This is a genomic window from Klebsiella sp. JN_Kp126, from assembly GCF_033843325.1.
GTDB lineage: Bacteria > Pseudomonadota > Gammaproteobacteria > Enterobacterales > Enterobacteriaceae > Klebsiella > Klebsiella michiganensis.
Window position 1 is genome coordinate 1 of sequence record NZ_JAWXQV010000094.1, and the last position, 57323, is coordinate 57323.

General features: G+C 56.4%; 53 protein-coding genes and 1 riboswitch. Of the genes, 30 read left to right on the forward strand and 23 right to left on the reverse strand.

Annotated elements, in window-relative coordinates:
- Positions 1 to 340 precede the first annotated feature (340 nt).
- A complete protein-coding gene (locus SIK97_RS26120) occupies positions 341 to 1933 on the reverse strand; it encodes an ABC-F family ATPase (RefSeq protein ID WP_032748859.1) in 1593 nt (530 codons plus the stop codon).
- A 177-nt stretch (positions 1934 to 2110) separates the two neighbouring features.
- Here SIK97_RS26120 and SIK97_RS26125 point away from each other — a divergent pair, with 177 nt between their 5' ends.
- Both SIK97_RS26125 and ldtB read left to right on the forward strand, forming a co-directional pair.
- Positions 2111 to 2893, forward strand: a complete 783-nt coding sequence (locus SIK97_RS26125) for a tyrosine-protein phosphatase (RefSeq protein WP_032748858.1) — start codon at positions 2111 to 2113, stop codon at positions 2891 to 2893.
- A gap of 190 nt (positions 2894 to 3083) precedes the next feature.
- Positions 3084 to 3998 (forward strand): L,D-transpeptidase, encoded by a 915-nt coding sequence (ldtB, locus tag SIK97_RS26130; protein WP_004130773.1) that lies wholly within the window; start codon positions 3084 to 3086, stop codon positions 3996 to 3998.
- A gap of 42 nt (positions 3999 to 4040) precedes the next feature.
- On the opposite strand, the gene SIK97_RS26135 is transcribed toward ldtB, so the two are convergent.
- The 5 genes from SIK97_RS26135 to mntR all read right to left on the reverse strand — a co-directional run bounded on the left by SIK97_RS26135 (position 4041) and on the right by mntR (position 9083).
- A complete protein-coding gene (locus tag SIK97_RS26135; RefSeq protein ID WP_004849131.1) occupies positions 4041 to 4757 on the reverse strand; it encodes a GntR family transcriptional regulator in 717 nt (238 codons plus the stop codon).
- Between the two features lie 70 nt (positions 4758 to 4827).
- Positions 4828 to 6204, reverse strand: a complete 1377-nt coding sequence (locus tag SIK97_RS26140) for a glycoside hydrolase family 1 protein (protein ID WP_032748856.1) — start codon at positions 6202 to 6204, stop codon at positions 4828 to 4830.
- Positions 6205 to 6355: 151 nt separating this feature from the next.
- Positions 6356 to 7396 (reverse strand): aldo/keto reductase, encoded by a 1041-nt coding sequence (locus SIK97_RS26145; protein WP_032748854.1) that lies wholly within the window; start codon positions 7394 to 7396, stop codon positions 6356 to 6358.
- 110 nt (positions 7397 to 7506) lie between these two features.
- The gene (locus SIK97_RS26150) at positions 7507 to 8613 is read right to left on the reverse strand and encodes an anion transporter (protein WP_057173026.1); all 1107 of its coding nucleotides are present in this window, start codon (positions 8611 to 8613) and stop codon (positions 7507 to 7509) included.
- Positions 8610 to 9083 carry a manganese-binding transcriptional regulator MntR gene (gene mntR, locus SIK97_RS26155; protein ID WP_032748851.1) on the reverse strand — a complete coding sequence of 158 codons (474 nt, stop codon included), beginning with the start codon at positions 9081 to 9083 and terminating at the stop codon, positions 8610 to 8612. The genes SIK97_RS26150 and mntR overlap by 4 nt, the downstream gene beginning before the upstream one ends.
- A 182-nt stretch (positions 9084 to 9265) precedes the next feature.
- On the opposite strand from mntR, the gene mntS reads away from it, so the two are divergent.
- Together mntS and SIK97_RS26165 are read left to right on the forward strand one after the other, a co-directional pair.
- The gene (gene mntS, locus SIK97_RS26160; protein WP_004100500.1) at positions 9266 to 9391 is read left to right on the forward strand and encodes a manganase accumulation protein MntS; all 126 of its coding nucleotides are present in this window, start codon (positions 9266 to 9268) and stop codon (positions 9389 to 9391) included.
- A gap of 267 nt (positions 9392 to 9658) precedes the next feature.
- Positions 9659 to 11236: a phosphoethanolamine transferase gene (locus SIK97_RS26165; RefSeq protein WP_057173027.1), complete on the forward strand. Its 1578-nt coding sequence runs from the start codon at positions 9659 to 9661 to the stop codon at positions 11234 to 11236.
- Between the two features lie 69 nt (positions 11237 to 11305).
- On the opposite strand, the gene ompX is transcribed toward SIK97_RS26165, so the two are convergent.
- On the reverse strand, positions 11306 to 11818 hold the full coding sequence (ompX, locus tag SIK97_RS26170) for an outer membrane protein OmpX (protein ID WP_004130755.1): 513 nt from the start codon (positions 11816 to 11818) through the stop codon (positions 11306 to 11308).
- Between the two features lie 351 nt (positions 11819 to 12169).
- Between ompX and rhtA the strand changes: the two genes are divergently transcribed.
- From rhtA to ybiO, 6 genes are all read left to right on the forward strand, one after another.
- Positions 12170 to 13057, forward strand: coding sequence for a threonine/homoserine exporter RhtA (gene rhtA / locus SIK97_RS26175; RefSeq protein WP_004100495.1), 888 nt, complete (start codon positions 12170 to 12172; stop codon positions 13055 to 13057).
- 218 nt (positions 13058 to 13275) lie between these two features.
- Positions 13276 to 13779, forward strand: a complete 504-nt coding sequence (gene dps, locus SIK97_RS26180) for a DNA starvation/stationary phase protection protein Dps (protein WP_004130751.1) — start codon at positions 13276 to 13278, stop codon at positions 13777 to 13779.
- 371 nt (positions 13780 to 14150) lie between these two features.
- Positions 14151 to 14897: a glutamine ABC transporter substrate-binding protein GlnH gene (glnH, locus tag SIK97_RS26185; RefSeq protein WP_004849110.1), complete on the forward strand. Its 747-nt coding sequence runs from the start codon at positions 14151 to 14153 to the stop codon at positions 14895 to 14897.
- 133 nt (positions 14898 to 15030) lie between these two features.
- The gene (gene glnP, locus SIK97_RS26190; protein WP_004100490.1) at positions 15031 to 15690 is read left to right on the forward strand and encodes a glutamine ABC transporter permease GlnP; all 660 of its coding nucleotides are present in this window, start codon (positions 15031 to 15033) and stop codon (positions 15688 to 15690) included.
- Positions 15687 to 16409, forward strand: coding sequence for a glutamine ABC transporter ATP-binding protein GlnQ (gene glnQ, locus SIK97_RS26195; RefSeq protein WP_004849106.1), 723 nt, complete (start codon positions 15687 to 15689; stop codon positions 16407 to 16409). The genes glnP and glnQ overlap by 4 nt, the downstream gene beginning before the upstream one ends.
- Before the next feature lie 110 nt (positions 16410 to 16519).
- Entirely contained in the window at positions 16520 to 18730 is a 2211-nt protein-coding gene (gene ybiO / locus SIK97_RS26200) for a mechanosensitive channel protein (protein WP_032748845.1), read from the forward strand.
- Here ybiO and rlmF read toward each other — a convergent pair.
- A complete protein-coding gene (rlmF, locus tag SIK97_RS26205; protein WP_032748843.1) occupies positions 18725 to 19639 on the reverse strand; it encodes a 23S rRNA (adenine(1618)-N(6))-methyltransferase RlmF in 915 nt (304 codons plus the stop codon). The genes ybiO and rlmF overlap by 6 nt on opposite strands.
- A gap of 95 nt (positions 19640 to 19734) precedes the next feature.
- Here rlmF and SIK97_RS26210 point away from each other — a divergent pair, with 95 nt between their 5' ends.
- The 5 genes from SIK97_RS26210 (at position 19735) to ybiJ (ending at position 24538) form a co-directional block, all read left to right on the forward strand.
- On the forward strand, positions 19735 to 20349 hold the full coding sequence (locus SIK97_RS26210) for a flavin reductase family protein (RefSeq protein WP_025108097.1): 615 nt from the start codon (positions 19735 to 19737) through the stop codon (positions 20347 to 20349).
- 297 nt (positions 20350 to 20646) lie between these two features.
- Positions 20647 to 22935, forward strand: a complete 2289-nt coding sequence (locus SIK97_RS26215; RefSeq protein WP_032748841.1) for a catecholate siderophore receptor Fiu — start codon at positions 20647 to 20649, stop codon at positions 22933 to 22935.
- 45 nt (positions 22936 to 22980) lie between these two features.
- Complete coding sequence (gene ybiX, locus SIK97_RS26220; protein WP_032748839.1) at positions 22981 to 23658, forward strand: PKHD-type hydroxylase YbiX; 678 nt, start codon at positions 22981 to 22983, stop codon at positions 23656 to 23658.
- Positions 23659 to 23726: 68 nt separating this feature from the next.
- Complete coding sequence (locus tag SIK97_RS26225) at positions 23727 to 23993, forward strand: DksA/TraR family C4-type zinc finger protein (protein ID WP_004130731.1); 267 nt, start codon at positions 23727 to 23729, stop codon at positions 23991 to 23993.
- Positions 23994 to 24277: 284 nt separating this feature from the next.
- Positions 24278 to 24538, forward strand: coding sequence for a DUF1471 family protein YbiJ (gene ybiJ / locus SIK97_RS26230; RefSeq protein ID WP_004130722.1), 261 nt, complete (start codon positions 24278 to 24280; stop codon positions 24536 to 24538).
- Positions 24539 to 24673: 135 nt separating this feature from the next.
- On the opposite strand, the gene ybiB is transcribed toward ybiJ, so the two are convergent.
- The 7 genes from ybiB to SIK97_RS26265 form a co-directional block, all read right to left on the reverse strand.
- Complete coding sequence (ybiB, locus tag SIK97_RS26235; protein ID WP_025108100.1) at positions 24674 to 25642, reverse strand: DNA-binding protein YbiB; 969 nt, start codon at positions 25640 to 25642, stop codon at positions 24674 to 24676.
- A gap of 42 nt (positions 25643 to 25684) precedes the next feature.
- On the reverse strand, positions 25685 to 27829 hold the full coding sequence (dinG, locus tag SIK97_RS26240; protein ID WP_025108101.1) for an ATP-dependent DNA helicase DinG: 2145 nt from the start codon (positions 27827 to 27829) through the stop codon (positions 25685 to 25687).
- A gap of 200 nt (positions 27830 to 28029) precedes the next feature.
- On the reverse strand, positions 28030 to 29379 hold the full coding sequence (rhlE, locus tag SIK97_RS26245) for an ATP-dependent RNA helicase RhlE (protein ID WP_069684221.1): 1350 nt from the start codon (positions 29377 to 29379) through the stop codon (positions 28030 to 28032).
- A gap of 304 nt (positions 29380 to 29683) precedes the next feature.
- Positions 29684 to 30676: a transketolase family protein gene (locus SIK97_RS26250; RefSeq protein ID WP_014837873.1), complete on the reverse strand. Its 993-nt coding sequence runs from the start codon at positions 30674 to 30676 to the stop codon at positions 29684 to 29686.
- Positions 30676 to 31521: a transketolase gene (locus tag SIK97_RS26255; RefSeq protein ID WP_014228507.1), complete on the reverse strand. Its 846-nt coding sequence runs from the start codon at positions 31519 to 31521 to the stop codon at positions 30676 to 30678. The genes SIK97_RS26250 and SIK97_RS26255 overlap by 1 nt, the downstream gene beginning before the upstream one ends.
- 13 nt (positions 31522 to 31534) lie before the next feature.
- Positions 31535 to 32284: an SDR family NAD(P)-dependent oxidoreductase gene (locus tag SIK97_RS26260; RefSeq protein WP_049079914.1), complete on the reverse strand. Its 750-nt coding sequence runs from the start codon at positions 32282 to 32284 to the stop codon at positions 31535 to 31537.
- Positions 32285 to 32333: 49 nt separating this feature from the next.
- Positions 32334 to 33665: an MFS transporter gene (locus SIK97_RS26265; RefSeq protein ID WP_032748828.1), complete on the reverse strand. Its 1332-nt coding sequence runs from the start codon at positions 33663 to 33665 to the stop codon at positions 32334 to 32336.
- A gap of 339 nt (positions 33666 to 34004) precedes the next feature.
- On the opposite strand from SIK97_RS26265, the gene SIK97_RS26270 reads away from it, so the two are divergent.
- The 6 genes from SIK97_RS26270 to SIK97_RS26295 all read left to right on the forward strand — a co-directional run bounded on the left by SIK97_RS26270 (position 34005) and on the right by SIK97_RS26295 (position 40730).
- Positions 34005 to 34928, forward strand: a complete 924-nt coding sequence (locus SIK97_RS26270) for a LysR substrate-binding domain-containing protein (protein ID WP_032748826.1) — start codon at positions 34005 to 34007, stop codon at positions 34926 to 34928.
- A gap of 71 nt (positions 34929 to 34999) precedes the next feature.
- Positions 35000 to 35677, forward strand: coding sequence for a transcriptional regulator CecR (gene cecR / locus SIK97_RS26275; RefSeq protein ID WP_014228503.1), 678 nt, complete (start codon positions 35000 to 35002; stop codon positions 35675 to 35677).
- Positions 35674 to 36666, forward strand: a complete 993-nt coding sequence (hlyD, locus tag SIK97_RS26280; RefSeq protein ID WP_014228502.1) for a secretion protein HlyD — start codon at positions 35674 to 35676, stop codon at positions 36664 to 36666. The genes cecR and hlyD overlap by 4 nt, the downstream gene beginning before the upstream one ends.
- On the forward strand, positions 36663 to 38402 hold the full coding sequence (locus SIK97_RS26285; protein ID WP_057173980.1) for an ATP-binding cassette domain-containing protein: 1740 nt from the start codon (positions 36663 to 36665) through the stop codon (positions 38400 to 38402). The genes hlyD and SIK97_RS26285 overlap by 4 nt, the downstream gene beginning before the upstream one ends.
- On the forward strand, positions 38392 to 39525 hold the full coding sequence (locus SIK97_RS26290) for an ABC transporter permease (RefSeq protein WP_038424238.1): 1134 nt from the start codon (positions 38392 to 38394) through the stop codon (positions 39523 to 39525). Before SIK97_RS26285 ends, SIK97_RS26290 begins: the two co-directional genes overlap by 11 nt.
- Before the next feature lie 98 nt (positions 39526 to 39623).
- Complete coding sequence (locus SIK97_RS26295; protein WP_004849064.1) at positions 39624 to 40730, forward strand: ABC transporter permease; 1107 nt, start codon at positions 39624 to 39626, stop codon at positions 40728 to 40730.
- A 60-nt stretch (positions 40731 to 40790) separates the two neighbouring features.
- On the opposite strand, the gene SIK97_RS26300 is transcribed toward SIK97_RS26295, so the two are convergent.
- Positions 40791 to 41228, reverse strand: coding sequence for a YbhQ family protein (locus SIK97_RS26300; RefSeq protein ID WP_004130686.1), 438 nt, complete (start codon positions 41226 to 41228; stop codon positions 40791 to 40793).
- Between the two features lie 143 nt (positions 41229 to 41371).
- On the opposite strand from SIK97_RS26300, the gene SIK97_RS26305 reads away from it, so the two are divergent.
- The 3 genes from SIK97_RS26305 to SIK97_RS26315 are packed head-to-tail and all read left to right on the forward strand — an operon-like array spanning position 41372 to position 44327.
- A complete protein-coding gene (locus tag SIK97_RS26305; RefSeq protein WP_014228498.1) occupies positions 41372 to 42121 on the forward strand; it encodes an endonuclease/exonuclease/phosphatase family protein in 750 nt (249 codons plus the stop codon).
- Positions 42118 to 43362 carry a cardiolipin synthase ClsB gene (gene clsB / locus SIK97_RS26310; protein ID WP_014837867.1) on the forward strand — a complete coding sequence of 415 codons (1245 nt, stop codon included), beginning with the start codon at positions 42118 to 42120 and terminating at the stop codon, positions 43360 to 43362. Before SIK97_RS26305 ends, clsB begins: the two co-directional genes overlap by 4 nt.
- Positions 43362 to 44327 (forward strand): lysylphosphatidylglycerol synthase transmembrane domain-containing protein, encoded by a 966-nt coding sequence (locus SIK97_RS26315; RefSeq protein WP_038424237.1) that lies wholly within the window; start codon positions 43362 to 43364, stop codon positions 44325 to 44327. Before clsB ends, SIK97_RS26315 begins: the two co-directional genes overlap by 1 nt.
- A gap of 70 nt (positions 44328 to 44397) precedes the next feature.
- On the opposite strand, the gene SIK97_RS26320 is transcribed toward SIK97_RS26315, so the two are convergent.
- The 6 genes from SIK97_RS26320 to moaA form a co-directional block, all read right to left on the reverse strand.
- Entirely contained in the window at positions 44398 to 45102 is a 705-nt protein-coding gene (locus tag SIK97_RS26320; RefSeq protein WP_004849060.1) for a Bax inhibitor-1 family protein, read from the reverse strand.
- A gap of 44 nt (positions 45103 to 45146) precedes the next feature.
- Positions 45147 to 45599, reverse strand: coding sequence for a molybdopterin synthase catalytic subunit MoaE (gene moaE / locus SIK97_RS26325; RefSeq protein WP_004849058.1), 453 nt, complete (start codon positions 45597 to 45599; stop codon positions 45147 to 45149).
- Position 45600: 1 nt separating this feature from the next.
- Positions 45601 to 45849: a molybdopterin synthase sulfur carrier subunit gene (moaD, locus tag SIK97_RS26330; RefSeq protein WP_004849056.1), complete on the reverse strand. Its 249-nt coding sequence runs from the start codon at positions 45847 to 45849 to the stop codon at positions 45601 to 45603.
- The gene (gene moaC / locus SIK97_RS26335) at positions 45842 to 46330 is read right to left on the reverse strand and encodes a cyclic pyranopterin monophosphate synthase MoaC (protein ID WP_014228494.1); all 489 of its coding nucleotides are present in this window, start codon (positions 46328 to 46330) and stop codon (positions 45842 to 45844) included. Before moaC ends, moaD begins: the two co-directional genes overlap by 8 nt.
- A 3-nt stretch (positions 46331 to 46333) precedes the next feature.
- Positions 46334 to 46846 (reverse strand): molybdenum cofactor biosynthesis protein B, encoded by a 513-nt coding sequence (moaB, locus tag SIK97_RS26340; protein ID WP_057173979.1) that lies wholly within the window; start codon positions 46844 to 46846, stop codon positions 46334 to 46336.
- Between the two features lie 21 nt (positions 46847 to 46867).
- Positions 46868 to 47857: a GTP 3',8-cyclase MoaA gene (gene moaA, locus SIK97_RS26345; RefSeq protein ID WP_065366257.1), complete on the reverse strand. Its 990-nt coding sequence runs from the start codon at positions 47855 to 47857 to the stop codon at positions 46868 to 46870.
- A riboswitch (molybdenum cofactor riboswitch) is annotated at positions 47845 to 47983 on the reverse strand. (Overlaps the previous gene by 13 nt.)
- Before the next feature lie 302 nt (positions 47984 to 48285).
- On the opposite strand from moaA, the gene SIK97_RS26350 reads away from it, so the two are divergent.
- From SIK97_RS26350 to pmrB, 6 genes are all read left to right on the forward strand, one after another.
- Positions 48286 to 49170, forward strand: a complete 885-nt coding sequence (locus SIK97_RS26350) for a DUF4431 domain-containing protein (protein WP_100248302.1) — start codon at positions 48286 to 48288, stop codon at positions 49168 to 49170.
- Positions 49171 to 49206: 36 nt separating this feature from the next.
- Positions 49207 to 49683: a hypothetical protein gene (locus SIK97_RS26355; RefSeq protein WP_100248301.1), complete on the forward strand. Its 477-nt coding sequence runs from the start codon at positions 49207 to 49209 to the stop codon at positions 49681 to 49683.
- Between the two features lie 186 nt (positions 49684 to 49869).
- Positions 49870 to 50775, forward strand: coding sequence for a uridine diphosphate-N-acetylglucosamine-binding protein YvcK (gene yvcK / locus SIK97_RS26360; RefSeq protein WP_004849048.1), 906 nt, complete (start codon positions 49870 to 49872; stop codon positions 50773 to 50775).
- A gap of 110 nt (positions 50776 to 50885) precedes the next feature.
- The gene (gene eptA, locus SIK97_RS26365; protein ID WP_025108112.1) at positions 50886 to 52529 is read left to right on the forward strand and encodes a phosphoethanolamine transferase EptA; all 1644 of its coding nucleotides are present in this window, start codon (positions 50886 to 50888) and stop codon (positions 52527 to 52529) included.
- Positions 52526 to 53197 carry a two-component system response regulator PmrA gene (gene pmrA / locus SIK97_RS26370; RefSeq protein ID WP_004849045.1) on the forward strand — a complete coding sequence of 224 codons (672 nt, stop codon included), beginning with the start codon at positions 52526 to 52528 and terminating at the stop codon, positions 53195 to 53197. Before eptA ends, pmrA begins: the two co-directional genes overlap by 4 nt.
- A gap of 4 nt (positions 53198 to 53201) precedes the next feature.
- On the forward strand, positions 53202 to 54299 hold the full coding sequence (pmrB, locus tag SIK97_RS26375; RefSeq protein WP_014228490.1) for a two-component system sensor histidine kinase PmrB: 1098 nt from the start codon (positions 53202 to 53204) through the stop codon (positions 54297 to 54299).
- A 300-nt stretch (positions 54300 to 54599) separates the two neighbouring features.
- Here the strand turns inward: pmrB and uvrB are convergent, their stop codons facing one another.
- A complete protein-coding gene (uvrB, locus tag SIK97_RS26380) occupies positions 54600 to 56615 on the reverse strand; it encodes an excinuclease ABC subunit UvrB (RefSeq protein ID WP_057173977.1) in 2016 nt (671 codons plus the stop codon).
- Between the last annotated feature and the right edge of the window lie 708 nt (positions 56616 to 57323).

Here is a 57323-nt window from a genome sequence, read left to right on the forward strand (position 1 = left end):
GCTTGACGCGCCTTGCCCGGGCTACAGGTTCACCGCCGTCTGCGGGCCGGTAGCCGGACAGATGCGCAGCATCGCCTCCGGGGAATTCAGCCACGCTGCGCACCGCTCCCGGGGGCGGCGCTTGACGCGCCTTGCCCGGGCTACAGGTTCACCGCCGTCTGCGGGCCGGTAGCCGGACAGATGCGCAGCATCGCCTCCGGGGAATTCAGCCACGCTGCGCACCGCTCCCGGGGGCGGCGCTTGACGCGCCTTGCCCGGGCTACAGGTTCACCGCCGTCTGCGGGCCGGTAGCCCGGATAAGGCGCAGCAGCGCCGCAATCCGGGACAGACAACAGGAATATTATTCGATACCTTTGCTGCGCAGATAATCTTCGTAGTTACCGGTGAAGTCCACAACGCGCTCCGGCGTAATTTCAATCACTCGGGTCGCCAGCGAGCTAACAAACTCACGGTCGTGGGAAACAAAGATCAGGGTGCCCTGATACATCTCCAGCGCCATGTTCAGCGATTCGATCGATTCCATATCCAGGTGGTTGGTTGGTTCATCCATCACCAGGATATTCGGTTTTTGCATCATCAGCTTACCGAAAAGCATGCGGCCTTTTTCGCCACCGGAGAGCACTTTCGCCGGCTTCTTGATATCGTCCTGGCTGAACAGCAGACGACCCAGGATGCTGCGCACCGCCTGCTCATCATCGCTTTCCTGTTTCCACTGGCTCATCCACTCGAATACCGTCAGATCGTTTTCAAATTCATACTCATGATCCTGCGCGTAGTAGCCAATCTGCGCGTTCTCAGACCATTTAACGGTACCGTTATCGGGCGTCATATCGCCGACCAGGGTTTTCAGCATCGTGGATTTACCTACGCCGTTGGCGCCCAGAATGGCAAGCTTCTCCCCCACTTCCAGCAGCAGATTGACGTTTTTAAACAGCGGGCCGTTATCAAAGCCTTTCGCCAGCGCTTCCACTTCCAGGGCGTTACGGAACAGCTTCTTATCCTGCTCAAAGCGAATGAACGGGTTCTGACGGCTGGACGCTTTCACTTCGTCCAGCTTAATTTTGTCAATCTGACGGGCGCGCGAGGTCGCCTGGCGAGATTTAGAGGCGTTGGCGCTAAAGCGGCTGACGAATGATTGCAGGTCGGCAATCTGCGCTTTTTTCTTGGCGTTATCCGCCAGCAGACGTTCACGCGCTTGGGTCGCCGCGGTCATGTACTCATCGTAGTTGCCCGGGTAAACGCGCAGCTCGCCGTAATCCAGATCCGCCATGTGGGTACAAACCATGTTCAGGAAGTGACGGTCGTGCGAAATGATGATCATGGTGCTGTCGCGATCGTTGAGGGTCTGCTCCAGCCAGCGGATGGTGTCGATGTCCAGGTTGTTCGTCGGTTCATCAAGCAGCAGGATATCCGGGTTGGAGAACAGCGCCTGCGCCAGCAGCACGCGCAGCTTCCAGCCGGGAGCGACTTCGCTCATCGGGCCGTAATGCTGTTCAACCGGGATGCCGACGCCGAGCAGCAGTTCGCCGGCGCGCGCTTCAGCGGAGTAGCCGTCCATCTCGCCGTACAGCACTTCCAGGTCAGCCACTTTGTAGCCATCTTCTTCGCTCATCTCCGCCAGGGAGTAGATACGATCGCGCTCCTGCTTCACTTCCCACAGGTCGCCGTGGCCCATAATGACCGTATCCAGCACGCTGAACTCTTCAAACGCAAACTGATCCTGACGCAGCTTACCGATACGCTCGTTCGGATCGAGGGAGACGTTGCCCAGCGTCGGCTCAAGATCGCCGCCGAGGATCTTCATAAAGGTGGATTTGCCGCTACCGTTGGCGCCAATCAGGCCGTAACGGTTGCCGCCGCCAAATTTGACGGAAATATTTTCGAACAGCGGCTTACTGCCGAACTGCATGGTGACGTTGCTGGATACTAGCACGGGGTTATCCTGAAAATAGAGAATGAGAAGTGTGATGAACCAGACATTATGCCAGCAAATGCTTCACTTTTCACGGGGCGTTATAAAATCATCAATGACGCCTGTGTTAGGGTCATGTCATATTGCGCGGTTACACTGCTTAATGCGTAATTTTTTACCTTAATCTGGAAGGAACCTATGACCACACTCTCCCGCCATCCGGCTTTCTTATCGCTGCAGGGCGGTATCAACTTTCGTGACCTGGGCGGCCAGCGTACCGCCGACGGCCGTCGCGTGCGTACCGGGAAATTATTCCGCTCCGGCTCGCTGCATATGATGACGGCAGATGACCTCACCCATCTGGACGCGATCCCGCTTAGCCGAGTGATTGATTATCGCGACCCGGGCGAAGTGAATCGCAGCCCCGATAAGCTGAACGAAGCGGCTCACTACCTCAACGCCCCGGCGAATCCGCACGTTCGCGACGTCAACGCCAAAGTCACCGAGCTCAACGCCGCCACCCTGAACGCCCTTAACGGCGAGCAGTTTATGCTGGCGCTCTACCGCCAACTGCCGTTCAATAACGCCGCTTATCGCCAGTTGGCCGGTTGGCTGATGGAGCCTTTCGACGGCGCGCTGCTGCAGCACTGCGCGGTGGGAAAAGACCGCACCGGCGTTGGCTGCGCGTTGACGCTGTTCGCCCTCGGCTGCGATCGTCATACGGTCATGGAGGAATATCTGCTCACCCAGGGCATGCTGACGCAGGTCGAAGATTTCATGCTCCAGTCCCTCGGCAATGCGCTGACCCCCCGCGGCCGGCAGAACCTGGCGGAAATGATGACGGTGCATGAGTCCTACCTTGCCGCCGCACTTTCGCAAATCGACGAACGCTACGCCAGCGTCGATGCCTGGCTGGAGAAAGAGTATCAGCTCACGCCGCAGGCGCGAGAAGCGCTCCAGTCGCGGCTTCTGGAGGGGTAATCCCCTCCCGTTTTCAGGCTGCAGAGCCCGCGTTGACGGGCTACACTCAGGGTCACAGGAAAAAAATGTGATTTCGTACACATCTCATTTACCTGTTTGCCGGAAAGCACATATAATGCGCTCCCATCGACTTCCTGTTTAAACTGACAAAGGCCTGTGCGGCATTAACATCGCCCACGACATAAAGATTATGAAATTATCAACACTCTTCGCGGCAGCCTTCGCCATCGTGGGCTTTTGCAACACAGCTTCTGCTGTAACCTACCCTCTGCCCACCGACGGCAGCCGTCTGATTGGCCAGAACCAGGTGATCACCATTCCGGAAGGCAACAAGCAGCCGCTGGAATATTTCGCCGCTGAATACCAGATGGGTTTATCCAACATGCTGGAAGCCAACCCGGGCGTGGACACCTTCCTGCCGAAAGGCGGCACCGTGCTGAATATCCCGCAGCAGCTGATCCTGCCGGACACCGTGCATGAAGGTATCGTCATCAACAGCGCGGAAATGCGCCTCTACTACTATCCGAAAGGCACCAACACCGTCATCGTGCTGCCGATCGGCATCGGCCAGTTAGGCAAAGACACGCCGATCAACTGGGTGACGAAAGTTGAGCGTAAAAAAGCCGGTCCGACCTGGACGCCTACCGCCAAAATGCACGCTGAATATGCCGCAGCCGGTGAACCGCTGCCGGCCGTTGTTCCTGCCGGCCCTGATAACCCGATGGGCCTGTACGCGCTGTATATCGGCCGCCTGTACGCTATTCACGGTACCAACGCTAACTTCGGCATCGGCCTGCGCGTCAGCCACGGCTGCGTGCGTCTGCGTAATGACGATATCAAGTTCCTGTTTGAAAACGTGCCGGTCGGCACCCGCGTTGAGTTTATCGATGAGCCGGTAAAAGCCACTACCGAGCCTGACGGCAGCCGCTTCATTGAAGTTCACAACCCGCTGTCCACCACGGAAGAGCAGTTCCAGGGCGGCGAAATCGTGCCGATTAACCTGACCAAATCAGTACAGGCGATTACCAGCCAGACTGACGTAGACCAGAGCGTGGTCGATCAGGCGATCCAGAACCGTTCCGGTATGCCGGTGCGTCTGAACTAAAACGCATCGCACAGAGTGGCGGGCCCGGTGCCCGCCATTTTTTTATCCGTTATTGACCAGAATAATTCCGCCGTGGTCGTAGCGATAGTGGCAATGGGCATACTCCAGCGGGGTACCGTCCTCCAGATAGATCACCTGCTCCACCTCCAGCACCGGGTCGCTCGCTTCGCAGTTGAGATGCTCCCTGTCCAGCGCCTGCGGTTTCATAGCCCGCACCACCCGATACGATCCCATCATCTTCAGCCCCAGCGTCTCCTGCACGTAGCGAAATACCGAGCTTTCGAGATGCGTTTTATTCAGGCCAGGCACCAGCGCAACGGGCATCACGGTGAGGTCCAGCGACACGGGTTCCTCGTTGAGCAGCCGCAGGCGGACGAAATCATAGACCGGGGCATCGGCGTCAATCAGCAACGAGCTTTGCTCTTTTTCCGACGGAAAACGCAGCTCGAAGCGAATCACCCGGCTGGTCACTTCCCCTAAATGTTCCCAGGTTTTGGTGGCGCCAAAATAGTCGCTGCCGGGCAGCTCCCACTGCGAAAGCTGGAGGAAGTTTTTGCGCACGAAGGTTCCCTGCCCCTTACGGGTGTAGATAAGGCCTTCGACAATCAGCTGGCGCATCGCCTGCTGGATGGTCATCCTGCTGGTGCTGAACTCCGCCGCTAAGGCGAACTGGTCGGGTAACGGCGCGCTGGCGGGATACTGCCGGCTGATAATACGTTTTTTGATTTCCCGCGCGATACTCAGATATTTGGCCGTCATTCCCGGATCCTTTTACGTGTCTGATAGTGGCTGGCGGGCAGAATATACCATCTGCCCGCGCGAGGCGCCGCTACATCTCTTCGCCGTGACTGCGGATGGCCCGCTTCAGCCAGGCATAGCTTTTCTTCGGGACGCGCTTAAGGTCCTTAAGGTCGTGGTTTTCACGGTTCACGTAGACAACCCCGTAGCGCTTGCGCATATCGCCCTGCGAACTGAGAATATCGATTAATCCCCAGCCCAGATAGCCAATCACCCGCGCGCCGTCCTCAAACATCGCCTCTTTCATGGCGTTGATATGGTCGCGATGATAGGCGATGCGGTAATCGTCAGCGACCGGATTTTCGCCGTCCCAGGACTCAATCACCCCGATGCCGTTTTCAATCGGGAATACCGGCAGACGCCAGTCGTTGTAGTAGCGGGTAATGATGGTGCGAAAGCCCAGCGGGTCAATCTGCCAGCCCCACTCGGTGGCCTGCAGAAAGTCATTCTTTTTATCGCCAAACTGCATGTAGTGGTTCACCGGCGTGCCCGGCGGGATCGGGTCGCTATCCAGCGCCTTGCTGGCGTAGTAGCTAAAGGCCAGATAGTCGATTTTAACCTGCGCCATCAGCGCCAGATCCTCTGCGCGGTAGATATCCGCAAAGCCTTCGCGGGCGACAACGTGCATGACCTCCGGGCTGTAGCCCTCTCCGGCGAAGGCGCGCAGCAGGTTCTGGTTTAAAAACTCATCAAGCTGCTGGGCGCAAAGGATATCGCGCGGTTTGCAGGTCGCCGGATAGACCAGCGCATGGGCCAGCATGCCGCCCATCAGGCACTGCGGCTTCGCCTGGTGCAGATACTGCGTCAGGTGCACGTGGGCCATCATCACGTGGTGCTGGATCTGATACAGCTCGCGCAGGGTCTTCTCGCCGCACATATAGCCTGAAATCAGAAACGCGTCCGGCATGTGGTAGAGGTTCTGTTCATTAAAGGTCAGCCACCACTTCACCTTGTCGCCAAAGCAGTCGATCATCTTCTGCCCGTAACGAATAAAGGCTTCCATCACCCGACGGTCGGTAAAACCGTTGTAGCGTTCAGCCAGCGACAGCGGCATATCGAAGTGATAGAGGCAGATCATCGGCTCAATGCCGCGGGCAAGCAGTTCATCGATAAACTGGTGATAAAAGGCGATACCTTCTTCATTGAACTCACCGTCGCCTTCCGGGCAAACGCGGCTCCAGGCAATCTGGAAGCGGTAGCAGTTCATGCCCAAATCCTGCATCAGGTCGAAGTCTTCCCGGTAACGGTGGTACGAGTCGGTTGCCACCTTCCAGTCGGACGCAAATTCCGCCGGCTGACGGATATCGTAAACCGACATCCCCTTCCCGCCCTCATTCCACGCCCCTTCGGTTTGCATACTGGAAACCGAGTTACCCCATAAAAAATCTGCCGGTAGTGTTCTGTTCATCGCTCGCACCTATGACTAGTCATATTAATTTCATGACTAGTCATATAAACGAAATTCTCCCGTCAGGCAAAGTCCAGGATCGCGTTTTGTGAGCGCAACGGATAAAAAAACCGGATCGCGAAACAGACGATCCGGCGTGCAAGAGAGGAAGTTACTGCTGGGCGAGCTGGTCGCGGCGGTATTCGCCCTGGCGCTCCAGCATCCAGCCCGGATACTCTCGCGGCAGCGCGCTGACCGCGTCAAGCCGCGCCAGTTCATCATCATTCAGGGCAATGCTGGTCGCCGCGAGGTTATCGGCGAGCTGCTCAGCGCGCTTCGCGCCAATAATCACGCTGCTTACCGCCGGCTGATGCAGCAGCCAGGCCAGCGCGATTTGCGCCACCGAAACGCCCTTCGCATCGGCAATCTCGCGCATCACATCAATGCAGTCAAAAGCCCGCGCTTTATTCACCGGCGGGAAATCAAACTCCTGACGGCGGCCGCCGCTCGCCGAGTGCCCATCGCGATCGTACTTACCGCTGAGCAGCCCTCCCGCCAGCGGGCTCCAGACCATCAGGCCCAGGCCTTCGCTCTGCATCATCGGCACCAGCTCGCGCTCCAGATCCCGTCCGGCAAGGGTGTAGTAAGCCTGTAACGAGGCAAAACGCGCCAGCCCCAGACGTTCGGAAATGCCCAGCGCTTTGACTATCTGCCATGCCGCCCAGTTCGACACGCCGATATAGCGGACGTGCCCGTGCTGCACCAGGTTATCCAGCGCATACAGCGTCTCTTCGATCGGGGTTGCCGGATCGAAGCCATGGAGTTGATAGAGATCGATATGATCGAGCTGCAGGCGACGCAGGCTCTCCTTCACGCTGCCTATGATGTGATAGCGCGAACTGCCGCGCGAGTTCACGCCTGCGGTGCCGGTTTCGCCAAACACTTTGGTCGCCACGATGACGTTTTCACGCGGCACTTTCAGATTCTTCAGCGCCTGGCCGGTAATCTCTTCCGAGCGCCCTTCTGAATAGACGTCAGCGGTGTCGATGAAGTTGATGCCCGCATCCAGCGCGCTGCCCACCAGCTGCTCTGCCTCCGCCTGGCGCAGCTGCCCCACTTTCCCCCACAGGCCGCCTTCGCCGCCGAAGGTCATGGTGCCGAGGCACAGCTCAGAGACAAAAAGGCCGGTATGGCCCAGTTTTTGATAACGCATAGGACTCTCCTTCAATCAGGGTGATTCACCATCGTGAATAACGTTATACCCCGGAAAAGGAGAGCGCGAATGTGGCGTTTCTGTCCGTTTCTTGCCCAATTCTCTGAAAATCAGAGCTGCAGCAATCCGTACCCTACCAGCGCGGCCCACAGCAGCATGGGCAGAGAGTAGATATGGAAACGCCACCAGATACGGCGATCGCCAGCCATGCGCAGCGCAATCAGGTTTGCCAGAGAGCCCGGCAGCAGGCCGAACCCGCCGACGTTTACCGCCCAGGCCAGCAGCACCGATGGTGGAACGTAATTGAGCAGCAAAATGGTCGCCGGGACGTTGCTGATAAACTGCGACAGGCCAATCGACGTCAGCCACAATCCGCCTGCCGAGAGCTGGCCGACGCCGTTAAGCGCATGCTGGAGAGCCGGTAGCTGGGTCAACAGGTGAACGTCAATAAACATCGCCATGAAGACCAGCAGCAGCGTCCAGTCGACGTGGATAATGACCGCCCGCGCCAGCAGCAAAAAACCCAGCGCGATCAGCGCCAGTCCCCACAGCTCCTGCTTCAGCTCTAAGGCGGTCAAAAAGACCCCATAGAACGCCAGGCAGCTCCAGACCAGCTTTGGCCGCCAGGAGGGCGCCCTGTCGCTACTCTGATAGTCGAGACGCTTCGCGGGGAAACAGAACCAGCACAGCGCCAGCAGGGTGAGCATCATCGCTGCCGCCAGCGGCAGCATCTGGCCGATAAAGGCCGGAAAGGAGAGGCCCGAGCGCCCCCAGAGAAGAATATTTTGCGGGTTACCTATGGGCGTTAACAACGACCCGGCGTTCACCGCCAGCGCTTCAAAAATGATGAGACGGCTTGTCGGGATGGCGCACCATTTTTTCAGAGTCAGCGTGAGCGGCACGACGATGAACAGCGCCACGTCGTTGGTTAAGAAGGTGGATAGCAGCGCGGCCGCCAGCACCATAAAGATGGCCAGCTGGCGCTCGGTCACAAAGCGGCGCGCCATTTTGCGACCTATTACGTCAAAATAGCCGCTCAGTTCAATACCTTTGGTCAGAAGCATCAGTCCGCTAAGGGTGATAATCGTATGCCAGTCAATGGCGTGTGACCAGCCTGCAGGGGCAAACGGAACAAAAAAGCTTAAAACAACGCCGACGATCAGCAGCAGATGCAAAAAACGGTCGCGGATTAGCGACTGAACAAAGACGAGGTTCATTCTCCCGGTGACCCCCGCTTGAGGGTAAACTGTTTAAACATCGCCAGCGTCTCTTCGCTGACGTGGTGCTCCATGCCTTCGGCGTCGCGACGCGCAATTTCCGGGCTAACGCCGATCACCAGTAAAAAGTTTTCGACAATCTGGTGGCGTTCACGGCTTTCATGCGCCAGCTTCTCACCTTCCGGGGTTAAAAAGATCCCCCGCCATGGGATCTGTTCGATCAGACCAACGCTGGCCAGTCGTTTTAACATTTTCGCAACCGTTGGCTGCGACACCCCAAGACGCGCGGCCATGTCCACCTGACGGGCTTCCCCCACTTCCATAATCAGATCGGAGATCAGCTCCACGTAGTCATCAATCAGCTCCCGACGATGCGCCTCGCGCACCTGACGAAACCCCTCAACGTGTTCTTCGACATTCACTAGCTGCGTCACTTTTTTTGTTATTGGCTTACCTGCGCGACGGTTCATTGTGCTTCCTCATTCCTGTGACGCATCAAGCATCATATAAAAGGATCCCTATTGTAATGGATCGCGCACAGAGAACAAAAAATTAACGTTTTAGCCATAGCTATAAAATATAGCCTGTGCTATATCTGTATGTAATACACACATCCTTCAAGGAGTGAAGGACGAAGTTACAGGAGGTCGAGATGAATGAATTCAAGAGGTGTTTAAACGTGTTTACCCATTCTCCTTTTAAAGTACGGTTAATGCTTGTCGGTATGCTGTGCGATCTGATCAACGGCAAGCCCCAGCAGGATAAACCCAACAACTAATGCGGCGTCGCGGTACGCCGCTTCATTTTTCTGTCATAATTTCCCGTCAAACTGGCTGATTACTCAGCGCTACGGCAACTTTTTTCAAGTTTTGTAAGCTTCCTCCCAAAACAATCCGTTATGGATGGTTGACCTTAACATTTGCAAGCCCTATCTTTTGTCAGCCCTGCCACTACTGCGGCTCGCAGAGACCCTCTTCACGCACTGTCCAGCAGGTTTTACCCCTTGATGCCAGGGGACGCACATGGCTCTTTTTGATTGTTTACTATGAATGTCACGCTGAAAGAAACGCTGGTCGCCCGCGGACTGGTACTGAACCCATGGACAGGATTCTACTTTTTACAATCGCTGTTTATTAATCTGGCGCTGGGCTACGACTTTAGCCTGCTCTATACCGTTGCTTTTACCTGCGTGCTGCATCTGCTGTGGCGCAGCTTTCCGCGCGCGCAAAAAGTGGCGATCGGCGCCTATTCGCTGCTGGCGGCCATGTACTATCCTTTCGGCCAGGCCTACGGCGCGCCCAATTTCAACACGCTGCTGGCGCTGCATGCCACAAACATCGAAGAGTCCACCGAGATCCTGACCATTTTCCCGTGGTACAACTATCTGCTGGCCGTGTTTATCTTTGCGCTCGGCGTGATTGCCGTACGGCGCAAGCCGGATGCATCGGCGCGATGGGGGAAAATGGAGACGCTGGGGCTGCTGTTCTGCACCGCTATTTTCTTTCTCCAGCCGGTGCAAAACCTCGCCTGGGGCGGCGTCTTTAAGGTTATCGATACCGGTTACCCCGCTATACGCTTCGTTAAAGATGTGGTGGTGAATAATAATGAAGTGCTGGATGAGCAGGCGCGAATGGCGCAGCTGGCGAATATGAAAGACAGCTGGCACGTGCTGGCGGTAAAGCCCAAATATCATCTGTATGTGGTGGTGATCGGCGAGAGCGCGCGTCGCGATGCGCTCGGCGCCTTTGGCGGCCACTGGGACAACACCCCGTTCGCCAGCTCGGTAAAAGGCTATCTGTTCAATGACTACGTTGCCGCCAGCGGTTCAACGCAGAAATCGCTCGGTTTAACCCTCAACCGGGTGGTCGATGATAAACCGCAGTTTCAGGATAACTTTGTCACCCTCGCCAACCGCGCCGGTTTTCAGACCTGGTGGTTCTCGAATCAGGGGCAAATTGGCGAATACGATACGGCGATTGCCAGCATCGCCAAACGCGCGGACGAAGTTCAGTTCCTCAAGAACGGCGATTTCGAGGCCAATAAAAACACTCAGGATGAGCAGCTATTAAAGCTGACCGCGCAGGTGCTTGCCACCCGCCGCACCCAGCCGCAGCTGATTGTCCTGCATTTGATGGGTTCGCATCCGCAGGCCTGCGACCGCACTAAAGGGAAATACGCGGTTTTTGTTCAGTCGAAAGAGACCTCCTGCTATCTCTACACCATGACGCAAACCGATACGCTGCTGAGCGATCTTTATACTCAGCTACAAAACTCGGGCGAAACCTTCTCGATGACCTATTTTTCCGATCACGGTCTGGCTTTTAAAGAGCGCGGGAAAGAGGTGCAGTATCTGGCGCACGACGATAAGTACCAGCAGAATTTCCAGGTCCCCTTTATGGTGATCTCCAGCGATGATAAAGCGCATAAGGTCATTAAAGCGCGGCGGTCCGCCAACGACTTCCTCAGCTTCTTTTCGCAGTGGACCGGCATCAGCGCTCAGGAGATTGCCCCGCGCTATCGTTTTATCTCGGAACAGAAGGCCGGCCCCATCTACATCACTAACTTCCAGCTGAAGAAAGTGGACTATACCCATCTGGGTACCAACGCGTTTACCGTCAATTAACAGAGTCGCGTGAACCGCAGGCAAAAAAAATCCGCCCCTTGAGGCGGATTTTTTATATCACCGGAGTGATTAGAAGCGGTAACCTACGCCAGCAATCCAGGTGCCAACGTCAACGTTACGAATGCGAGACTGCTCGTAGGAGAAGTCCAGAGCAACGTTTTCGATCGGGTTGAACTGCAGACCAGCACCGTAAGAGAAACCGTAGTCGCTCATGTCAGATTTGTTCGGGTAGCTGTTGTCCTGGAATTTACCGTAACCAACACCCACTACGCCGTAGATGCTCGCCCAGTCATTCAGACGGTAAGCCGGACCTGCGGTGATGCCGTAGTACTGGCCTTTTTTGTAAACGCCAGACTCAGAACGATCTTTTTCGGTGTAGGTGAAAGAACCGATAACACCCAGCGGGTTGTTGTCTTGCTCGTAGCGGTACTTCAGGTTGAAACCGCCTGCTTTGTTCGCTTCACCCTGCATATCGCTCTGCGCGTAGCCACCGGTAACGGTAGAAGTCGCGGCGAAAGCAGTGGTACCTACGGATGCAGCCAGAACAACGGCCAGTGCTGAAAAACGTGCAATTTTATTCATAACCACCTCAAATGTGTTTCTAATAAGTCCTAAGCCTTAAATATAACAAAAACTTTTGGGAAACTCTTTTCACTTTACATTGTCTAACGTACTTTTTCATGTAACTAAAGGTTTCTACGTTTCTATAACAAACTGGAAAACAAACCTTTTTTACAAATATACTCCTATTAAGGCTCATAAAGCGCCAGACGTGTATCCAGATTATTCCTAATCTTCTGGTGAAATTATCTTCAACTCCGCGCTATTGTACTGCTTTTACACCCCTTTTTTTCAACATTAGCTCAACCGGCGCGGGGTAATTCATTTACACTGGAACCTTTACTGCATTTGACAAAATTGACAGGAGAAAGGATGCCCGGCTCGTCCCGCAAAGTACCGGCATGGTTGCCGATACTGGTTATTTTAATTGCCATGATTTCGATCCAGAGTGGCGCCTCGCTGGCCAAGTCACTCTTCCCGCTGGTGGGTGCGCCGGGCGTTACCGCCCTGCGCCTCGCGCTCGGCACCTTCATCCTGGTGGTTATCTTCAAACCCTGGCGCCTGCGCTTTGCCCCGGAGCAGCGCCTGCCGCTGCTCTTCTACGGCCTGTCGCTCGGTGCGATGAACTACCTGTTCTATTTATCGATTCAACGCATTCCGCTAGGCGTCGCCGTCGCGCTGGAATTTACCGGCCCCCTGGCGGTGGCGCTCTTTGGCTCCCGTCGCCCCCTCGATTTCGTCTGGGTGGCGCTGGCGGTGCTCGGGCTCTGGTTTCTGCTGCCGCTGGGGCAAAGCGTGGCGCAGATCGATCCCATTGGCGCGCTGCTGGCCCTCGGCGCTGGCGCCTGCTGGGCGGTCTACATTCTGACCGGCCAGCGCGCCGGCGAAGAGCATGGCCCCGCAACGGTCGCTATGGGGTCGCTGATCGCTGCGGTGGTCTTCGTCCCGATGGGGATGATCCAGGCCAGCGATACGCTCTTTCAGTGGGGGCTGCTGCTGCCGGGACTGGGGATCGCCATTTTATCGACCGCGCTGCCCTACTCTCTGGAAATGGTTGCCTTGACCCGCATGCCCAGCAAGACCTTTGGCACCCTGATGAGCATGGAGCCAGCTCTCGCCGCGCTTTCCGGAATGGTGTTTCTTGGGGAAACGCTAACCGCGACCCAAACGCTGGCGCTGGGGGCGATTATTCTTGCCTCGATGGGCTCCACGCTGACAATGCGTCGGGAAACGAAGATACAGAAGGTCGACATCAGCTAGCGAAAAGGAGCTGATTGACGAGAAACTCAATCATCTCCTTAATTTATAAACTATTTTTCCTGACTAACAGCCCTGCGCTATCAGACCGATAGAGACTACCGCCGCTGCAAAGCTCAAATCCGTTGCTATACTTAATTCCGCAAGTTATTGGGATGAGACGCTCCGAATAATTCGAATTTGAAGTATGACGAGTACAAATATCAAGAGGATATGACACTATGAGTACCGCAAAACTGGTTAAAACTAAAGCAACGAATCTGCTCTATACCCGTAACGACGTCGCTGATAGCGCGAAGAAAGCGACCGTTGAGCTGCTGAATCGCCAGGTGATCCAGTTCATTGACCTGTCTTTGATTACCAAACAGGCTCACTGGAATATGCGCGGTGCAAACTTTATTGCCGTTCATGAGATGCTGGACGGCTTCCGCACTGCGCTCGTCGACCACCTTGATACGATGGCAGAACGTGCCGTACAGCTTGGTGGCGTAGCGCTGGGTACGACTCAGGTCATTAACAGCAAAAGCCCGCTGAAAAGCTACCCGCTGGATATCCATAGCGTCCAGGACCATCTGAAAGAGCTGGCCGACCGCTATGCGATCGTCGCCAACGATGTGCGTAAAGCCATCGATGAAGCCAAAGATGAAGATACCGCTGATATCTTCACCGCTGCTTCACGCGACCTGGATAAATTCCTGTGGTTCATCGAAGCCAATATCGAGTAAGGCCAACTGCCGTCAGCCACGCTGGCGGCTTTTTTTCTTTCCACTTCCCCGCCGCGCACCACTTCAGTGCATGAGAATGTACAAAATACGCGCAAAAGTAAATCAATTGTAATAATCACCTCACACAATCGTTACGCCGAGATTGTTTTAACATCAGGGTTTGCGTTAAAAATGCTCTTGTTATGCGATGCCTTTATGATGCACCAAAACGGCGCCCCATATCGGTGCATTTAACGTTATCCGTTATCAAAATTGTGCAACAGGCGCCTTCCTGCTTGTTATAAAACAACAGGTTGTAAAAGTGGCATGATTTTTTCATAAGGCAACTCGTTCTCGCAGGGGATCGTCCCGTGGATATAAAAGGAAATGCTATGAAGTCTGTATTTAAAGTTTCACTGGCTGCACTGACCCTGGCTTTTGCGGTTTCTTCTCACGCCGCTGATAAAACACTGGTTGTCGCGACCGACACGGCGTTTGTACCGTTCGAATTTAAACAGGGCGATAAGTATGTCGGTTTCGACGTTGACCTGTGGGCTGCCATTGCGAAAGAGCTGAAGCTTGACTACACCCTGAAGCCAATGGACTTCAGCGGTATCATTCCGGCACTGCAGACCAAAAACATCGATCTCGCGCTGGCGGGGATCACCATCACCGACGAACGTAAAAAAGCGATCGACTTCTCTGACGGCTACTACAAAAGCGGCCTGCTGGTCATGGTTAACGCGAATAATAACGATATTAAAGATGTCAAAGATCTGAACGGTAAAGTGGTTGCCGTGAAGGGCGGCACCGGCTCCGTTGATTACGCGAAAGCCAATATCAAAACCAAAGATCTGCGCCAGTTCCCGAACATCGATAACGCCTATATGGAACTGGGTACCGGTCGCGCTGATGCGGTTCTGCACGATACGCCAAACATCCTTTACTTCATCAAAACTGCGGGTAACGGCAAGTTCAAAGCGGTAGGCGACTCGCTGGAAGCGCAAAACTACGGTATCGCCTTCCCGAAAGGCAGCGACGAGCTGCGTGAAAAAGTGAACGGCGCGCTGAAAACGCTGCGTGAGAACGGCACTTACAACGAAATTTATAAAAAATGGTTCGGTACTGAACCCAAATAATAATTAGCGATACTCTCTTCCAGGCCTGCTGTGGTCTGGTAGACCTGGAGCTCTCCGGGCTACCCGTCAGCAGGCCTGAATAGTTTTCTCAGGGGGTTTTCCTCTGTTTTCGACACGGTAACAGGAACACATTATGCAGTTTGACTGGAGTGCCATCTGGCCCGCCATCCCAATTTTACTGGAAGGCGCCAAAATGACGCTGTGGATTTCGGTCCTCGGCCTGGTCGGCGGTCTGATAATCGGTCTGGTGGCCGGTTTCGCCCGCTGTTTCGGCGGCTGGATTGCCAACCACATCGCGCTGGTCTTTATCGAAATCATCCGCGGCACCCCAATTGTGGTGCAGGTCATGTTCATCTACTTCGCCCTGCCGATGGCGTTTAGCGATTTACGCATCGACCCGTTCTCGGCGGCGGTGGTAACCATTATGATCAACTCCGGCGCCTATATTGCGGAAATCACCCGCGGCGCGGTGCTGTCGATCCATAAAGGCTTTCGGGAAGCCGGCCTCGCGCTGGGCCTTTCTCGTCGGGAAACTATCCGCTACGTGATCCTGCCGCTGGCGCTGCGCCGTATGCTGCCGCCGCTGGGCAACCAGTGGATTATCAGCATCAAAGATACCTCGCTGTTTATCGTCATCGGCGTGGCCGAACTGACCCGTCAGGGCCAGGAAATTATTGCCGGTAACTTCCGCGCGCTGGAGATCTGGAGCGCCGTTGCGGTTATCTACCTGATCATCACCCTGGTGCTGAGCTTTGTTCTGCGTCGTCTTGAAAGAAGGATGAAAATCCTGTGATTGAATTTAAAAACGTTTCCAAGCATTTTGGCCCAACCAAGGTGCTGCATGATATCGATCTGAAGATCAACCAGGGCGAAGTCGTGGTGATTATCGGGCCGTCCGGTTCCGGTAAATCGACCCTGCTGCGCTGTATTAACAAACTTGAAGAGATTACCAGCGGCGATTTGATCGTCGACGGTCTGAAGGTCAACGACCCGAAGGTTGACGAGCGGCTGATTCGCCAGGAAGCCGGGATGGTATTCCAGCAGTTTTATCTGTTCCCGCACCTGACGGCGCTGGAAAACGTGATGTTCGGCCCGCTGCGCGTTCGCGGCGCCAATAAAGCGGCGGCGGAAAAACTGGCGAAAGACCTGCTGGAGAAAGTGGGCCTCGCTGAACGTGCGCACCACTACCCTTCTGAGCTTTCAGGCGGACAGCAGCAGCGCGTGGCCATTGCCCGTGCGCTGGCGGTTAAACCCAAAATGATGCTGTTTGATGAGCCGACTTCCGCGCTTGATCCTGAACTGCGTCATGAAGTGCTGAAAGTGATGCAGGATCTGGCCGAAGAAGGCATGACCATGGTTATCGTTACCCACGAAATCGGCTTCGCCGAAAAAGTGGCGTCGCGCCTGATCTTTATCGATAAAGGGCGCATTGCGGAAGATGGCGATCCGCAGATGCTGGTGAATAACCCGCCCAGCCCGCGCCTGCGCGAGTTTTTGCAGCACGTAGCCTGATGCCCCCCGGCTCTCCCTTCGCGTGAGAGCCGCTTTCCAGAATCATCCCAACCTCGCTCTGCGGATCTCATCTTCTATACTTATTGGTTTGAGATGCAATGGAGGTGCCTGTGCCGCGGATTTTGTTACTGCTTGCCCTACTCTTCACCGCTCCGCTATGGGCCGCGACGCTGCCCGGCGTTACGGCAACCACAGCGGACCCGTCCAGCAGCAGTGAACCCGATGTAGCGCAGAAGAAAGCGGCCTACGGCGCGCTGGCCGACGTGCTTGAAAACGCCGACGCCCGTCAGGAGCTTATCGAGCAGCTGCGGAAAGCCGCCGCCACGCCGCCGCCGGACAGTACGCCGAAGCTGACGCCGCCGGAAATAAAAGACGAGACCACGGTGCTGGAGAACGTCACCCACATCAGCCGCGAATACGGAGAGCAGCTCTCGTCACGTTTTTCCCAGCTGTGGCGCAACATCACCGGCTCTCCGCACAAAGCGTTTAATTCTCAGACTTTCACCAACGCCGCCTGGCATTTCCTGCTGCTGGCGGGCCTGGTCTTTGCGTTCTGGTGGCTGGTACGCCTGGCGGCCCTGCCGCTGTATCGCAAAATGGGCCACTGGGGACGGCATAAAAACCGCGACCGCAGCAACTGGCTTCAGCTACCTGCAACGATCGCCGGCGCGTTTATTTTTGACCTGCTTCTGCTGGCGCTCACGCTCTTCGTGGGCCAGCTTTTAAGCGACCGCCTGAACGGTAACAATCCCACCATCGCCTTTCAACAAAGCCTGTTTCTCAACGCCTTCGCGCTGATTGAATTTTTCAAGGCCATTCTGCGGCTTATTTTTTGCCCCCGCATCCCGGAGCTACGCCCGTTCAACCTCAGCGATGAAGCGGCGAAATACTGGAACCTGCGTCTCAGCGCGCTGAGCAGCCTGATTGGCTACGGGCTCATCGTCGCGGTGCCGATTATCTCCAACCAGGTCAACGTACAGTTCGGAGCGCTGGCCAACGTGGTGATTATGCTGTGCATTACGCTCTGGGCGCTGTACCTGATATTTCACAATAAGAAATTGATTACCCAGGGGCTTATCCATCTCGCCGACCGCTCGCTGGCCTTCTTTAGCCTGTTTATCCGCGCCTTTGCGCTGATCTGGCACTGGCTGGCCTGCGCCTATTTTATCGTGCTGTTTTTCTTCTCCCTGTTCGATCCCGGCAACAGCCTGAAATTTATGATGGGCGCGACGCTGCGCAGCCTGGCCATCATCGGCGCCGCCGCGCTAGTCTCCGGTATTCTGTCGCGCTGGATTGCGAAAACCATCACCCTGTCGCCGGAAACCCAGCGCAACTACCCCGAACTGCAAAAACGGCTGAACGGCTGGATCTCCGCGTCGCTGAAAGCCGCGCGTATCCTGACGGTCTGCGTGGCGATCATGCTGCTGCTCAGCGCGTGGGGGCTGTTCGATTTTTGGCAGTGGATGCATAACGGCAGCGGGCAAAAAGCGGTCGATGTGCTGATTCGTATCGCACTGATCCTCTTCTTCTCGGCAATTGGCTGGACGCTGCTCGCCAGCCTGATTGAGAACCGGCTGGCATCGGATATTCACGGCCGCCCGCTGCCCAGCGCCCGCGCCCGAACGCTGCTGACGCTGTTTCGCAACGCGCTGGCGGTGGTCATTAGCACCATTACTATCATGATCCTGCTTTCGGAAGTGGGCGTGAATATCGCCCCGCTGCTGGCCGGCGCAGGCGCGCTGGGCCTGGCGATTTCGTTCGGCGCGCAAACCCTGGTTAAAGATATTATTACCGGGATTTTCATCCAGTTTGAGAACGGCATGAATACCGGCGATCTGGTGACCATCGGGCCGTTAACCGGGACGGTAGAACGCATGTCGATTCGCTCCGTCGGCGTACGCCAGGATACCGGTGCTTATCACATTATTCCGTGGTCTTCGATAACCACCTTCGCCAACTTCGTGCGCGGGATCGGCTCGGTGGTGGCCAACTATGACGTTGATCGACAGGAGGATCTGGATAAGGCCAACCAGGCGCTGAAAGACGCGGTCGCGGAAGTGATGGCGCAGGAAGAGATTCGCGGGCTGATCATTGGCGAGCCCTCTTTCGCAGGATTGGTGGGCTTAAGCAATACCGCCTTCACCCTGCGCGTCACCTTTACCACCCTGCCGTTGAAGCAGTGGACGGTAAGGTTCGCCCTCGACACTCAGGTGAAAAGGCATTTTGACCTCGCGGGCGTGCGGGCGCCGGTACAAACTTACCAGGTTCTGCCGATGCCGGCACCGGCGGGACCGCCGGCACCCGCCGAGCCCACGTTATAAAGCGCGGCGACGTTTGGCTTCGTCCATAAAGGTCCAGGCGATAAAGCGGCTCTGCTTATTTCCCTGGGCCATCTCTTTTTTCACTACTTTCACCGCGCCAACGTCGGTCAGCGCACGGTAGAGCGGCGGCAAATTGTCGCCGCGAGAAACCAGGGAGGTAAACCACTTCACCTGACGGCCAAACTGCTGGCTCTCCGCAATCATCTGCGTAATAAACGCAACCTCGCCCCCTTCGCACCACAGCTCCTGCTGCTGGCCGCCAAAGTTCAGCACGCTCTCCTCGCCCAGTCCCAGGTTGCGACGTTTACGCTCACCGCCCGCCTGCGCGCTGGCGGCGGAATCATGGAACGGCGGGTTACACAGGGTCGCGTCGTAGGTCTCATTTTTATGAATAATGCCGGTCAGAATCGCTTTAGCGTCTTTTTGACGACGCAGGCGGATCTGGCGAGTCAGGCCGGGATTGCCGTTGACGATAGCCTGGGCGCTGGCGAACGCGTCGGCGTTCACTTCGCTGCCGGTAAAACGCCAGCCGTACTCGTGCACGCCAATGAGCGGATAGATGCAGTTTGCGCCAACGCCAATATCGAGAATGCTGGCGGTGGCCGGGATCGTCCCGCTATCCAGCGCCAGCAGATCGGCGAGATGATGGATGTAGTCAGCCCTGCCCGGCACCGGCGGGCAGAGAAAGCCGTCGGGAATATCCCAGTGTTTCACCGCGTAGAAGTGCGCCAGCAGCGCTTTATTCAGCGCCTTCACCGCCAGCGGATTGGCAAAGTCGATGGTCTGCTCACCCACCGGGTTAAGGGTGATAAAGCCCTGGAGCTCAGGGTGGGCCTGGCACAGCGCGGGCAGGTCGTAGCGTTGTTGGTGACGGTTACGCGGGTGTAACCCCGGTTTCTGGGCTTTCATGGCAATCTCCTTTGAACAGCCGCGTAAGATACCCGTTGACGGCGGCGCGGTAAATAAGTGAGTCTGGTTATCTCTTTTTTTGTCACGGGTGTCGTATGTATTTCTACCAACCTTCGCACGGACACGGGCTGCCGCACGACCCGCTTAACGCCATTATCGGGCCGCGCCCCATCGGCTGGATAGCCTCCCTTGATAACAGCGGCCAGCGTAACCTCGCGCCGTACAGTTTTTTCAACTGCTTTAACTATCGGCCGCCGATTATTGGTTTTGCCAGCAGCGGCTGGAAAGATAGCGTACAGAATATCGCTGAGACTAAAGAGTTCGTCTGGAATCTGGCCACCCGGCCTCTGGCGGTCGCGATGAACGAAACCTCCGCCACCCTTCCCCATAATGAAGATGAATTCATCCGCGCCGGGCTGACTGCCGCTCCCAGCCGCATCGTCAGCGCGCCGCGGGTCGCCGAAAGCCCGGTAAACTTCGAGTGTCGCCTTTCACAATGCATCCAGTTAACGACCGCAGAAGGGCGAGCGGTTGACACCTGGCTGGTGCTGGGCGAAGTGGTGGCGGTGCATATCGATGAATCGCTGCTGGAAGACGGAATTTACCAGACCGCCAGGGCCCAGCCGATTCTGCGCGCCGGAGGCCCCAGCGCCTATTATGGCATTGATGAAAGCCTGCGCTTTGACCTCGTTCGTCCGGACGCCCGCTAACCCTCCCACCCGGCCTGTACTAACGCCGTTTTCCAGGCCGGGTAGCTGAATGCCATTTCCCGCGACAACCTCGCCTGCCCGGCGCGCCTTTATGTAGAAAAAATGCAGCCAATGTAAATAAATGTATTTATTTTTTTATAAATGAGTGATAGAAATTCGCTTGTTGTTTGATAATGATTATCACAATCATTATCAAACTCATTGCTTTTGTAAAAAATCACCTGCAGTGGTCGGGGCGAAGCAACGCTTCGTCTGCGGTCGTTATGGCCTAATTAAAATTATAAGTCACTTATTGATATGGAAAAAAATAACAATTTGCCGTTCAGCAGTTTTCACTCGCTCACTCTCTTCACCGGCTTATGCCTGAGTCTTTCTCCGACCGGCCAGCTGCTTGCCGCGGATAGCACTGAAAAAAATAGCGGCGAAACGCTGGTGGTCGAAGCGCAGACGCCATCGCTGTACGCGCCGACCCGCTCCGCCGATCCTAAATTTTCACGCCCGATCGCCGACACGACGCGGACGGTTAGCGTGGTCTCTGAGCAGGTGATGAAGGACCAGGGCGTCACTAACCTCACCGACGCGCTGAAAAACGTTCCCGGCGTCGGCGCTTTCTTTGCCGGCGAAAACGGCAACTCGACGACCGGCGACGCGATTTACATGCGCGGGGCGGACACTTCCAACAGCATTTACGTCGACGGCATCCGCGATATCGGCAGCGTCAGCCGCGATACTTTTAATACCGAGCAGATCGAAGTCATCAAGGGACCTTCAGGCTCCGACTACGGACGCAGCGCGCCGACCGGTTCAATCAATATGATCAGCAAACAGCCGCGCCTCGATTCCGGCATCGACGCCTCCGCCAGCGCGGGCAGCGCCTGGTTCCGACGCGGCACCCTGGATATTAACGAGGCCATTGGCGAAACCAGCGCGGTGCGTCTGAATCTGATGGGCGAGAAAACCCATGATGCGGGCCGGGACAAGGTGAAAAACGAGCGTTACGGCGTCGCGCCATCGGCCGCATTTGGCCTCGGCACCGAAAACCGCCTGTATCTTAACTATCTGCACGTAACCCAGCACAACACGCCCGACGGCGGCATTCCCACCATCGGTCTGCCGGGCTATTCCGCCCCTGGAGCCAGCACCTCGGCGCTGAATCACTCCGGCAAGGTCGCCACCAGCAACTTCTACGGCACCGACTCCGACTACGATGATTCCACAACCGATACCGTGACGATGCGCTTCGAGCACGACCTGAGCGACACGACGACGATTCGCAACACCACCCGCTGGTCTCGCGTGAAGCAGGATTACCTGATGACTGCGGTGATGGGCGGCGCGTCAAACATCACTCAGCCAAACCCCAACGATGTCGGCACCTGGACCTGGTCGCGCCTGGCGAATACCAAAGACATTAGCAACAAGATCCTGACCAACCAGACTAACCTGACGTCGACGTTCTATACCGGGGCCATCGGTCATGACGTCAGCACCGGTGTGGAATTTACCCGCGAAACCCAGACCAACTACGGGGTATATCCGCTCACGCCTCCGGCGGTGAATATTTATCATCCGAACAGCGATATCTCCATCGGCGGCCTGAACCGCAGCGGCGCCAACGCTAACGGACAGACGGATACCTTCGGCGTCTATGCTTTCGATACGCTGCAGATAACCCAGGACGTCGAACTTAACGGCGGGATCCGTCTGGATAACTACCAGACCAAATACGATAGCGCCAGCCTGTGCGGCGGTACCGGACGCGGCGCCATCGCCTGCCCGACCGGAGTCGCGAAAAATACCCCCGTCACCACCGTCGATACCTCAACCAGCGGTAACCTGGTTAACTGGAAGGCCGGCGCGCTGTACCACCTGACCGATAACGGCAACCTCTACGTCAACTACGCTGTCTCCCAGCAGCCGCCGGGAGGGAGCAACTTCACCCTCGCGCAAAGCGGCACCGGCAGCAGCGCCAACCGAACCGACTTTAAACCGCAGAAGGCCAAAACCAGCGAAGTCGGCACCAAGTGGGAGCTGATGGATAAGCGCCTGCTGCTGACCGCCGCCCTCTTCCGCACCGATATTGAAAACGAAGTCGAGCAGAACGACGACGGCAGCTATTCGCAGTACGGTAAGAAGCGCGTTGAAGGCTATGAGATCTCTCTGGCCGGTAATATCACGCCCGACTGGCAGGTGATTGGCGGCTATACCCAACAGCACGCCAGCGTTCGTGAAGGCGCGAATACCGCCCAGGATGGCACCAGCGCGCTGCCGTATACGCCAGAGCACGCGTTTACCCTCTGGAGCCAGTATCAGGCCACCGATGCGATCGCCGTCGGCGCCGGCGCGCGATACGTCGGCAGCATGCATCGCGGCAGCGACGGTGCGGTCGGCACGCCTTCCTATACCGAAGGCTACTGGGTGGCTGATGCCAAAGTCGGCTATCGCATTAACCGTAATCTCGACCTGCAGCTGAACGTCTACAACCTGTTTGATACTGACTATGTCGCCTCGATTAACAAGAGCGGCTACCGTTATCACCCGGGCGAACCGCGAACCTTCGTGCTCACCGCCAATATGCACTTCTGATCCACCCCGGGGCGGCTGCGCCCCGTTTTCTCCGGAGATAAAACGATGATGTATCATATTCCCGCCGTTCTCAGCTCTCAGGAAGTGGACAATTTTATCGCTCAGCTGCAGCAGGCGGAATGGGTCGACGGGCGCGTGACGACCGGCGATCTGGGCGCCCAGGTCAAAAATAACCAGCAGGTTGATACCCACAGCAATCTTTACGGCGAACTTCAGGGCAACGTACTGGCGGCGCTAAATCGCAGCTCGCTGTTTTTTGCCGCCGCGCTGCCGAAAGCGATTTCCAGCCCGCTGTTTAATCGTTATCAGCAGAGCGAAACTTATGGTTTCCACGTCGACGGCGCGGTGCGCAGCCAGGCGCAGGGAGGCTGGATGCGCACCGATCTTTCCGCCACGCTCTTTTTAAGCCCCCCGGAGAGCTACGAAGGCGGTGAGCTGGTCGTGAACGATACCTACGGACAGCATTCGGTTAAGCTCCCTGCCGGGGACCTGGTGCTCTATCCTTCAAGCAGCCTGCACTGCGTCACCCCGGTGACCTCAGGCGTTCGCGTCGCCTCGTTCTTGTGGGTTCAGTCAATGATCCGCGACGATAAACGCCGCAGTATGCTGTTTGAACTGGATGGCAATATTCAGAAATTAAAAAGCCGCCACGGCGAAAGTGACGAAGTCCTGTCTCTGCTTAATCTGTACCATAACCTGCTGCGCGAATGGTCAGAGATCTGAGCCTTGTCTGGTCATTTTTTACCCCCATATTCTCTATACTAAAGAGAGGCGAGATAGCGAGGTGAACTATGGCATCAGGCTGGGCGAATGATGACGCGGTGCAGGAACAGATCGACAGCACCATCAACGACGCGATAGCTCGGGCGCGAAACGAACTGTCATCGGGGGAAAGCAACAAATTTTGTGAAGAATGTGGGGAGCCGATTCCTGAGGCGCGCCGACGGGCGGTGGCGGGGGTGAAATACTGCGTAAAATGCCAACAGGAGAAAGATTTACATAACAATACATTTTCAGGATATAATCGCAGAGGCTCCAAGGATAGCCAGCTTCGCTGACCAATATTTACCGTTCATTACGCACATCGCGTTATCTTTTCGCGCACGTTTTTTGGCAAACGGCGTGGCAAAATGTGCCCTTCCAGTCCCCCGTTCGCCGCCCCGACCTGTTTCGCCGCCGCCGGCTAAAATAATTTATTAATATTCAATAAATTAATAATCATTCAAAAAATTAGATGAAGACTGTTAATTTCCTTCGATTTTATCTCCCGCTAAAAACCGTGATACTTATCACATCGACGGAACATCGTCCCCTATACAGAACAACCTGCGAGAGATTAACTATGAAAAACATCAAATATGCTGCCGCCGCTATCGCCCTTTCCGCTCTGTCTTTCGGCGCGTTCGCCGCTCAGCCGGTGACATCGGCTCAGGCAGAGAGCATGAACAAAATTGGTGTGGTTTCCGCTGAAGGCGCGACGACGCTGGATGGACTGGAAGCTAAACTGGCTGAAAAAGCCGAGGCCGCTGGTGCAACCGGCTATAGCATTACCTCCGCTAACAGCAACAACAAACTGAGCGGTACTGCGGTTATCTATAAATAATCGTCAGTTATCCCTGTAGCAACAGCAACACCCTGTAATGCCACTGTTTTAACCCTGTAAGATCCTTTAATACCCTTGCCTTGCCCGTCCATGCCACTGGACGGGCTTTTTTTTGCCTGCGATCCTGCGATTGAGTTACCAGCTCTCAGCCACCTTCGCCAGCCCCTGCTCCAGAGACAAGACCACGCCGGTGGCCAGAAGACAGCAGGCCAGCTGAATTTTCAACGATGACGGCAGCGGTTCGCTCCCGACCATACAGCGCTCGATCCAGCGCGCGGTCACTTCGGGATCTTTTGACTCCGGCAGAGCGACTGCCTGCGCAGCGGCGCCATCCTGACGCTCGTTAACCACCCGCGTACCGGTCTCATCAATCAGGCTAATCTGCGGGCAGCGCTGCGGGTTAGCGTAAACTTCGCCTTCAGTACCGTGCATCAGCAGCGCCCGGCCGCCGATCCCGGCAAAAAATTTCGCGACCCGACCGACGTACTCAGGGTGCGAAACGCTCGACAGGCGCAGCGCCGCATCTTCGGCAAACGGCGTCGCCAGCTTGGCCAGGGTGTGGGCGCTGTTACGCACGCCCATGCGCCAGCGCATCGCCAGCTGTTTTTCCAGCGGCGGACAAAATACGCCGACCGGAACGTAAACCGGCTGGTGACTGTCTAGCCGCGCCTGTGCCTGGCCCGCGTGAAGCGTCGCCGGGATCCCCATCAGGTCAAAAATGGTTTCCGTCAGCACGCGGGTGGGATCGTGGCTCACGCCGTGAACAATGACCGGGAAGCCGAGCTTATGCAGCAGGACGGCCAGCAGCGGCGTCAGGTTGGCCTGTTTACGCGCACCGTTATAGCTGGGGATCACAATCGGCATCGGTTTGCCGACCGGCGGCGTCAGCTTAATGGTGTGCTCCTGCATCGCTTCATAGAAGCCCTTCATCTCCGCTTCACCTTCGCCCTTGATGCGCAGGGCAATAAGAATGCCGCCGAGCTCAAGGTCAGGCACCTCGCCGTTAAGCATCCGCGAGTAGAGCGCGCGGGCCGTTTCCACGTCCAGGTCGCGAGCGTGGTTTTTTCCGCGCCCGACTTCTTTAATGATTTTGCTGTAGTCCATTGCAGGCTCCTCTGAGCTTCTCACCGCGTCGACATTGCACCGCTAACGCCGTTTGCGACGCGTCTGTTTTGTTTTAGTTTTTACTATAACCTCAGGGACGGCTGGCTGCTCTATCGGAAATATGGGTAATGCATTCAATAAACGCTTACCGTAGTTTTTGGTCAACAGGCGTTTATCATAAATTACCACCTCTCCCCAGCAGCTATGGCTACGGATCAGGCGGCCAACCTGTTGAATCAGGTTGAATGACGCGCTGGGCAGGCTCTGAACTTCGAACGGATAGCGGTTGAGGCTTTTGAGCCATTCGCCTTCGGTGATCACCACCGGGCTGTCAATCGGCGGGAAAGCGATCTTGTGGATATGCACCTGGCTTAACAGTTCGCCTTTTAAATCCAGGCCTTCCGCGAAGGATTGCAGCCCAACCAGTACGCTGCGCTCGCCGCCTTCAACGCGTTTACGATGCAGCTCGACCAGCCGGTAGCGAGGCTTATCCCCCTGAACCAGCAGCAGCAGGCGCAGATCGGTAACGTGTTCGAGAAACCGCTGCATCGCTCTTCCGCTGGCGAAGAGTACCAGCATGCCGAGATGCTTTTTGCTCTCAACCTGTTCCCGGAAATAGGCGGCCATCTCGGCAATATGCTGCTCTTCGTTATCGATAAGCGGTTCGTAATGCATCTGCGGAATGACGATTTTACCCTGTTCGACGTGATTAAAGGGCGAATCCAGCGCCACAAAGCGGTCTCCCGCTTTCTCTTTCAGCCCGCTCATCTCCTGCAGACGCGAAAAGCTATTAAGCGAGCGTAGCGTCGCAGAGGTCACGACGATATGCGGGACGCTGCGCCACAGCAGCCTCTCCAGCTGATCGCTGACGCGGATCCCCACGCAGTGGAACCAGATATGCATCTGGCCATCCCGCAGGTCGCGGGTGACCCATTTGGTCACCGGCGCGCCGGAGGACTGCGCCAGCGATGCCAGCCGCCACAGTTTACTTTGGCTTTCAAACATCCCCAGCGCGCGGTTCATCTGCAGCAGAACCCGATGCAAACGCACCACGTCGTGACTGCCGGTTTTTTCGCCCAGATCGTTAAGGAACAGCTCCGCCAGACCGCGCAGCGTTTCGGTGAGCTTCGCCAGCCGCTGGCAAATCTCCATCACTTCCTGCGGCAGCTCCCCCATCGGGAAGCGGTGCTCCGCCTCCTGCCCGGCCGGCATGTACAGATTGAGGATATTATTCAGGGAGGAGATGAGCTCATAGAGCTCCTCGCAATGCCCATTCAGACGCTCGGGATTCGCCAGCGGCGGCGTGGTTTTAGGGCGAAACTGCTCCATGCAGGTCGCGACCAGTTTCGTAAAAAGATCCAGCTGCAGGCGGTACCACGGGGCGGTGATTTCCGCGCTCATTTCCAGCGCATCGCGGGCCACCTCCGGAAGATGGTGGCCTTCATCCAGCACCAGCAGCAGATGCTTCGGTTCCGGCAGCACCGCTTCGCTTTCCATCGCCGCCATCACCAGCGCGTGGTTCGCCACCACCACTTCCGCTTCCTGGATTTCCCGGCGGGCGACAAAAAACGGACATTCGCGATAATAGTGGCAGTTGCGGTTCAGGCAGCTGGCTTTATCGGTGCTCAGGCGGCTCCATAATGAATCATCCACATTTTTATCGGTATGATCGCGCAGGCCGTCCCATTTGTAGCTATCAAGGTCCGCTTTCAGCGTCGCGCACAGCTTCTGTTCCGCCTGGTTGTTAGGCGTGAGTTCGTCATCAAGAAAGGCCAGTAAATCCTGCTGCGTTGGCTCGGTGCTGGCAAGCGCGGCCAGGTTACGCGGGCAGACGTAGCGCCCGCGGCCAAAGGCGGCGGTAAATCGCAGGTCGGGAATGATTTTGCGCAGCAGCGGCAGGTCTTTACTGTAGATTTGGTCCTGCAGAGCAACGTTGGCGGTACTGACCACCAGCGTTTTTTGTTCTTCACGGGCAATGGCGATGCCGGGAATCAGGTATGACAAGGTTTTGCCGACGCCGGTCGGGGCTTCTATCGCCAGATGTCGCCCCTCTTCCCCGGCGAGCGTCTTCGCCACATCGGCAATCATCTGCCGCTGCGGAGGACGGGGAATAAAGTCAGGGATTTGTTCCTGAAGCGCCTTATACCAGGCGGCGATTTGCGCTTTCAGCGCTGCGGTCAAAGCCATGAGAAAACCTGAATACTGTATAAACAGCCACTATTGTGCCATTTTTTAGCCGTCGGAAGGAACGTCTTTCTGAGCAAACTGGAATCACGCTCGAGGTTATGCTGAGCGAAGCGCGTCCGGGTAAGGAGTCTTACCCGGACAACCCATCAGTGGCTTAGCCGCGCGATCGCGACACTCGCCACAGGAGTGACGGGATAGCGTTACTCCGCCGCGGCGGGTTTGCGCGGGCGACGACGGCGAGGAGGCTTACCGTCCTGAGTTCGCGCTTTCGGCGCTTCGCCATCGGTACGACGCGGAGCGGACTGCTGACCGCGACCTTGCCCCTGGCCACCGCGGCCCTGACTCTGGCCACCGCGACCGCCGCCGCGCTGCTGCTGACGACCGTTCTGAATCGGCTCGGCTTTAATCGATGGATCCGGCTCGTAGCCCGCCAGGGCAATACGCGGGATCTCTTTTTTCAGCAAGCGTTCGATATCATGCAGCAGTTTATGTTCATCAACGCAAGCCAGCGACAGCGCTTCACCCGTTGCCGCGGCGCGCCCGGTACGACCGATACGGTGCACATAGTCTTCCGGTACGTTTGGCAGCTCGTAGTTCACCACGTGCGGCAGCTCTTCAATATCCAGACCGCGCGCGGCGATATCGGTGGCCACCAGTACGCGAATGCCGCCGGATTTAAAGTCAGCCAATGCGCGGGTACGCGCGCCCTGGCTCTTGTTGCCGTGAATAGCGGCGCTGCGGATGCCGTCTTTATTGAGCTGTTCCGCCAGATGGTTTGCGCCGTGCTTGGTGCGGGTAAAGACCAGCACCTGCTGCCAGTTACCTTCACCGATCATCTGCGACAGCAGCTCGCGTTTGCGCTTTTTATCGACAAAATGCACCAGCTGGCTCACCTGCTCAGAGGCGGTGTTGCGGCGGGCGACTTCGATCTCCAGCGGGTTATGCAGCAGCTTTTCCGCCAGCGATTTAATGTCATCGGAGAAGGTTGCGGAGAACAGCAGGTTCTGACGTCTGGCCGGCAGCTTCGCCAGCACCCGGCGAATATCGTGAATAAAGCCCATATCCAGCATACGGTCGGCTTCGTCCAGCACCAGCACTTCGACTTTGTCGAGGCTCACGGCGTTCTGATGTTCAAGATCCAGCAGACGACCCGGCGTTGCCACCAGGATATCGACGCCGCTGCGCAGCTTCATCATCTGCGGATTAATGCTCACGCCGCCGAACACCACCAGCGAGCGAACGTTGAGGTATTTGCTGTAATCACGGACGTTCTCGCCAATTTGCGCCGCCAGCTCGCGCGTTGGGGTCAGGATCAGCGCACGCACCGGGCGACGCCCTTTAGCATGCGGCTCCTGTTGGATCAGATGCTGAAGCAGCGGCAGCGTAAATCCCGCCGTTTTGCCGGTACCGGTCTGAGCGCTGGCCATCAGATCGCGACCCTGTAATACTGCCGGGATAGCCTGCTGCTGAATTGGGGTTGGCTCAACGTAGCCCTGCTCAGCGACGGCGCGCAGGATTTCAGGATTCAGGCCAAGGGAATCAAAAGACATAACAACTCCGAACCGCCCCGGCCCGTCACAGGCGTAGTTTTCAGGGAGATTATTGCGAAAGAGATGGCAAAAACCACAATGCCATGAAGCTGCGCAGTCTAGCAGATTTTGTGACGAACCGCATAAAATCTGCCGAAAAGAATCCTCCGGCTAACAAACCACTGCTCCCCGTCCTGTCGATGAGAAGCGGCGATGGCGCTTCGCGCCAGGCGTCCCCGAAATAGCCCGTTTAATGCCTCGACGGGGAAACCGCGAACAAAAGCAGAGAAACGCCCGCCGCCGCAGAACGCGGCGGCGAAAGCGATTAACGCAGGCGATACTTAATTTTTTCGACCATCTTCGCGGTGGAGATGCCGTAGCGGTCGTGCAGCGTCGGAAGCGCCCCGGCCAGCAGGAATTCATCGGGCAAACCGACGGTATCCAGCTCGCAGCGTACGCCTTTACGCATCAGCAACGCGGCAACCGCCTCCCCCAGCCCGCCGACCGACGTGTGGTTTTCCGCGGTCACCACCAGACGGCCGGGTTTCGAAGCCTGCGCAACGATCGTTTTTTCATCAAGCGGTTTGATGGTGGGGACATGCAGCACCGCCGCGCTGATATTATCGGCCCGCAGTTTTTCAACCGCCTCGAGGGCGCGCATGGTCATCAGCCCGGAAGAGATAATCAGTACATCGTTACCGTCCTCCAGCAGCTTCGCCTTGCCCAGCTCAAACTGATAATCATATTTATCGAGCACCAGCGGCACCTTACCGCGCAATAGACGCATATACACCGGACCGTCGTGGTCGGCAATCGCCGGTACCGCCTGCTCTATCTCCAGCGCATCGCAGGGATCGACGATGACCATGCCGGGAATACCGCGCATAATCGCCAGATCTTCCGTTGCCTGATGGCTCGGCCCGTAGCCGGTGGTCAGGCCCGGCAGCGCCGCGCAGATCTTCACGTTCAGATGCTCTTCGGCAATGACCTGATGGATAAAATCATAGGCGCGACGGGTGGCAAAAGCGGCATAGGTGGTGGCGAAGGGAATAAATCCCTCCTTCGCCATTCCCCCGGCGGCCCCCATCAGCAGCTGCTCCGCCATTCCCATCTGGAAGAAGCGATCCGGAAAGGCCTGAGCGAAAATATGTAGATCGGTATACTTTGACAGGTCCGCGGTCATACCGACGATTTCCGGACGCTGGGCCGCCAGCTTCGAGAGCGCGACGCCAAACGGCGCGGAAACGGTCGCCTGACCTTCATCAGCAATGGAGGCGATCATCGCCGACGTTTTTAAGCGTGGTTTACTCTGGCTCATTACAGCACTCCTTCCGGTTTGTTGGCGTCCAGCACCGCAATCGCTTTTTGCCATTCGTCGGCATCGACGCGGATAAAATGGTTCTTATCGCGGGTTTCAAGGAACGGCACCCCTTTGCCCATCAGCGTGTCGCATAAAATGACCCGCGGCTGGTTGCCCGCATGATTTTTCGCGTTATCAAAGGCGGCCACCACCGCCGCCAGATCGTTACCGTCCACGCGCTGCACGTACCAGCCGAAGGCGGCCCATTTTTCATGCAGCGGCTCAAAGCCGAGAATTTTGCGCGAATCGCCGTCCGCCTGCTGTTTGTTCACGTCAACGAGGTTAATCAGGTTAGTCAGGCCGTAGTGGGCGGCCGACATCGCCGCTTCCCAGGTTGAACCTTCGTCCAGCTCCCCATCCGACATAGAGTTAAAAACCCAGGATGCGCTGCCCTTTTTCTTCAGACCGAGCGCCATCCCGACGGCGATGGAGAGCCCCTGCCCCAGCGAGCCGCCGGACATCTCCATTCCAGGCGTATAGGTCGCCATGCCCGACATCGGCAGGCGGCTGTCGTCGGAACCGTAGGTCTCCAGCTCCTCTTCCGGGATAATTCCCGCTTCCAGCAGCGCCGCATAATAGGCGATGGCGTAATGACCGTGAGAGAGCAGAAAACGGTCACGCCCTTCCCACTGCGGATCTTCCGGACGGTAGCGCATCGCGTGGCTGAAGGCGGTGGCCAGCACATCCGCATAGCCTAATGCCTGGCCGATATAGCCCTGCCCCTGGACTTCGCCCATTTGCAGGGCATAGCGACGGATACGCCACGCCGCCGCGGCAACTTGTTGTGTTTCTGTCATCTTCATCTGCTTGCCTCGCTTAGTGGATTAACATGCCGCCGTTCACGTCCAGGGTGATACCGGTCGAGTAGGAAGAGAGATCGCTGCCGAGGAACAGGGCGGCGCGCGCGATATCCACCGCATCGCCCAGACGGTTCATCGGGATCCCGGCGAGGATATTGGCCGTCATGTCGTCGGTCAGCTTGCCGGCGGTAATATCGGTCTGAATCAGCCCGGGCGTGATGCAGTTTACGCGGACGTTATCCGGGCCAAGCTCGCGCGCCATCGCCCGCGCCAGGCCGAGCACACCGGCTTTTGCCGCGCTGTAGTGCGGGCCGCCGAAAATACCGCCGCCGCGCTGGGCGGAAACCGAAGAGATACAGACAATGCTGCCCGATTTTTGCGCCCGCATCGCCGGAATAACCGCCTGCGACATCAGCAGCGTGCCGCGCAGGCTGACGTCCAGCACCGCGTCATAGTTGGCACGCTTAATTTCCATCAGCTTCAGCGGCTGGGTAATGCCGGCGTTATTCACCAGCACATCAACCCGGCCATATTTCGCCAGAATCTGTTCGATTGCGGCCTGCACCTGAACTTCATCGGCGACGTTCGCTGCCAGACCAAGATGGCCTTCGCCCAGGGCCGCCGCAGCGGCTTTGCTGGATTCGCCATTGAGGTCGATAATGACCACGCTGGCGCCGTTCTCGGCAAATAATTTGGCGGTGGCAAAACCCAAACCGCGTGCGGAGGCCGCGCCAGTAATAATGGCGACTTTATCTTTTAATAACATATTTTCACTCCATGACATGACGTCATATTAATTAACAGAAATATTGCCGTTATTGTGGCTCATCGAGGAAAAGAATCACCACCAGACCTATTGCGGCGCAGATACCAAAATAGGTGAATACAGAATTAAAGCTGCCGGTCTGATCAAGTAAAAAACCGGCGGCCATCGGGGCGACAAAGCCGCCAAGGTTGCCGCCGCTATTAATAATAGAAGAGGCAATCGGATAGGTTTTACTGTCCGAAACGGCCATTCCGTAGGCGGTAAAAGCCGGCCAGCCAATATTCAAACAAAAACCGACAAAGAATAATCCAATACATACCGCCAAGGTGCTTGCTGGAATGTTCAGCATAATGAGCATCATGACCACGGTTGAAATCGCGGTGAACATCATGGTGGGTTTACGCCGGCGGCCTAACACTTTATCCGAGATCCAGCCTCCACCAATCGCGCCAATAAAGCCGCCGATGCACGGCATACTCGCCACGAAGCCCATACTCATCACGTCAAAACCGCGCTCTTTCACTAAATACAGCGGGATCCACGTTAATAACCCGTACAGCACGCTGACCATCATAAAATAGGCCAGGCAGTCACCAAGAATATTTTTCGAGGTAAATAATCCTTTCGCCGTATCGATAGGCGCCATCTTTTTCACCCGAATAATTTTATCCAGCCAGGTGAAGCGGTCGGCAATTAATATATTTTCGCGGACGGCGTTTTTATCGGTTTCACGCCCGGCATTAATCTCTTCCAGTTCGCGTTGCGAAACAAATCCGCTTTCCGCGGGCGTTGACTTAACCAACAGGTACCACGCGACCGCCGCCACAATCCCCGGTATCGCAAAGGAGAAAAAGACCCATCGCCAGCCCCAGGTAACCGCGATCCACACCGCCAGCGGCGGTACGATTATCGGCGCAAACATGGTGGCGGCGATGTAGACGCCCGTTGCCGTGGCCTTCTCTTTCGGCGGGAACCAGTTATTAATGGTTGAAGCCAGCCCCACCGGGCACGGCCCTTCGCTAAGCCCCAGCCCCAGTCGCACCATCTTCAGGCCAAATACCGAGCTCACGGTGCCCATCAGCCAGGTAAAAGCGGAAAAGCCGAAAATAGACAGCGAGACCAGTCCCCGGGTACCGCGTCTGGCAATAAAAAAACCGGCCGGGATCTGGCTTACCGCATAGCCGAGGAAAAACATGCTGGCGATGGCCCCGGCCTCAAAGTTGTTGATATGAAACTCGTCAATAATGAACGGCAGTACCGCACCAATATTCGTTCTGTCGGCGTAATTTATGGCATACACCAGGAAAATCATCGTCAAAACCACGAAACGATATTTTGTTTTTCTGGCGTCAGTACAGACAACAGTATCTATACGTGACATAGGGTATCCTCTTTATTTTTTTATGTTTTTTGTCGCGACCCTTACCGCATCGCGCCCTGTTATCAGGCCTGTAGTTGCAATATAACAATCCCAAAAAGAAAGAGTATTCAAAAAAGCTCAATTGCGCGTGAGAAAAATTTGCTTCGTGACTGCACTCAAATTCCTGTCGATTATTTTTTTCGAGAGTTGTGCATTTAAAACTGTTAACTTCATCACGGATTGCGCCATCATTTATTTTCCGGCTGTGCTATGCTGACCATCATTTTCTGGGATAACGGCTGGACGTCCTTCTTTCTGAGTAAAAAATCGCCTTGCGTTATTCCCCCGCCGGAGGAAATCATGAACCAGCCGCTGCAGAATAAAAGCTTGCCGATGCCATCCTTACGTAATATTCAGGCCTTTATTGAAGTGGCTGATACCGGCAGCCTGAACCTGGCGGCAGAGAATCTTAATATTACGGCCTCCGCGGTAAGTCATCAGATAGCCAGCCTGGAACAGTATCTGGGAAAAAAAATATTTTCCCGTAGCAGTAAAGGGATGGTATTAACCACAATTGGCGAAAAATACCTTAAAGAGGTTTCCGGGGCGTTAAATGTTATTGGTCAGGCCACTAACCAGGTGATTAATGATATCCACCAGGATTATTTACGGATTCATTCCGCGCCGAGCTTTGGATTATTGTGGCTGATGCCCCGTCTGAATAAATTTCGCCAGGCCTGGCCGGAGCTTAAAATTAGCCTGACCTGCTCTTATGAAAGCATCCAGTTCTCCCGCGATAATATTGATATCGATATTCGCCACGGGCTCTCACAGTGGCCAACCCTGGTGGTCAAGACCATAAAAAATGAACGCGTGCTCCCCTTTAGCTCATCGACTTATTTAGCCGGCCGCGACGTTCAGTCCATTGAAGACCTGCTGGCCTGCGACCTTATTCATTCCGATAGCACGCTGATCGGCTGGAGCAACTGGCTGTCGTGGCATAAGGTTCGCGGCTGGAATAAAAACTTTATTTTTAATTTTGACCGCTCCTATATGAGTATTGAGGCTGCCCGGATGGGAATGGGGATTATTCTTGAGAGTAATTTGCTGGCCGGGCAGAGCGTGAGCCAACGCCACCTGGAACCCGTCTTTACCCGCGACGTCAGCATGCCGGTTAACGCGCATCACTTCGTTTTACCGCACCCGAATGAACAAAAAGAGAAAGTGAAGATCTTCTTTGCCTGGGTTGCCGAAGAGCTGAGTCGCGAAGGATTTCATATCTAGCAGCAAACGGTGGACAAACCGCCAACCTGCGCCTAGAGTTAATCAATCGATTGATTAACTTTTTTCGCGCGATGACAACCACTCCCACGACCAGTAAGGGCGAGCAGGCGAAAAGCCAGCTTATCGCCGCCGCAATCGCCCAGTTTGGCGAATACGGCCTGCACGCCACAACCCGCGATATTGCCGCCCAGGCCGGGCAGAATATCGCCGCCATTACCTACTATTTTGGTTCCAAGGACGATCTCTATCTCGCCTGCGCCCAGTGGATTGCCGATTTTATCGAGCACAATTTCCGCCCTCACGCGCAGGCGGCGGAAGCGCTGTGCGCTGAGCCTGTTCCGGATAAAGCCGCCATGCGTACCCTGATACTGGGCGCCTGCCAGAATATGATTTTGCTGCTGACCCAGGACGACACCGTCAATTTGAGCAAATTTATCTCCCGCGAGCAGCTGTCGCCAACGCCGGCCTACCGGCTCATCCACGATCAGGTGATTGCTCCGCTACACTGCTACCTGACCCGCTTAATCGCCGCCTATACCGGCCTTAACGCTGACAGCACGGAAATGGTCCTCCACACCCACGCGCTGCTGGGCGAAGTTCTCGCTTTTCGCCTTGGTAGGGAAACGGTGTTGCGCCGCGCGGGCTGGGCTGAGTTCGATCGGGACAAAACCGCGCAAATTATTGAGGTTATCACCTGCCATATTGATTTCGTTCTGGAAGGATTATCGCAAAGGAGTCTGGAGTCATGAAAAAACCGCTCATCGTCGTTGTGCTGCTTCTCCTGCTGGCCGCTGTCATTGGCGGAGGCTGGTGGTGGTACCAGAGCAGCCAGCAGAAAGCGCTCACGCTGTATGGCAACGTGGATATTCGTACCGTCAACCTCAGCTTCCGCGTGGGCGGGCGGCTGGCGTCGCTCAGCGTCGACGAGGGCGATGCGATTAAAGCCGGGCAGACCCTGGGCGAGCTGGACCGAGCGCCCTACGAGAATGCCCTGCAGCAGGCTCAGGCCAACGTTTCCACCGCCCAGGCGCAGTACGACCTGATGATGGCGGGGTATCGCTCGGAAGAGATCGCTCAGGCCGCCGCCGCGGTCAACCAGGCGCAGGCCGCTTACGACTATGCGCAGAATTTTTACCAGCGCCAGCTGGGGCTGCGCAAAAGCAGCGCCATCTCCGCTAACGACCTGGAAAACGCCCGCTCATCGCGCGATCAGGCCCAGGCGACGCTGAAGTCCGCGCAGGATAAGCTGCGCCAGTACCGCGCCGGTAATCGTCCGCAGGAAATCGCCCAGGCCAAAGCCAGCCTTGAACAGGCGCAGGCCGCGCTGGCGCAGGCGAAGCTGGATCTGCACGATACCACGCTGGCCTCGCCGTCCGACGGGACGCTGATGACCCGCGCCGTCGAGCCGGGCAGCATGCTCAGCGCTGGCGGCACGGTGATGACGTTATCGTTAACCCATCCGGTGTGGGTACGCGCCTATATCGATGAAAAAAACCTCGGTCAGGCCCAGCCGGGTCGCGAAGTGCTGCTTTACACCGATAGTCGCCCGGATAAACCCTACCGCGGCAAAATCGGCTTCGTCTCCCCAACCGCTGAATTCACGCCGAAAACTGTGGAAACGCCGGACCTGCGCACCGATCTGGTTTATCGCCTGCGTATTGTGGTCACCGATGCCGACGACGCGCTGCGCCAGGGAATGCCGGTCACCGTCACCTTCAGTCACGGAAACGGCCAATGAGCGAGGACGTGATTACGCTGAGCGGCCTGACCCGGCGCTTTGCCGGCATGGATCGCCCGGCCGTCGCGCCGCTGGACTGCACCATTCACTCCGGCTATGTGACCGGTCTGGTGGGCCCGGATGGCGCCGGGAAAACCACCCTGATGCGCATGCTCGCCGGGCTGCTGAAGCCCGACGCAGGCAGCGCAAAGGTGATCGGCTTCGACCCAATTGCCGACGACAGCGCCCTGCATGCGGTGCTCGGCTATATGCCGCAGAAATTCGGCCTGTATGAAGATCTAACGGTGATGGAAAACCTGACGCTCTACGCCGATCTGCGCAGCGTGACCGGCGAGGCGCGGGAAAAAACCTTCGCCAGGCTGCTGGAATTTACCTCCCTCGGCCCCTTTACCGGCCGGCTGGCGGGCAAGCTTTCCGGCGGCATGAAGCAGAAACTGGGCCTGGCCTGCACCCTCGTCGGCGAACCGAGAGTCCTGCTGCTGGACGAACCCGGCGTCGGCGTCGACCCTATCTCGCGCCGCGAACTGTGGCAGATGGTGCACGAACTGGCGGGCGACGGAATGCTGATCCTCTGGAGCACCTCTTATCTTGATGAGGCCGAGCAGTGCCGGGACGTTCTGTTGATGAACGAGGGCCAGCTGCTCTACCAGGGGGCGCCAAAAGAGCTGACGCAGACCATGGCCGGACGCAGCTTTTTGGTTTCCAGCGCCCGGGAGAATAACCGCCGCCTCCTCCAGCGTACGCTGAAGCTGCCGCAGGTCAGCGATGGCGTGATTCAGGGTAAATCGGTACGCCTGATCCTTAAAAAAGAGGCCAGCATCAGCGATGTACAGAAGGCTGGCGATATGCCGCCGCTGGAGGTCGCCGAAACCGCGCCGCGCTTCGAGGATGCCTTTATCGACCTGCTGGGCGGCGCCGGGACTGCCGAATCGCCGCTGGGCAACATTATCCACACCGTGGGAGGCTCCCGTGAGGACACGGTGATTGAGGCGCAGACCCTGACCAAGAAATTCGGCGATTTTGCCGCCACCGACCACGTCGATTTTCAGGTCAAACGCGGGGAGATTTTCGGCCTCCTCGGGCCTAACGGCGCAGGAAAGTCCACGACGTTTAAGATGATGTGCGGCCTGCTGGTCCCCACCTCCGGGAAAGCGCTGGTGCTGGGCATGGACCTGAAAGTCAGCTCCGGCAAGGCGCGTCAGCATCTGGGCTATATGGCGCAGAAGTTCTCGCTCTACGGCAACCTTTCCGTTGAGCAGAACCTGCGCTTCTTCTCCGGCGTCTACGGCCTGCGCGGACGGGCGCAGAACGACAAAATCGCCAGCATGAGCGAGGCGTTTGGCCTGAAAAGCATCGCCCGGCAGGCCGCCGACGATCTGCCGCTCGGCTATAAACAGCGCCTGGCGCTGGCCTGCTCGCTGATGCACGAACCGGATATCCTGTTTCTTGATGAACCCACTTCCGGGGTCGATCCCCTCACCCGCCGCGAATTCTGGCTGCATATCAACAGTATGGTGGATAAAGGCGTGACGGTGATGGTCACCACCCACTTTATGGATGAAGCGGAGTATTGCGATCGTATCGGCCTGGTCTATCGCGGCAAACTGATCGCCAGCGGCACGCCGGACGATCTGAAGGCGCTGGCGGCGGATGATGAAAAGCCTGACCCGACGATGGAGCAGGCGTTTATCACCCTCATTCACGACTGGGATAAGGAGAACGCCGGTGAGCGCTAAACTGCTATCGTGGCGGCGCGTACGCGCCCTGTGCGTGAAAGAGACGCGGCAGATTGTCCGCGACCCCAGCAGCTGGCTGATTGCGGTGGTCATCCCCCTGCTGCTGCTGTTTATCTTTGGCTACGGGATTAACCTCGACTCCAGCAAGCTGCGGGTGGGCGTGCTGCTGGAGCAGCAGAGCGAAGAGGCGCTGGATTTTGTCCATACCATGACCGGCTCCCCTTATATCGACGCCACCATCAGCGATAACCGCCAGGAACTGGTGCAGATGATGCAGGCGGGACGCATTCGCGCCCTGGTAACCCTGCCGGTGGACTTCGACCAGAAGATGGCCCGCCCCGGCGACGATGCGCCGATCCAGCTCATCACCGACGGCAGCGAACCGAATACCGCTAACTTCGCCCAGGGCTACGTCGAAGGCATCTGGCAAATCTGGCAGCAGCAGCGGGCGGAAGATCGCGGCGAAACCTTCGAGCCGCTAATCGACGTGCAGACGCGCTACTGGTTTAACCCGGCCGCGATCAGCCAGCATTTTATTATCCCCGGCGCGATTACCATCATTATGACGGTAGTCGGCGCGATCCTGACCTCGCTGGTGGTGGCCCGCGAGTGGGAGCGCGGCACCATGGAGGCGCTGCTGTCGACCGAGATTACCCGCGCCGAGCTGCTGCTGTGCAAGCTGATCCCCTACTATTTCCTCGGCATGCTGGCGATGCTGCTGTGTATGCTGGTGGCGGTGTTTATTCTCGGCGTGCCCTTTCGCGGTTCGCTGGTGATTCTGTTTTTTATCACCAGCCTGTTTTTGCTGAGCACCCTGGGAATGGGGCTGCTGATTTCCACCATTACCCGCAACCAGTTTAACGCCGCGCAGGTGGCGCTGAATGCCGCATTCCTGCCTTCAATTATGCTGTCCGGGTTTATTTTTCAGATAGACAGCATGCCGGCGATAATCCGCGCGGTGACCTACGTGATCCCGGCGCGCTATTTTGTCAGCACCCTGCAAAGCCTGTTTCTGGCGGGCAACATCCCGGTGGTGCTGCTGGTGAACGTGATGTTTTTAATCGCCTCGGCGGTGATGTTTATCGGCCTGACGTGGCTGAAAACCAAACGGCGTCTGGATTAGCGAACGCCTGACCCGGGCTACAAAGGCTGACAAACGGGTAGCCCGGATAAGCGCAGCGCAGTCCGGGGATACAAAGCAGCATAAAGAGAGAATATAAGATGTTTCATCGCTTATGGACGTTAATCCGCAAAGAGCTGCAGTCGCTGTTGCGCGAACCGCAGACGCGGGCGATTTTGATTATGCCGGTGCTGATCCAGGTGCTGCTGTTCCCCTTTGCCGCCACGCTGGAGGTGACGAACGCCACCATCGCCATCTATAATGAAGACAACGGCAAGCACGCCGTGGAGCTGACCCAGCGCTTCGCCCGCGCCAAAGCCTTCACCCACGTGCTGTTACTGAAAAGCCCTCAGGAAATAAGACCGACCATCGATGAACAAAAAGCGCTATTGGTCGTGCGTTTCCCGGCGGATTTTTCGCGCAACCTCGACACCAACCAAACCGCCCCGCTCCAGCTGCTGCTGGACGGGCGCAACTCCAACAGCGCGCAAATTGCCGCCAACTACCTCCAGCAGATCGTCAAAAGCTATCAGCAGGACCTGCTGGAAGGCAAAGCCAAACCGAACAATAGCGAGCTGGTGGTACGCAACTGGTATAACCCGAATCTCGATTACAAATGGTTCGTGGTGCCGTCGCTGATCGCCATGATCACCACCATCGGCGTAATGATCGTCACCTCGCTCTCCGTTGCCCGCGAGCGCGAACAGGGGACGCTCGACCAGCTGCTGGTCTCGCCGCTGGCAACCTGGCAGATCTTTATCGGTAAAGCGGTCCCGGCGCTGATTGTCGCCACCCTGCAGGCGACCATCGTGCTGGGGATCGGTATCTGGGCCTACCAGATTCCCTTCGCTGGCTCACTGCTGCTGTTTTACTTCACGATGATCGTTTACGGTCTGTCGCTGGTAGGATTCGGACTGCTGATTTCGTCGCTGTGCTCCACGCAGCAGCAGGCGTTTATCGGCGTATTCGTCTTTATGATGCCGGCGATTTTACTCTCCGGCTACGTTTCGCCGGTGGAAAATATGCCGGTATGGCTACAAAACCTGACGTGGGTGAACCCGATTCGTCATTTCACCGATATCACCAAGCAGATCTATTTGAAGGATGCGAGTCTGGAAATCGTGTGGGGAAGTTTGTGGCCGCTACTGGTCATAGCGGCCACCACTGGCTCGGCGGCGTATGCGATGTTCCGAAGAAAGATCGCGTAATACTCGTCATCGTTCAAGCCACAACTGTGCTGGCTCGCCTTGCTCCCCCCAGTCACATAGTTATCTATGCTTCTGGGGATTCGCTGCGTTGCCGCCTTGTTGTAGCCCGAACGATTTAGCGTATCTGTTTTTATCTTTCGCCAGCAGTGAAACCACCGCCGGACCGGCCAGTATTGCCAGCCCGGCGAGGGCCAGCAGCAGGTTATTGTGCAGCACGCGCGACAGCAGCCACAGCACGATCACCGCGGTACCGAAGTACCAGGTGGTGGTGAGTTCCTCAAGGAAATCACCGACGTCGCGCCAGCGCTCATCGTGATGGCGCTGCAAAAACAGCATCGACACTAACGTGACGCCGTACAGCACGCACAAACCTAATCCGACGCGCACCAGCGCGCCGCTCATCCAACCCATCACCAGTACTGCCACGACCAGTAGATGCAACATAATCTGCCAGCAACTAAGACCCGTTGCGACGCGTACACGTTGTTGCCACTTCATGGCTTCTCTCCTGAAGGATTTTTCTCTGCTACTCAGAGTACCGCACTTTACGGAAAATTCCGTATCACCGCATCTTTTTGTGACCTCTACTACACTATTTCCTACAGGAAAGTGACATTGCCCAGAGAAATAAGGACAAACAAATGCCGCGATTTTCGTTAAACGTGCTGACAATTAACACTCATAAAGGGTTTACTGCGTTCAATCGCCGCTTTATTTTGCCCGAATTACGCGAAGCGGTGCGCAGCGTCAGCGCCGACATTGTTTGCCTGCAGGAGGTGATGGGGGCGCACGAAATTCATCCGCTGCATATCGAAAACTGGCCGGATACCACCCACTATGAGTTTCTGGCCGATACCATGTGGAGCGATTATGCCTACGGCCGCAACGCCGTTTACCCGGAAGGGCATCACGGCAACGCGGTCCTCTCCCGCTTCCCCATCGAACATTATCAAAATCTCGATGTTTCGGTCGGCAACAGCGAAAAGCGCGGCCTGCTCTACTGCCGCATCGTCCCGCCGGAAAGCGGCATCGCTATCCATTTATTCTGCGTGCACCTGGGACTGCGCGCTCATCAACGCCAGGCCCAGCTGACGATGCTGGCAGACTGGGTGAACGGTTTACCCGCGGGCGAACCGGTGGTGGTAGCCGGTGATTTTAACGACTGGCGGCAGCAGGCGAACCGCCAGCTTAAAGCCCAGGCCGGGCTGGAGGAGATTTTTACCCGCGCCAGAGGGCGCCCGGCGCGCACTTTCCCGGTCAGCTTTCCGCTGCTGCGACTTGACCGCATCTACGTAAAAAACGCCCACGCCAGCCAGCCCAGAGCGCTGGCGTTAAAACAGTGGCGTCATCTGTCCGATCATGCACCGCTTAGCGTGGAGATACATCTGTGAAATGCAGCTGGCAGGAAGGAAACCGCATTCGGCTATTAGAAAATGGCGATAACTATTATCCGGCCCTGTTTGCCGCCATCGGCCGCGCGCAGCAGCGGGTGATCCTTGAGTCTTTTATCTGGTTTGAAGATGACGTCGGCAAACAGCTCCATGCCGTTCTGTTAAAAGCGGCCCAGCGCGGCGTGCGCGTCGAGGTCTTACTGGACGGCTACGGCTCGCCGGATTTAAGCGAAAGCTTTGTGGGCGAGCTGACGTCGGCTGGCGTGATTTTTCGCTATTACGATCCGCGCCCGCGCCTGCTCGGCATGCGCACCAATTTATTTCGTCGTATGCATCGCAAAATCGTGGTGATTGACGACGTTACCGCCTTTGTCGGCGGCATTAACTACTCCGCCGAGCACATGACCGATTACGGTCCGGAGGCCAAACAGGATTACGCCGTACAGGTCGAAGGGCCGGTAGTGCTCGATATTCTGCAATTTGAACTCGAAAACCTCCCCACCAGCGAAGCGACACGACGCTGGTGGCAGCGGCGTCGGCATAAGCCTGAAATCAACCGCAACCCCGGCGAAGCGCAGGCGCTGTTTATCTGGCGGGATAATCAGGATCATCGCGATGATATTGAGCGTCACTATCTGAAGATGCTGACCAGCGCCCGCCGGGAAGTGATTATCGCTAACGCCTACTTTTTCCCCGGCTATCGGCTGCTGCACGCTATGCGCAACGCTGCCCGCCGCGGCGTGCGCGTTAAGCTCATCGTTCAGGGTGAGCCGGATATTCCGATTGTCAAATTCGGCGCGCGCCTGCTCTACCACTATCTGGTAAAAGGCGGCGTGCAGATTTTCGAATATCGCCGCCGTCCGCTGCACGGCAAAGTGGCGCTGGCGGACGATCACTGGGCCACTGTGGGCTCCAGCAACCTCGACCCCCTGAGCCTGTCGCTGAATCTGGAAGCCAACCTGGTGATTCACGACCGCGAGTTTAACCAGACGCTGCGCGATAATCTCAATGGCTTAATCCTTAACGACTGCCGCGAGGTCGATAAGCGCATTTTGTCGAAACGAACCTGGTGGCGGCTCGGCATTAGCGTGCTGGCGTTCCACTTCCTGCGCCACTTCCCTGCCTGGGTCGGATGGCTACCGGCCCATACGCCGCTGCTGTCGCGGGTTCAGCCCCCGGTACAGCCAGAAATAGAAACCCAGGACCGCGTGGACCCGGAAAACCAGGAGGTGAAATCCTGATGGCGAAATCTCACCCTCGCTGGCGGATGGCGAAAAAAATCCTGACGGTGCTCTTTTTTATCGCCGTCGTCGTTCTGCTGGTGGTCTACGCGCAAAAAATCGACTGGCAGGACGTGTGGAAGGTCATTCGCGATTACAACCGTACGGCGCTGCTCAGCGCCATCGGGTTGGTTATCGCCAGCTACCTGATCTATGGCTGCTACGACCTGCTGGGGCGCGCTTACTGCGGCCACAAGCTGGCTAAACGCCAGGTGATGCTGGTGTCGTTTATCTGCTACGCCTTTAACCTGACGCTCAGCACCTGGGTGGGTGGGATTGGTATGCGCTATCGGCTCTACTCGCGCCTCGGCCTGAGCGGCGCAACCATTACCCGTATCTTCTCTCTGAGCATTACCACCAACTGGCTGGGCTATATTCTGCTCGGCGGTATTATTTTTAGCTCCGGCATGGTGAAGGTGCCCGAGCGCTGGTATATCAGCCAGTCGTCGCTGCAAATTCTGGGCGTCGTTTTACTGCTGATTTCCGCGTTTTACCTGTGGGCCTGCGCCTTTGCTAAAAAGCGCCATCTGACGATAAAAGGCCAGCGGCTGGTGCTGCCGTCCTGGCGCTTCGCGATATTGCAGATGGCGGTTTCCAGCCTGAACTGGATGGCGATGGGGGCGATTATCTGGCTGCTGCTGGGCCCGCAGGTGGACTATTTTCTCGTGCTCGGCGTGCTGCTGGTCAGCAGCATTGCGGGGGTTATCGTGCATATTCCGGCAGGCATTGGCGTGCTTGAGGCGGTATTTATCGCCATGCTTTCCGGGGAAGAGATTTCGCGCGGCGCGATTATCGCCGCCCTGCTTGCCTATCGCGCCCTGTACTACTTCCTGCCGCTGCTGCTGGCGACCATCGGCTACCTGATTCTGGAGAGCCGGGCGAAGCATCTGCGGGAGAAAAACCAGCGCAAGCTGGCGGGCGAGTAGTCAAAAAAGCCCCGGTCGCTGATGCTGACCGGGGCTACAGGTTTACCACCGTCTGAGATCCGGGAACGAGTTAACGACGGTTGCCGAAAATGCGCAGCAGCATCAGGAACAGGTTGATAAAGTCCAGATACAGCGTCAGCGCCCCAAGAATCGAGTATTTGCGCAGCGTTGACGCATCGCGAACGTCAATCTGCTCGCCGATGTTTTTCAGCTTCTGGGTGTCATAGGCGGTCAGGCCGACGAAGACGATCACCCCGATGTAGGTCACCGCCCACATCAGCGCTTCGCTCTTCAGCCAGAAGTTAACCAGCGACGCCAGCAGGATACCGATAAGCGCCATAAACAGCATATTGCCGAAGCCGCTCAGGTCGCGTTTAGTGGTATAGCCGTAAAGGCTCATCACGCCAAACATCCCGCCTGCCACCACGAAGGTACTGGCGATCGATGAGTAGGTATAGACGAGGAATATACTGGATAAGGTGAGCCCGGTTAGCGCCGAATAGAGCATAAACAGGGTGGTCGCCATTCCCGCGCTCAGCCGCTGCACCATGCCGGAGAGCACGAATACCAGCCCCAGCTGGGCGATGATCAGGCCGAAAAAGGTTATTTTGCTGGAAAAGACAAACATCATCACCGCAGGGGTGTTGGCCGCAAACCACGCTATAAACGCCGTGAGCAGCAGCCCGACCGTCATCCAGCCGTACACCTGCGCCATATAAGTTTGAAGTCCGCTGCGACCCTGTACGATCGCCCCGGAACGAGGATATCTATCCATGACTGTCTCCTGATTAACGAAATTTATCTTCTAAGCGTACCACACTACCAGCGTTCTGCCGCTTCACGGTCGCTATCTCGCGCATCGACCCAGCGCTCGCCTTCCGGCGTCGCCTCCCGCTTCCAGAACGGCGCGCGGGTCTTCAGGTAATCCATAATAAACTCCCCCGCCGCAAACGCGCTACCGCGGTGGGCGCTGGTGACGCCGACAAAGACAATCTCCTCCCCGGGCCACATCTCGCCGATACGGTGAATCACCGTCACCCGGCCCAGCGGCCAGCGCTCGCGCGCCTGTTCCACAATCTCCGCCAGCGACTTTTCCGTCATCCCCGGATAGTGTTCGAGGGTCAGCGCTTTGACGCTGTCGCCAAGGTTGTGGTTGCGGACCTTGCCGGTAAACGTCACTACCGCGCCGTCTTCATCGCGCTCGGCCAGCCAGGGGTATTCGTCGCCGACCTTAAAGCGGTCATGGCTGACGATAATACGCGTCTGCGTCATGTTATCCCCCGGTAACCGGCGGGAAAAACGCCACTTCATCACCGGCCGCCAGCGGGTGATCAAACGTCGTCAGCGTCTGGTTTACCGCCGCCAGCAGCTTGCCCTCCTCCAGCGCCAGCGCCCAGCGGTCGCCGCGGGCGATCAGCTGCTGGCGAACGGCTTCAACCGTGGTCAGGCCTTGCGGATCGAGCGTCAGGGAGTCGGTGCCGAGCAGTTCGCGCACCTGGGCAAAAAAAAGAACCTTAATCATGGCTATCTTCCACTCTGAAATCGCCGGACTTGCCGCCGCTTTTCGCCAGCAGGCGCACCGGACCTATCACCATATCTTTCTGCACCGCTTTGCACATATCGTAAATCGTCAGCGCGGCGACGGAAGCGGCGGTCAGGGCTTCCATCTCAACGCCGGTTTTCCCGGTCAGACGGCACAGGGATTCGATACGCACCCGGTTATGCTCGGGCTGCGCCTGCAGATTGACTTCGACTTTGCTCAGCATCAGCGGATGGCAAAGCGGAATCAGCTCCCAGGTGCGTTTTGCCGCCTGGATCCCGGCAATGCGCGCGGTGGCAAAGACATCGCCTTTGTGATGGCTACCGTCGATAATCATCGCCAGCGTCGTGGCCTGCATTTCAACATAGGCCTCGGCGCGCGCTTCGCGAACCGTCTCCGCTTTCCCTGAGACATCGACCATGTGCGCTTCGCCGGCGGCGTTAATATGGGTCAGCTGCGTCATAAATTACTTCTTAAGATGAGAGATAAAGTTGCACGGGCGCGTGCGCGCATCGAGCTGCGGCGCAATAATATTGTCCCATGCGGTACGACAGGCTTTGGTTGAGCCGGGCATCGCAAAAATCAGCGTGCGGTTCGCCACCCCGGCAACGGCGCGGGACTGCAGGGTCGAGGTACCGATCTCTTCGAAGGAGAGCATGCGGAACACCTCGCCGAAACCTTCCACTTCGCGGTCAAACAGCGGCAGCAGCGCTTCCGGCGCCTGGTCGCCGTCGGTAAAACCGGTGCCGCCGGTAATCAGCACCACCTGCACCTCATCGCCGGCAATCCACGCCGACACCTGAGCGCGAATGGCGTAGCGGTTCTCTTTCACAATCGCCTTATCGATGATGACGTGCCCCGCCTCCTCAGCCGCGTCGCGCAGCCAGTGTCCAGAGGTGTCGTCCTCTTCGCCACGTCGGCTGGAGACGGTGAGAATAGCAATACGGGTCGGGATAAACTCAGCGCTGGCCTGGCTCATCTGATCGCTCCTTAAAATGAATTATCCGCCAATATAGGACAGGTTCTGGGTAATACCGGTGTTGCCCTGATGCAGGAAGTGGGTCTGTTTTTTGTGCGTTAACGCCTCGGATATGCGCGCCTCCAGCGCCGGCTGCTGCTGCTCATCGGCGAGCAGATCGCGCAGATCGACGCCGCCTTCGCCGAACAGGCACAGGTGCAATTTACCCACGGAAGAGACGCGCAGACGGTTACAGGTAGCGCAGAAGTCTTTTTCATAAGGCATAATCAGACCGATTTCCCCGGCATAATCCGGATGGCAAAACACCTGCGCCGGGCCGTCGCTACGCTGGCGGATCTGATGGATCCAGCCGCGACGCAGCAGCTCATCGCGCAGCACCATGCCCGAGATATGATGGCGGCGGAACAGATCGCTGCCTTCGCCGGTTTCCATCAATTCAATAAAACGCAGCTGAATGCGGCGCGGCTGGATCCACGCCAGAAAAGTGTCGAGCTGGTGATGGTTAACGTCGCGCATCAGCACGGTATTGACCTTCACTTTTTCGAAGCCAGCGGCAAATGCGGCATCGATGCCGTCCATCACCTGATGAAACTTGTCCTGGCCGGTGATGGCGTGAAACTGACGCGCATCGAGGCTGTCCACGCTGACGTTAATCGCCGTCAGCCCGGCATCGCGCCAGCTTTCAACGTCGCGCGCCAGCCGGTAGCCGTTGGTGGTGACCGCAATCTGGCGAATAGAAGGGTTTTCCCGCACCGCGGCGATGATGTCGGTAAAATCGCGACGCAGCGAGGGTTCGCCGCCGGTCAGGCGCACCTTTTCCGTCCCCAGGGCGGAGAACGCGCGCGTCACGCGGCAAACTTCATCAACGCTGAGAAAGCCTTTATTGGTGACGGCGCCGGGCTTATAGCCATCGGGGAGACAGTAGGTGCAACGAAAGTTGCATACGTCGGTAATTGATAAACGCAGATAGTAAAACTTCCGCGCAAATGCATCGGTAAGCTGTGAAGCCATAGACACCTTTCCAAATACGGGAGACGCGGTCATTTCTTTTCGCGCCCTGGTGGCAACCGAAGTTGTCACGGCCAAAGCACCATATCTTTCGACACAGGCACAGAGGCTAGAGTGTTAGTGGGTTACGCCGAATAGTAGCGCGGAAACCAGGGTTATGCCATACCCACATTTCGTTATGTAAAGGCATATATAACGGATTTATCTCGTTTTTTTCACCTAAGCACGTGAGAAAAAAGCGTAATCCTTCCTGCAAATCACCGCCCAGCATCGGATATAAAAACACCCAGTATTATTTCGCGCTCACCGGGTCATCCATTTCGACACCCAACAAAAGATGATATTCTCACCCCAGAACAAGGGAGAGACTTATTTAATGAAAAGAATAAGTTAACTGTTAACAATCGGTCTACAAAGGATGGTATTTTGCGATGACCCGCTCTATCCAGGTGATTCTGGCAATGTTCGCGCTTTGCAGCGGTTCCGTTTTAGCCGCCGAGCCCTGTTTTCACTATGCCCAGGAGATAAAACTCAGTGGGTACCTTGAGGTCAGAGCCTTTTATGGTCCCCCCGGCTACGGCGAAAACCCCAAAACGGATAGCCGCCTGAGACAGGATATTCTCTTCCTGGACGAACCCATCTGTACAAAAGCTAACCGGGATGAGATAGGGGAGAAAACTCAAATAGAAGTCACGCTACGAACGGAAAGTCCATCCAGTGAGTTAACCGGGCTCGCGGGTAAATATATCACGGTAACCGGCCGGCTTGAGCACGCCGAGACCAGGCATGATAATACCAACCTTATTTTATCCTCGGTAAAGCTGGTGGGAAGTAAGGGGAACATGGAAAGGAAGGCAATTCTGGATACCATTCGCCCACAGGCGGCAAACCAGGCCGGACAGGCCGTGCGTATTAAAGTCGATCGCCTGAACACTAGTGGTGAATGGGCCATTCTGGTCGGGAAAGTCGTCGCACCTGAAGGGCAAAAGCTAGACTGGTCGCAGGCAAAAGAGTGCGATGCCGACCTTGATAAAATGCTGTGGGCCGTGTTGACTAAAACCGCCGGACAGTGGCAGGTGAAGGAGATCGATATTTGCGCTTCCGAGCCGCCCTGGTGGTATCTGACGGATGCCGATCTCAAGCTGCCCTGCGACGTTTATTCCGGCCTGGAGTCCGTGGAGGAAAACCGACGCTTTGACGATCTGGCAACGCGCTGTAGAGCACTTAAAAACCAACCCTCTGTTGAGATAAAAACGACAAAACAAGCTGAACTCAACGCCCAGAAAAAACGCGAGATTATTAAGCAACTTCAATAATTCCAGCAGGCTTTGAAAACTAAAAACGGGGCGGCTGTGAAGTCCTTTATCGCGTTTCCCCTTCCCTGGATAATGCCTGCATTCTGGCCAGAACAGGATGATAATCCTCCCGAGGTCATCACTGAGGCGATGTTTGATAAATATTCAGAGGACATTTTGCAAGTGATGGGAGAACTGAGTGCGATCCCATCAGATGTTCAAATGCTGACCATAACGAAATTTAGGGATAATGCATTATCGACAAATGAACAAAGCCGCAAATATTACCCAGCCGGCGTCAGCGATGAAAATCGCTATTATTACGAGGAAAATGGGCAGAGACATTTTACTGACGGTGTCTGCGATGCGGTGGCCAGCGCTGAGTTTACTGATGACGGACTGCTTGCTAGTTTTGGTAGCGGAACAAACGAACAACTGCCCGGCCTGTCGGAGTCTTGCGAACATTCAACAAATTTCGAATTTATACTGATGAATAACCGGCTTCGACTGAAAAGCGTCAGCTATGTGGGCTAGCACCAAGGATTCACAGCGATACCTTTCAGACCTTGTTAAACAGGATCAATATACAGCCCATCTATTTTCAACGCCGCAACTCCGTATTTGAAGCCATGCTAAAGACCCACCTATAAGATAACCTGACATCGTCTTTTAGAGGGAGATCGGTTACTGTGTTCGCGATTATTTGAGATAAGGATTTTTATGCGCAATCGCACTTTCGCCGATCTGGATCGCGTGGTGGCACTCGGCGGCGGGCACGGGCTGGGCCGGGTAATGTCATCCCTCTCTTCGCTCGGTTCACGCCTCACCGGCATCGTCACCACGACCGATAACGGCGGCTCTACGGGGCGCATTCGTCGCGCGGAAGGCGGCATCGCCTGGGGCGATATGCGCAACTGTATTAATCAGCTCATCGCCGAACCCAGCGTGGCCTCGGCGATGTTTGAGTACCGTTTTAGCGGCAACGGCGAGCTTTCCGGGCATAACCTCGGCAATTTGATGCTTAAGGCGCTGGATCACCTGAGCGTGCGCCCGCTTGAAGCGATCAATTTGATCAGGAATCTTCTTAAGGTCGACGCGTTTCTGATCCCGATGTCGGAACAACCGGTCGATCTTATGGCCATCGACCATGAAGGGCACGAAGTTTACGGTGAAGTGAATATCGATCAGCTTGCCAGCGTGCCGCGCGAGCTTATGCTCTCCCCGCCGGTGCCCACCACCCGTGAAGCGATAGAAGCCATCGCCGAAGCCGATTTAATCCTGATTGGCCCCGGCAGCTTCTATACCAGCCTGATGCCGATTCTGCTGCTTGATGAGATGGCGAAGGCGCTGCGCCGCACGCCCGCGCCAATGGTGTTTATCGATAACCTCGGCAAAGAGCATAGCCCGGCAGCCAGCCTGACGCTGGCGGACAGGGTCGCCATTATGGAGCAGCAGATTGGTAAACGGGTGATTGACGCGCTGGTTGTCGGCCCGAAAGCCGATATCGCAGGGATTAAGGATCGGGTCGTCATTCAGACGCCGCTGGACGCCAGCGATGTGCCCTATCGTCACGATCGCCAGCTGTTGCGCCGCGCGCTGGATAAAGCGATTCAGGCCTTAGGCTAATCCTCAACGCGGCCTTATCCTCGCGACAAAAACAGGCAGGCTTAAAATCTTAAGGTTGTCTTAAAAAAAAACGGGCAGCATAGCGAACATCTCTTTATGTGGACTTCGCTATGTCGTTATTTTCTTTACGTCGGCCAATGCTTAACCGTACGGTCTATTTGATTCTGTTCGCCTGCTATATTGGCCTGGCGCTGAACATCGCTTTCTATCGCCAGGCGTTTACCCTGCTGCCGGTCAACGGCCTGCATAACTGGCTGGTGTTCCTCAGTATGCCGATAGTGGCTATCAGCGTGATGAATATCATCACCACGCTAGCGTCATTTCTTAAGCTTGACCGCCTCGTTATCAGCCTGTTTATTCTGCTTAGCGCCTCGGCCCAGTATTTTATCTGGACCTTTGGCGTGGTTATCGATCGGGCGATGATCACCAATATTCTCGATACCACTCCCGCCGAAAGCTTTGCGCTACTCTCCGGAAAAATGGTCCTGATCCTGGGACTCTCCGGCATTCTGGCGGTGGTCGTGGCCTGGTGGGTTAAAATCCGCAAACCGGCAACCCTGTGGCGCAGCGTGGCGGTAAGGCTGTTGAGCATCGTGGTTTCAGCGCTGCTGATTATTCTGGTCGCGGCATTCTTCTATAAAGATTACGCCTCGCTGTTTCGCAATAACAAAGAGCTGGTTAAGTCCCTGAGCCCGTCAAACAGCATTGTGGCCGTGAACTCCTGGTATGCGCATAACAGGATGGATAATCTTCCGCTGGTCAAAATTGGCGAAGACGCGGTTCAGAAGCCGGAGATGCGCAGCGGACCGCGGAAAAACCTGACTATCGTGGTGTTAGGCGAAACCTCAAGGGCGGCAAACTTTTCCCTGAACGGCTACGCCCGCGAGACCAACCCGCGCCTGAAACAGGATAATGTTATCTATTTCCCCGACACCACGTCCTGCGGCACCGCGACCGCGGTTTCTGTACCGTGCATGTTCTCTAATATGCCGCGCGCCCACTATGATGAAGAGCTGGCGCACCATCAGGAAGGCGTGCTGGATATCCTGCAGCGCGCGGGAATTCAGGTTCAGTGGAATGATAACGACGGCGGCTGTAAAGGAGCCTGCGACCGGGTACCGCACCAGAACGTCACCGATCTCAAGCTTAGCGGCCAGTGCATCGACGGCGAGTGCTACGATGAGGTGCTGTTCCATAACCTGGAGAACTATATCGATAATCTGCAGCAGGACGGGATTATCGTTCTGCACACTATCGGCAGCCACGGCCCAACCTACTACAATCGTTATCCGGCGCAGTTTAAACAGTTTACGCCCACCTGCGACACCAACGAGATTCAGAGCTGCACCCAGCAGCAGCTCACCAATACCTACGATAATACGATTTTGTATGTCGATTATGTGGTCGACAAAGCGATAAAATTACTGCAGTCAAAGCAGGATAAATTTACCACCAGCCTGGTGTATCTCTCGGATCACGGCGAGTCGCTTGGCGAGGATGGGGTGTATTTACACGGGCTACCGTGGTCCATCGCCCCGGAGACGCAAAAACACGTCCCGATGCTGCTGTGGCTGTCAGCGGATTATCAACAGCGCTATGGCGTGTCCAGCCAGTGTTTGCAGCAAAAAGCGAAAACGCAAGCGTATTCGCAGGATAATCTTTTCTCCACCCTGCTCGGTCTGCTCGGGGTCAGCACCCGCGAGTACCAGGCAACAGACGATATTTTAACGCCATGTAGAGAGGCAGGCCGATGAAAATTTTAGTCATTGAAGACGATGCGCTCCTGTTACAAGGGTTAATTCTGGCGATGCAAAGCGAGGGCTACGTTTGCGACGGCGTATCAACCGCCCACGAAGCCGCCCTCTCTCTGGCCAGCAACCACTACAGCCTGGTGGTTCTCGACCTCGGCCTGCCGGATGAAGACGGTCTGCACTTCCTGGCGCGTATGCGACGGGAGAAGTTCAGCCAGCCGGTGCTGATCCTCACCGCCCGCGATACCGTGGATGACCGCATCAGCGGCCTGGATACCGGCGCGGATGACTACCTGGTTAAGCCGTTTGCGCTGGAAGAGTTGAACGCGCGCATTCGCGCCCTGCTGCGTCGTCACAATAATCAGGGCGATAACGAACTGTCCGTCGGCAATCTGCGCCTGAACGTCACCCGGCGGCTGGTCTGGCTCGGCGAGCAGTCCCTGGATTTAACGCCCAAAGAGTACGCTCTGCTTTCACGCCTGATGATGAAAGCGGGCAGCCCGGTGCATCGCGAAATTCTCTACAACGACATTTACAGCTGGGACAACGAACCGGCCACCAATACGCTGGAGGTGCATATCCATAATCTGCGCGATAAAGTCGGCAAATCACGCATCCGCACCGTCCGTGGCTTTGGCTATATGCTGGTTGATAACGCGGAGACCGAATAACGCTATGGCTTTTTTTGTCAGTGAAAACTGGACTATGCGTCATCGGCTGCTGCTGACAATTGGCGCTATTCTGGCCGTTTGTCAGCTCATCAGCGTGTTCTGGCTGTGGCATGAAAGTCAGGAGCAGATTCAGCTGCTGGTCGCCAGCGCCATTGAAGGGCATAACAATCAGAAGCATATTGAGCATGAGGTTCGCGAAGCGGTAGCCAGCCTGCTGATCCCAAGCCTGCTGATTATCGGCCTGGCGCTGTATATCTCCCTGCTGGCGGTGAAAAAAATCACAAAGCCGCTTTCCAGACTGCAGCTCGAGCTGGAAAGCCGCACCCCGGACAACCTCCAGCCTATCACGCTGAAGGAATCGGTTCCTGAAGTCACCGCGGTGACCACCGCGATTAATCAGCTGGTGTCCCGCCTGAATTTAACCCTCGATCGCGAGCGTCTGTTTACCGCCGATGTCGCCCATGAGCTGCGCACGCCGCTGGCCGGGCTACGTCTGCACCTGGAGCTTCTGGCGAAAGTGCATGGCGTTAGCGTGGACCCGCTAATTCAGCGTCTCGATCAAATGACCAATAGCATTACCCAGCTGCTTCAGCTGGCGCGCGTTGGCCAGTCATTCTCCGCCGGAAGCTATCAGCAGGTTGCGCTGAAAGAGGATGTAATCGAACCGCTGCAGAGCGAGCTTGAGACTATGCTGCAGCAGCGCCAGCAGACGCTGGCGATCAACGTCAAGGATGGAGAGGCGATCGTGTCGGGCGACGCCACGCTGGTGCAGGTTATTTTACGTAACCTGGTCGAAAACGCGCATCGTTATAGCCCGACGGGGTCGACGATTAAAGTGTCGATAGCGCCTGGCCCAACGCCCATTCTGGCCGTTGAGGATGAAGGACCGGGAATTGATGAGGCTAAAAGCGGTGAGCTAAGCAAAGCGTTCGTCCGCATGGACAGCCGCTATGGCGGTATTGGTCTCGGGTTAAGCATCGTCACCCGCATCGCCCAGCTGCACGACGCGCAGTTCTTTTTACATAACCGACAGCCCGGGCCCGGCGTTCGCGCCTGGGTACTCTTCCCTAAAGCTTCGCGTCAGAACGTCAGCACCCACTGATGGAAAAAGGCAACGACGATAACAAACGCGCAGGTGACTGCCAGGTATTCGCGGAAGGTTAATTTTTGCATGGCGCTATCCTCAGTAAAGTGAGGATAGTTTCGCCAAACAAGATTAAGCCAACATTAAGCATCACGGAAAATCGCGACAGAGGGGCAACAAATAACCAAAGCGTTTCGGCTCATGTGCCCGCTTTTCTGTCGGGTGGCGGCTGGCGCCTTACCCGGCCTACGAAAAACACATTCCGTCCATCGCCCGAAGACCCGGTAAGGCCCGGGCGATATTTAGCTGGCAACGCCGCTACGAAGCGGCGATAAACAGCTCGCGCAGCTGGTGAAGCTGGTCGCGAATTTGCGCCGCCTCTTCAAACTCCAGGTTCTGCGCGTGCTGCATCATCTGCCCTTCCAGTTCGTGAATCTTCTGCTGGAGCGCCTTCGGCGTTAGCGCGACGACATCCGCCTCAACCGGTGAGCGAGACTTGCCGCGCCCCTTGGTTTTGGTTTTCGCGATATTCTGACCGAGCGCCAGAATGTCGACCACTTTCTTATTCAGACCCTGCGGAACGATACCGTGCTCTTCGTTGTACGCCTGCTGCTTCTCGCGGCGGCGCTCGGTTTCCCCGATCGCTTTCGCCATCGACGGGGTGATTTTATCGCCGTAGAGAATCGCTTTGCCGTTGATATTTCGCGCCGCGCGGCCAATGGTCTGAATCAGCGAGCGTTCAGAGCGCAGGAAGCCTTCTTTATCGGCATCCAGGATCGCCACCAGCGAAACTTCCGGCATATCCAAACCTTCACGCAGCAGGTTGATCCCCACCAGCACGTCAAACTCGCCGAGGCGCAGGTCGCGGATAATCTCCATGCGCTCCACGGTGTCGATGTCCGAGTGCAGGTAGCGCACCCGCTCGCCGTGCTCTTCCAGATATTCGGTTAAATCTTCCGCCATGCGTTTGGTCAGCGTCGTGACCAGCACGCGCTCGTTGATCGCGGTGCGGATGCGAATCTCCGAGAGCAGATCGTCGACCTGGGTGCCTACCGGACGCACTTCGATGACCGGATCCAGCAGCCCCGTAGGACGGACGACCTGGTCCACCACCTCGTCGCCGGATTTATCCAGCTCATAGGCTCCCGGCGTCGCCGAAACATAGATGGTTTGCGGCGCCAGGGCCTCAAACTCTTCAAACTTGAGCGGACGGTTATCGAGCGCCGACGGCAGGCGGAAACCGTACTCCACCAGCGTCTCTTTGCGCGCCCGGTCCCCGCGGTACATACCGCCGATCTGCGGGATCGTGACGTGGGACTCATCGATGACCAGCAGACCATCGGCCGGCAGGTAGTCAAACAGCGTCGGCGGCGGTTCGCCCGGCCCACGGCCCGACAGATAGCGCGAGTAGTTTTCAATCCCCGAGCAGTAGCCCAGCTCGTTCATCATTTCGAGGTCGAACTGCGTACGCTGGCTCAGACGCTGCTCTTCCAGCAGCTTGTTGTTCTCCAGCAGTCCCTTACGCCGCTCCGACAGTTCAACTTTAATCTCTTTCATCGCCTGGACGATGCGCTCGCGCGGGGTGACGTAGTGGGTTTTGGGATAAACGGTGAAGCGCGGGATCGTCGACTCAATATGACCGGTCAGCGGATCGAACAGCGACAGGCGCTCAACTTCCTCATCGAACAGCTCAACGCGCAGCGCGATATCGTCAGACTCCGCCGGGAAGATATCAATCACCTCGCCGCGCACGCGGAAGGTACCGCGCTGGAAGGCCTGATCGTTGCGGGTATACTGCAGCTCGGCCAGGCGGCGCAAAATAGCGCGCTGGTCGATAATCATGCCGACCGTCAGATGCAGCATCATTTTCAGATACAGATCCGGATCGCCCAGACCGTAGATAGCGGAGACCGAGGCCACCACCACCACGTCGCGACGCTCCAGCAGCGCTTTGGTCGCCGACAGACGCATCTGTTCAATATGTTCGTTCACCGACGCATCTTTCTCGATGAAGGTGTCCGAGCTTGGCACGTAGGCTTCCGGCTGGTAGTAGTCGTAGTACGAGACGAAATACTCCACCGCGTTCTCCGGGAAGAACTCTTTCATTTCGCCGTATAGCTGCGCCGCCAGGGTTTTGTTTGGCGCCAGCACCATCGTCGGACGCTGCAGGTCAGCAATGACGTTGGCGATGGTAAACGTTTTACCTGAGCCGGTAACCCCGAGCAGGGTTTGATGCGCCAGGCCATCTTCCAGCCCCTCTTCCAGGCGACGAATGGCTTCCGGCTGATCGCCGGAGGGACGGAAAGCAGAATGCAGCTTGAACGGTTTACTCATCAATCAGAACCTGAAGAAGGGTTGAACGGCAGGTGTTTAATTCTACTCGCCGGCTCAGCTTTTGCCAATAAAAAATACTGGATATAAAAACAGTATCATATTATCGTAGTCGGACTAATTAGCGCTTTTTACCGCCAACATGGACGAATAAAAACCGCTTTACGGGATAATCGACCACGCCTCAGGGTTATCCCCAAAAAGTATGGCCATTTAACATTTGTCAAGCGAGGGGATGAATGTTTTATGGCAGTCGGTGACACTTTTCTTACAGGCATTGATTTTATTTAAATAATTGATATTTAATAGAATTTAATAAAAGACGGGTTTCGCGCCAATTCGGCCGCAGGCCGCGTACTCTCTAGCTTACCGCAAGTTTTCTAACTCTAATACACAAGGTTATCCACAGGAATAGTGGATAACTGTCTGCAGCCCATGACCCGAGCCACCCGAACAAAACCCGTCGCCCCGGCCAAACCCGCCGCGAAAAAAATTAATTGAATTTTTTTTGCTGTTTATTGGCGAAGAGTGGCTAGATTTTTTGTTATTTTTTGCACCACATTTCAGCGCACGGGCACCGGGAAAGTGCAAGGTCGGTCCGCTTGTGCCCGGTCGCACCTGTATTGACCAGCAAATACCGAGAGTTCTTTTTCCTGGCAAGAGATTTGCAGAATCTTCTCGTCGCCTGCTATCCCAGGAAAGGAGAAAACG

What these genes read in the sequence shown, in the direction of transcription:
- SIK97_RS26125 (WP_032748858.1), top strand. Translation starts at nt 2,111, where the DNA reads ATGACCACACTCTCCCGCCATCCGGCTTTCTTATCGCTGCAGGGCGGT.
- ldtB (WP_004130773.1), top strand. Translation starts at nt 3,084, where the DNA reads ATGAAATTATCAACACTCTTCGCGGCAGCCTTCGCCATCGTGGGCTTT.
- SIK97_RS26135 (WP_004849131.1), bottom strand. Translation starts at nt 4,757, where the DNA reads ATGACGGCCAAATATCTGAGTATCGCGCGGGAAATCAAAAAACGTATT.
- SIK97_RS26140 (WP_032748856.1), bottom strand. Translation starts at nt 6,204, where the DNA reads ATGAACAGAACACTACCGGCAGATTTTTTATGGGGTAACTCGGTTTCC.
- SIK97_RS26145 (WP_032748854.1), bottom strand. Translation starts at nt 7,396, where the DNA reads ATGCGTTATCAAAAACTGGGCCATACCGGCCTTTTTGTCTCTGAGCTG.
- SIK97_RS26150 (WP_057173026.1), bottom strand. Translation starts at nt 8,613, where the DNA reads ATGAACCTCGTCTTTGTTCAGTCGCTAATCCGCGACCGTTTTTTGCAT.
- mntR (WP_032748851.1), bottom strand. Translation starts at nt 9,083, where the DNA reads ATGAACCGTCGCGCAGGTAAGCCAATAACAAAAAAAGTGACGCAGCTA.
- mntS (WP_004100500.1), top strand. Translation starts at nt 9,266, where the DNA reads ATGAATGAATTCAAGAGGTGTTTAAACGTGTTTACCCATTCTCCTTTT.
- SIK97_RS26165 (WP_057173027.1), top strand. Translation starts at nt 9,659, where the DNA reads ATGAATGTCACGCTGAAAGAAACGCTGGTCGCCCGCGGACTGGTACTG.
- ompX (WP_004130755.1), bottom strand. Translation starts at nt 11,818, where the DNA reads ATGAATAAAATTGCACGTTTTTCAGCACTGGCCGTTGTTCTGGCTGCA.
- rhtA (WP_004100495.1), top strand. Translation starts at nt 12,170, where the DNA reads ATGCCCGGCTCGTCCCGCAAAGTACCGGCATGGTTGCCGATACTGGTT.
- dps (WP_004130751.1), top strand. Translation starts at nt 13,276, where the DNA reads ATGAGTACCGCAAAACTGGTTAAAACTAAAGCAACGAATCTGCTCTAT.
- glnH (WP_004849110.1), top strand. Translation starts at nt 14,151, where the DNA reads ATGAAGTCTGTATTTAAAGTTTCACTGGCTGCACTGACCCTGGCTTTT.
- glnP (WP_004100490.1), top strand. Translation starts at nt 15,031, where the DNA reads ATGCAGTTTGACTGGAGTGCCATCTGGCCCGCCATCCCAATTTTACTG.
- rlmF (WP_032748843.1), bottom strand. Translation starts at nt 19,639, where the DNA reads ATGAAAGCCCAGAAACCGGGGTTACACCCGCGTAACCGTCACCAACAA.
- SIK97_RS26210 (WP_025108097.1), top strand. Translation starts at nt 19,735, where the DNA reads ATGTATTTCTACCAACCTTCGCACGGACACGGGCTGCCGCACGACCCG.
- SIK97_RS26215 (WP_032748841.1), top strand. Translation starts at nt 20,647, where the DNA reads ATGGAAAAAAATAACAATTTGCCGTTCAGCAGTTTTCACTCGCTCACT.
- ybiX (WP_032748839.1), top strand. Translation starts at nt 22,981, where the DNA reads ATGATGTATCATATTCCCGCCGTTCTCAGCTCTCAGGAAGTGGACAAT.
- SIK97_RS26225 (WP_004130731.1), top strand. Translation starts at nt 23,727, where the DNA reads ATGGCATCAGGCTGGGCGAATGATGACGCGGTGCAGGAACAGATCGAC.
- ybiJ (WP_004130722.1), top strand. Translation starts at nt 24,278, where the DNA reads ATGAAAAACATCAAATATGCTGCCGCCGCTATCGCCCTTTCCGCTCTG.
- ybiB (WP_025108100.1), bottom strand. Translation starts at nt 25,642, where the DNA reads ATGGACTACAGCAAAATCATTAAAGAAGTCGGGCGCGGAAAAAACCAC.
- dinG (WP_025108101.1), bottom strand. Translation starts at nt 27,829, where the DNA reads ATGGCTTTGACCGCAGCGCTGAAAGCGCAAATCGCCGCCTGGTATAAG.
- rhlE (WP_069684221.1), bottom strand. Translation starts at nt 29,379, where the DNA reads ATGTCTTTTGATTCCCTTGGCCTGAATCCTGAAATCCTGCGCGCCGTC.
- SIK97_RS26250 (WP_014837873.1), bottom strand. Translation starts at nt 30,676, where the DNA reads ATGAGCCAGAGTAAACCACGCTTAAAAACGTCGGCGATGATCGCCTCC.
- SIK97_RS26255 (WP_014228507.1), bottom strand. Translation starts at nt 31,521, where the DNA reads ATGAAGATGACAGAAACACAACAAGTTGCCGCGGCGGCGTGGCGTATC.
- SIK97_RS26260 (WP_049079914.1), bottom strand. Translation starts at nt 32,284, where the DNA reads ATGTTATTAAAAGATAAAGTCGCCATTATTACTGGCGCGGCCTCCGCA.
- SIK97_RS26265 (WP_032748828.1), bottom strand. Translation starts at nt 33,665, where the DNA reads ATGTCACGTATAGATACTGTTGTCTGTACTGACGCCAGAAAAACAAAA.
- SIK97_RS26270 (WP_032748826.1), top strand. Translation starts at nt 34,005, where the DNA reads ATGAACCAGCCGCTGCAGAATAAAAGCTTGCCGATGCCATCCTTACGT.
- cecR (WP_014228503.1), top strand. Translation starts at nt 35,000, where the DNA reads ATGACAACCACTCCCACGACCAGTAAGGGCGAGCAGGCGAAAAGCCAG.
- hlyD (WP_014228502.1), top strand. Translation starts at nt 35,674, where the DNA reads ATGAAAAAACCGCTCATCGTCGTTGTGCTGCTTCTCCTGCTGGCCGCT.
- SIK97_RS26285 (WP_057173980.1), top strand. Translation starts at nt 36,663, where the DNA reads ATGAGCGAGGACGTGATTACGCTGAGCGGCCTGACCCGGCGCTTTGCC.
- SIK97_RS26295 (WP_004849064.1), top strand. Translation starts at nt 39,624, where the DNA reads ATGTTTCATCGCTTATGGACGTTAATCCGCAAAGAGCTGCAGTCGCTG.
- SIK97_RS26300 (WP_004130686.1), bottom strand. Translation starts at nt 41,228, where the DNA reads ATGAAGTGGCAACAACGTGTACGCGTCGCAACGGGTCTTAGTTGCTGG.
- SIK97_RS26305 (WP_014228498.1), top strand. Translation starts at nt 41,372, where the DNA reads ATGCCGCGATTTTCGTTAAACGTGCTGACAATTAACACTCATAAAGGG.
- SIK97_RS26315 (WP_038424237.1), top strand. Translation starts at nt 43,362, where the DNA reads ATGGCGAAATCTCACCCTCGCTGGCGGATGGCGAAAAAAATCCTGACG.
- SIK97_RS26320 (WP_004849060.1), bottom strand. Translation starts at nt 45,102, where the DNA reads ATGGATAGATATCCTCGTTCCGGGGCGATCGTACAGGGTCGCAGCGGA.
- moaE (WP_004849058.1), bottom strand. Translation starts at nt 45,599, where the DNA reads ATGACGCAGACGCGTATTATCGTCAGCCATGACCGCTTTAAGGTCGGC.
- moaD (WP_004849056.1), bottom strand. Translation starts at nt 45,849, where the DNA reads ATGATTAAGGTTCTTTTTTTTGCCCAGGTGCGCGAACTGCTCGGCACC.
- moaC (WP_014228494.1), bottom strand. Translation starts at nt 46,330, where the DNA reads ATGACGCAGCTGACCCATATTAACGCCGCCGGCGAAGCGCACATGGTC.
- moaB (WP_057173979.1), bottom strand. Translation starts at nt 46,846, where the DNA reads ATGAGCCAGGCCAGCGCTGAGTTTATCCCGACCCGTATTGCTATTCTC.
- moaA (WP_065366257.1), bottom strand. Translation starts at nt 47,857, where the DNA reads ATGGCTTCACAGCTTACCGATGCATTTGCGCGGAAGTTTTACTATCTG.
- SIK97_RS26350 (WP_100248302.1), top strand. Translation starts at nt 48,286, where the DNA reads ATGACCCGCTCTATCCAGGTGATTCTGGCAATGTTCGCGCTTTGCAGC.
- yvcK (WP_004849048.1), top strand. Translation starts at nt 49,870, where the DNA reads ATGCGCAATCGCACTTTCGCCGATCTGGATCGCGTGGTGGCACTCGGC.
- eptA (WP_025108112.1), top strand. Translation starts at nt 50,886, where the DNA reads ATGTCGTTATTTTCTTTACGTCGGCCAATGCTTAACCGTACGGTCTAT.
- pmrA (WP_004849045.1), top strand. Translation starts at nt 52,526, where the DNA reads ATGAAAATTTTAGTCATTGAAGACGATGCGCTCCTGTTACAAGGGTTA.
- pmrB (WP_014228490.1), top strand. Translation starts at nt 53,202, where the DNA reads ATGGCTTTTTTTGTCAGTGAAAACTGGACTATGCGTCATCGGCTGCTG.
- uvrB (WP_057173977.1), bottom strand. Translation starts at nt 56,615, where the DNA reads ATGAGTAAACCGTTCAAGCTGCATTCTGCTTTCCGTCCCTCCGGCGAT.